The sequence below is a fragment of the Geodermatophilus sp. SYSU D01105 genome (assembly GCF_054050095.1).
The window spans coordinates 223,614-279,276 of record NZ_JBJGYR010000003.1 but is presented as its reverse complement, the minus strand read 5'-3'; the positions used below and the strand labels follow the sequence as shown (position 1 = coordinate 279,276).

Here is a 55,663-nt window from a genome sequence, read left to right as displayed (position 1 = left end):
GCCCGGCACGACCTGGTGCCCACCCCGTACGAGGACCTCGTCCGGTGGGAGTTCGGCGAGTTCATCTTCCGGTCCGGCTTCGACAACGTCAGCTCGACGATCAAGCTGCGGCGGGCCGGGTTCGCCGACTGCCTGGACACCGAGGACCGCTTCCTCGAGTTGTTCGACCGGCTCGCCGTGGACCGGGTCATCCCGCCGCTGCGGTAGGACTCAGCGTTCCCGACCGCGCGCCTTGAGCGGCACCGGCGGCAGCGGTGGGGCCGCCAGCCGGTCGCCGTCGTACCCGACGACCGCGCCGAACCGCTCGTCCTCGTCGTTCCACCGCTGCGCGTACTCGGCGATCTCCTCGCCAGACCGGCCGACGAAGTTCCACCACATGACGATGCGCTCCTCGAACGGCTCACCGCCGAGCAGCAGCAGCCGGGCCGCCTCGGTCGTCCGCAGCCGGACCGTCCGCCGCCCGGTGCCGAGATAGAGCATCGCCCCGTGCCCCAGGGGCGCGCCCTCCACGTCGACGGACCCGGAGTTGGCCAGCACCGCGTACTCGAAGTCCGGCTCCAGCGGCAGCTCGACGTCCGCCCCGGCGGTGAGGTCCAGGTCGGCGCCGACCAGCGGGGTGTAGGCCGTGCCGGGCGACGTGGCCCCGCCGAGGGACCCCATGAGCACGGTCGCGGTCAGCCCGTCGGAGGTGAAGCCCGGCAGCGTCACCTGGTGGTCGAAGGCCGGCGCGACCTCGCGGTGCGCGTCGGGCAGCGCCACCCACAACTGCGCGCCGTGCAGGAACCTCGGGTGCACCGCGGGGGACTGCTCGGAGTGGGCGATCCCGTGGCCGGCGGTCATCAGGGCCAGCTCGCGCGGCCGGATGAGGGCATCGCTGCCGAGCGAGTCGCGGTGGTGGACCTCGCCCTCGAGCAGCCACGAGACGGTCTGCAGCCCGGTGTGCGGGTGCGGCGCCACCTGCATGCCGGGCGAGGAGGTGATGTCGTCGGGCCCGTAGTGGTCGACGAACGCCCACGCGCCGACCAGCCGCCGGCCGATCGTGGGCAGCAGCCGGCGGACGCGGCTGCTCTCCCCGAGCTGCACCTCCTTGCCGGGCAGCAGGTCCAGCACCGGGCCGGCGGGGGTGCCCTCGAGCCCGCCCAGCTCGCGGGCGGGCGGGCGACGGTCGAGGTTGCTCATGGCACGGGCCTCCGGACTGCGGGTCGGGTCGGTTGCGAGGTCGGCGGGGTCACGAGGGTCCCGGCGCGGTCGGGCAGCGCAGGGCGTCGAGGTCCCAGCCGGCCCGGCGGGCACCGGCGAGGTAGGCGCTCTCCAGGAACTCCAGGACGACGGCCCGCGGGTCGGTCGCGGTCCGCACGTCCTCGTAGGGCAGCAGCGCCAGGTGCGCGCCGCGGCTGTCGATCCACCGCGCCGCGGCCGGCCGCAGCGGCTCCTCGACCAGCCCCGCCGGCTCCGGCGCGGTGTAGGAGTAGAAGGCCGGGTCGGTCACCTGGTCGTCGCCGAACCAGAAGCCGGCGCTGATCACCTCGTGCGAGTAGGCCTCGCGGGTGACCGGGTCGACGCCTGCCGGCTGCTCCACCCGCCGGTCGGAGAACCGGGTGACGGCGATGTCGAAGGTGTGCCAGAAGTGGTGCACCGGACTGGTCTTGGCGTAGCTGCGGCCGGCGAACTCCTCGAGCACCTGCGCGACCTGGCCCAGCACCACCCAGTAGCGGGTCACCCGGTCGCGGTCGTAGGCGGCGTGGTGCTCGTCCTCGGCGAACGGGGTGCGGTCGGCGAGGTCGAAGGGCACCGGGAGCTCGACGGTGGCGGGCAGGCCGAGCCCCGACAGGGTGCCGAGCAGCTGCCGGTAGAACGCCGCCACGCTGAGCCCGGGCAGCGGGAACGACGCCCGGCGTCCGTCGGCGACGGCCACCTCCAGCCGGTGGTCGACCAGGTCCAGGTCGATGGCGAAGACCGGGTCGAAGCCCATCGGCCGCGTGGTGAGGCCCCGGCCGGTGAGGTGGAACGGGATGTGCCACCAGTGGTTGCGCCGCGGGGCGTTGGCCAGCCGCAGCTTGCCGACGATCTGCAGGAACCGGTGCACGGTCTCCTTGGTGTCGGCCCACTCGGCCAGCGGCAGGGGCGGGAAGACGGACACGACGGGGCTCCTCCCTCGCGGTACCCGGTGCGGTCAGCATGCAGCCCGCGGCGGCGGCACGGTAGCCGCCGCCGCGGACGGCGTCCGGGCGGTCGTCACGGGGCGGTCTCGCCCCGCACCCCGGCGTGGGGCACTCGCTGCGCGGGGATCGTGCCGAGCCGCCCGGCCTGGAAGTCGGCGAACGCGTCGACGACCTCCTGGCGGGTGTTCATGACGAAGGGCCCGTACATGGCGATCGGCTCGCGGAGGGGCAGCCCCCCGAGGACGACGACGTCGAGTGCCGGCGTCCGCGACTCCTGGTGCACGGCGCCGTTGAGGGTCACCGTGTCGCCGGGGCCGAGGACGGCGAGCTGGCCGGTGCGCACCGGCGCGCCGTCGATGCCGACCGACCCCGCGCCGGACAGCACGTAGACCAGGGCGTTGAAGTCCGGGCGCCACGGCAGGTCGAGGGTCGCGCCCGGCGCGATCGTCGCGTGCACCATCGCCATGGGCGTGTACGTGGAGCCGGGGCCCCGGTGCCCACCGACGTCCCCGGCGATGACCCGCAGGAGGGCGCCGGCGTCCGGGCTGGCCAGCAGCACCGACTCGTGGGCCCGCAGGTCCTGGTACCGCGGCTCCACCCACTTCTGCGCGCGGGGCAGGTTAACCCACAGCTGCAGGCCGTGGAACAGCCCGCCGCTGACCACCAGGTGCTCCGGCGGGCGCTCGATGTGCAGGACGCCGCCGCCGGCGGTCATCCACTGGGTGTCGCCGTTGCTGATCGTGCCCCCGCCGCCGTGGGAGTCGGCGTGCTCGAAGGTGCCGTCGATGATGTAGGTGACGGTCTCGAACCCGCGGTGCGGGTGCCAGGAGGTGCCCTTCGGCTCACCGGGCGCGTACTCCACCTCGCCCATCTGGTCCATGTGGAGGAACGGGTCCAGGTCGCGCAGGTCGACCCCGGCGAACGCCCGGCGCACCGGGAAGCCCTCGCCCTCGAAGCCCGACGGCGCGGTCGTCACCGAGCGGACCCGGCGGCGCACCGTCCCCGGTGCGGGCAGGGGGACGCGGGGGAGGGTGGTGGTGTCCTCGACGGTCACGGCGGGCATGCCGGCCTCCTTGGTTGAGGGCTCAACTAGTGGCGACTGTAGCGCCGGGCACGGCGGTTGTCTTCCCGCGCCCCGCGGCGTTTGGACGGCGACGGCCGCGGTCAGCCTGCGGGCGTGGACGACGACGCCCGCCGGCCCGGGTGCCCGAAGCGGATGGTCTTCGGCCCGTGCGGCGGCGTCCGGGACGACGAGCGCTGCGAGGTCGCCGAGCACCGCTGCGTGTTCCTCGACGAGCCGGCGCCCCCGTGGGACGCCCCGCGCCCGGATCCGGCGCCGCCCCCGCTCGGCAGTCTGCTCGACTCCGCGCGCAGCCGGCCGGTGGTGCTCACCGACCTCACCGTCCCGCCCTACGACCCGCTGGCGCTGCGCCGCGTGGTCGGCGTGCTCGCGCCGGTCTCCGACGGCCTGCTGGCCGGGGAGCACGCCAACCGCCCCGACCTGCCACCCACGCTGTTCGCGGCGGAGGTGCGCGACGCCGGCGGCCGGCCGTGGACGACACTGGCGTGCCGGGACCGCAACCGCGTGGTGCTCGAGCAGGAACTGGCCGGGCTCGCCGCGGTCGGCGTCGACGCGGTCCTCTGCGTGACCGGCGACGCCCGCGGCCCCGGCGTCCGGCCGGGCGTCACCCAGGTCTTCGACCTCGACGGCCCGCGGCTGGCGGCGCTGGCGGCCGCGGCCGGGCTGCCGGTCGCCGTGCCCGAGTCCCCGGCCGCGCCGCCGGTCTCCGGCCGGCCCGCGCGGGTGGCGGCCAAGGAGCGGGCCGGCGCCCAGGTGTGCGTGCTCAACCACGTCCGCGCCCCGGCCGAGGTGTCGGCGTTCGTCGCCGCCGCCCGGGCCGCCGGCGCGACCCTGCCGTTCGTCGCCGCGGTCGCCGTCTACACCGACGAGCGCTCGGCGCGCGTGCTGCAGCGCTTCCCCGGCCTGCACGTGGACGACGACGCCGTCGAGGCCGTGCTCGCCGCCCCGGACCCGCGCGCGGCCGGCATCGCCGCCGCGGTCGAGGAGGCTCGGGCGCTGCTGGCCGTCCCCGGGGTCGTCGGCGTCAACCTCTCCGGCCTGGCGTCGGCGGCCGGCGAGGACGACGGTGCGCGGGTCAAGGCCGAGGTGGCCGAGCGGATCAGGGAGGCAGTGTGCGAGCTCGCCAGCGCACCGGAGGCGGAGCAGCGTCCGCTCACCGGCCCGGCGAGCGCCAGCGAGGAGGTCCGGTGAGCGAGCTCGAGAGCGCGGCGATGGAGTCGGAGTTCGGCACCGTCGCCGGCTGGACCGAGGAGGCGGTGCGCACCCTCGGAGATGAGTACGCGGTCCCCGCCGGGTGCCGCGGCAGTGGCAGCGAGGGGGCGCTGCGCTGGCTGGCCGACCGGCTCGCGCTGGCCGACGGCAGCCGCGTGCTCGACGACGGCGCCGGGGTGGGCGGGCCCGCGGGCTGGCTGGCCGCCGAGCGGGGGGTGCGGCCGGTCTGCGCCGAGCCGATGGCGGCCGCCGCCGGGGCCGCCGCCCGGCTGTTCGGGCTGCCGTCGGTGGCCGCGGTGGCCCAGGCCCTGCCGTTCCGCGACACCGCCTTCGACGCCGCCTGGTGCCTGGGCGTGCTCTGCACGACGTCGGACAAGGCCGGTGCGCTGGCGGAGCTGCGCCGGGTGCTGCGCCCGGGCGGCCGGTTGGGGCTGCTGGTCTTCGTCGCCGACCGCCCGCTGCCGCCACCGCTGCCGGAGGGCAACGAGTTCCCGGCGGCCGACGAACTGCCCGGACTGCTCGACGCTGCCGGGCTGCGGCTGCTGGAGACCGCGGACGCCGACCTCGGCGACAGCCCGCCGGAGTGGTCCGAGCGCGCCGACGCCGTGGACGCCGAGGTCGCCCGCAGGCACGGGGAGGACCCGCGGTGGCGGGAGGCGCAGGAGCAGTCCCGCCGGGTCGGCCGGCTGCTGTCGGAGGGGGCGCTGCGACCCTGGCTGGGGGTCGCGGAGGCGACCTGACCCGTGCGAGATCTGCACACTGGTCACGATCAGGCCGCGGACGAACGCCACTGTGCAGATCTCGCCGGGTAGCGGCGTGACACGGTCCGCGGGCCACGTCGTCGAAACGCGCAGGGGGACTCCCGCGTCCTCGAGGACGACCTGCGCTCGCCGTCCGGGGTCAGCTACGTCATCACCAACCGGGCGGCGATGAGCCAGGTGCTGCCCGAGCTGTTCGCCGACCACCGGGTCCAGATGGTCGCCGACTACCCGATCCGCCTGCTGGCGGCCCTCGAGGCCGCCGCGCCGCCCACGTGTCCGACCCGACGGTCGTCGTCCTCACCCCGGGCGTCTACAACTCCGCGTACTCCGAGCACGCGCTGCTGGCCCGCCAGATGGGCGTGGAGCTGGTGGAGGGCCGCGACCTGGTCTGCGCGGCAACCAGGTCAGCACGTTCTCCGGGCCGGCCAGCGAGGAGCACACCGTCACCGTCGAGGTCACCCGCCTGGCCTGGAGCAGGCCCCGTCCTCCCACGCGGCGGGCAGGCGCTCGGTGCGCCGGGTCAGCCGCGGTGCCCAGTGCGCGGGAGCGGCGTCCAGCCAGGCGGCGCCGGCGTCGGTGAGCCGGCCGTCGGAGCGCAGCGGCGCCCAGCCGCGCAGCACGCGCAGCGCCTCGGACACGGTGACCAGCACCCGCCCGACGCCGCGCCGGCGCACCTCGGGGGCGACGACGACGGTGTCGACGACGCCGGAGCGGGTCCACCAGCGGACCTCGCCGACCCGATCGCCCGTGCGCACGCCCCGGGCGGCGGCCCGGTGCGGGTCGACCAGCGAGCCCGGGCGGAACTCGGGGCCGGAGAAGGCGAGCAGGGAGACCGAGGGGACCCCGCTGGCGGTGTGGTGGACCTCGGTGAACCACAGCGGCGGGCACCGGTCGGTGAGGGTCTGGGCCGGCTCGACCCGCACGACGGCGCCGTCGTCGACCCGGTAGCGCAGGTCGACCAGCCAGCCGGCCGGCCGCCGTCCCCGGGACTGGAGCGTGGTGAGGTCCACCGGCGTCCCGTCGGGGAAGCGCTCGGAGGCCACCGCGACCAGCGAGTGCTCGACCGACGCCGGCCCCCGCTCGGCCAGCCGCGCCCACCAGACCGACGCCGAGGCGGTCGCCGTGTCGCGGGACGCCCGGCGGACGGCGACGAGTGTCGCCCGGGCCGCCTGCTGCGCACCGCGGACCGGGTGCGCGGTCCCTCCGGCGAGAACAACCGCCGCGGTCATCGTCTACCTCCTGGGAGTGCTGCGGGATCGATCGGCCCGACCCTCGGACGGGCGGCTTGGGCGGCCCTTGCGGGCCACTTGTGGCGCGCTGGCCGGGCACGAGCGAGCCTGTTCCGGGCGGCGTCCCGCGAGCCAGGGGCCGCTGTCCCGGGGCGGTCGGGAACCGCGCCCGGGACGGGCGGATACTGGGGATCCCATGAGCGCACCCGTCAACCTGGTCAACCTCGAGCGGGTGCAGAAGGCGCACGGCACGACCGTGCTGCTCGACGACGTCTCGCTCGGCATCGCCGCCGGCGAGCGGATCGGCGTGGTCGGCCGCAACGGCAGCGGCAAGTCCACGCTGCTCGGCGTCCTGACCGGCCGGGAGGACCCCGACACCGGCCGGGTCACCCGCCGAGCCGACCTCGCCCTCGGCGTCCTCGACCAGTCCGGGACCCTGCCGCCGGGCGCCACGGTGCGCGACGTCGTCCTGCCGGCGGACCTGTTCGCCGCCGAGCACGAGTGGGCCGCCGACCCGGCAGTGCGCAGCGTGCTGACCGGGCTGGAGCTCGACCGGCTGGGCCTGGACTCGCCGGTGGCGCCGATGTCCGGCGGCGAGCGCCGGCGGGTGGCGCTGGCCGCCCAGCTGATCCGGCCCCTGGACCTGCTGGTCCTCGACGAGCCGACCAACCACCTCGACGTCGAGGGTGTGGCGTGGCTGGCCGAATACGTGAAGAACCGGGTCGGCGCGCTGGTCGTCGTCACCCACGACCGGTGGTTCCTCGACGAGGTCTGCACCCGGACCTGGGAGGTCGCCGACGGCAAGGTGCACGCCTACGACGGCGGGTACGCGGCGTACACGCTGGCGCGGGCCGAGCGGGCGCGGATCGCGGCGGTCACCGAGGAGCGGCGGCTCAACCTGGTGCGCAAGGAGCTCGCCTGGCTGCGCCGCGGCCCGCCCGCGCGGACGAGCAAGCCACGCTTCCGGATCGAGGCGGCCCAGGCGCTCATCGAGGACGTGCCGCCGCCGCGCGACTCGATGGCGCTGAAGGGCTTCGCCGCCCGCCGGCTCGGCAAGACCGTCTACGACGTCGAGGACGTCGACTACGCCGTCCCCTCCGACGACGGTCCCCGGCCGCTCTTCACCGACCTGACCTGGCACGTCGGTCCGGGCGACCGGATCGGCGTCGTCGGCGTCAACGGCGCGGGCAAGACCTCGCTGCTGCGGCTGCTGGTCGGGGAGACCGAGCCCGACCGTGGCCGGGTGGTGCGCGGCAAGACGGTCGCGCCGGCCTACCTCTCCCAGCACGTCACCGAGCTCGACGGCCGGCTGCGCGTGCTCGAGGCGGTGCAGGAGGTCGCCCGGATCGCGCGGATCGGCGACCAGGAGATCTCCGCGTCCTCGCTGGCCGAGCGGTTCGGGTTCGCGGCGTCCCGGCAGTGGACGCCGGTGGGCGACCTCTCCGGCGGGGAGCGGCGGCGGCTGCAGCTGCTGCGGCTGCTCATGGGGGAGCCGAACGTGCTGCTGCTCGACGAGCCCACCAACGACCTCGACATCGACACGCTCACCGCGCTCGAGGACCTGCTCGATGGTTTCGCCGGCACCGTGCTCGTGGTCAGCCACGACCGGTACTTCGTCGACCGGGTGTGCGACTCGGTCGTCGCGCTCATGGGCGACGGCTCGCTGGCCGCCCTGCCCGGCGGGGTGGAGGAGTACCTGGCCCGCCGGGCGGCCGGGGAGGCGCAGCTGCCCTCTGCCGGTGGCCGGACGGTGGAGCCCGCACCCGACGTCGACACCGCGCCGGCCCGCTCGGCCGGTGAGGTGCGGGCGGCCCGGAAGGAGGCCGCCCGCCTCGAGCGGCGGCTGGAGAAGCTCACCGCCGAGGAGGAGCGGCTGCACGGCGAGCTCGCCGCCGCCGCCACCGACCACGCGCGGGTGCTGGAGCTCGACGAGCGGCTGCGGGCGGTGCTCGCCGAGAAGGAGCAGGTCGAGACCGACTGGCTGGAGGCCGCGGAGGTCGCCGAGGGCTGACCCCGGGCGGCAGGAGCCCGCCGCGAGGCTGACGCCGGGCGTCGGGAGCCACCGACCCACGGCCGGGTCCTCGTCCGCGCACGCTCGTGCTCTGCGTACCGCTGGCAGGCAGAGCATGAGCGTGCCGGGGACCCACCACGCCGGCGAGGACCCCGTGCTCTGCGTACCGCTGGCAGGCAGAGCACGAGCGTGCCGGGGACCCACGACGCCCGCGAGGACCCCGTGCTCTGCGTACCGCTGGCAGGCAGAGCACGAGGTCCTCCGGGGAGTGGTGGTGCGGGGTCAGGCGGCGGCGTGCTCGGCGCGGCGGCGGGCGATCATCCGCAGGCCGACGACGACCGCCGGGACCGCCCCCACCAGCGCGAAGCCGGCGTACAGCAGCGGGGTGAACGTCAGCGCCGCCGACAGGACCAGGCAGACCACGGCCGGGACCAGCAGCCACCAGCTGATGACACCGGCCCGCGCCAGACCCGCGTAACCGACGAGCGGGCCGAGCAGGCCCAGCAGCGTCACGGTGCCGACGACGCCCACCGCCGCCGAGCCCTGCACCGACTCGAACAGCGCCAGCGCGGTGTCGGCGGGCAGCTCGCGGCCGATGCCCCCGGTCCAGAAGTCGTACAGGACCATGCCGGTCACCGTGACCAGGCCGATCGCCGACAGGAGGGCGCCGACGATCGTCGGCACGCGCCCACGGCGGCCGCGGACCAGCGCGGGGGCCGCCAGCCAGGCCAGGCCCGACGCCATGTTCCCGTAGTGCAGCAGCAGGGCCGACAGTGCCGTCTGCCCCTCGTCGCGGGCCAGCGCGGTGATGTAGTCGGCGTCGGCCATCGAGGCCTGCGGCGGGGAGGTGGCCATGCCGGCCACGTAGAGCAGCGAGCCCGCGACCAGGGCGCCGCCCGCGATGGTGAGCATGAGCGAGCCGGCGCTGCGGTCGGAGGTCTCGGGGGTCGTGGGGGAGGGGGCCGTGCGGACGTCGGTGGTCATCGTTCCTCGTCGGGTCGGGTGCACCGCCTCGGTGCGGTGTCGACGAGAAAGCTAGGAACCCGGCCCTGACCTGCGCGTCCGTCGCGGCGCACCGACCCGCCTCCGCCCTACGGCGGACCCCGACACGACGGCGTTCGGCCGTGCGGGGGATCCCCGGGGCGCCGACGGGCCCCTAGCGTGCTCGGCATGCCCCGCTGGCCGGTCGACCCGCGCACGCGCCGTCTCTTCTGGCCGGCCGTGGGCGCCCTGCTCGGCGCGCTGTCGGTCTTCGAGTGGTTCGTCGAGGGCTTCGACCGCAGCCAGTCCGCGCTGGCCGCGCCGGGCATCCTCGTCGGCGCGCTGCTCGCCGTCTGCCCGCGGTGGCCGGTGGCCACCCCGGTCCTGGGGGCCCTCAGCGTCCTGCTGAACCTCCTGGGCGGCGCGCCCGGCCCGGGCGGCTCCCAGCTGGTCGGCATGGGCCTGCTGGTCGGCCACGCGGTCGCCGTCCTCCCGTCCCGCGTGGCCGCCCGGGTGGCCGGAGCCGCGATCGTCCTGGCGACCGCGTTCGGGTCGGTCTTCGCGCCCAACCCCTGGGAGTCGGTCTTCTACGTGCTGGTGCTCGGTGCCGCCGCGGTCGTGGGCGCGCTGGTCGCGCAGTCCCGGCGGCGCGCCGAGGAGCTGCAGGTCCTCGCTGCCCGGCTGGCCGAGCAGCAGGAGACGGTCGCCGCGGCGGCCACGACCGCCGAGCGCGCCCGCATCGCCCGCGAGGTGCACGACTCGGTCGCCCATGCGGTGAGCGTGATGGTGCTGCAGATGGGCGGGCTGCGGCGGCTGCTGCCCGACCACCCCGAGGCCCAGGAGGTCCTGCGCGGCCTGGAGAAGCTCGGCCGCGACTCGGTCGACGAGATGCGCCGCGTCGTGGGCATCCTGCGCGAGGGGGCGGGTGGGGAGGGTGCTGCCGAACCGGCCCCGCTGCCCTCGCTGTCCCGGCTCGACGCGGTCCTCGACGAGCTGCGCACCGGTGGCATGCCGATCGAGCTCGTGGTCACCGGCGACCCGGTGGAGCTGCCCCAGCTGGTCGACGTCTCGGCCGTCCGGGTGGTGCAGGAGGCGCTGTCCAACGTCGTCCGGCACGCCGGGGCCGCCGCCACCCGGGTGACCGTCGACCACGTGGCCGACCGGGTCACGGTGACCGTGACCGACGACGGCCGGGCGCGGGTGACGACGCCACCGCCGGTCCCGGGCACCGGCGGCCACGGGCAGCTGCACATGCGCGAGCGGGTCTCCGTGGTCGGCGGCCGGCTCGAGGTCGGCCCGGTCCGCGGCGGCGGCTACCGGGTGCGCGCGTCCTTCCCGCTCCCCGCTGCCGAGCGGCCAGCGCCCGCGGAGGTGGGTGCGTGACGATCCGGGTGGTGCTGGTCGACGACCAGGCGATGGTGCGCACCGGGCTGCGCATGGTGCTCGCCGCCGAGCCCGACATCGAGGTGGTCGGCGAGGCGGCCGACGGCGCGGCCGGGGTGCGCGTGGTCACCGACACCCGTCCGGACGTCGTCCTGCTGGACGTGCGCATGCCGGGGATGGACGGGCTGGAGGCCGCCCGCCGGATCGTCGCCGCGGAGCTGCCCACGCGGATCGTCGTGCTCACCACCTTCGACGAGGACGAGTACGTGGCCGCCGCGCTGCGGGCCGGCGTCAGCGGTTTCCTGCTCAAGGTGGCCCCGCCCGAGGACCTCGTCGCCGCCGTCCGGACCGTCGCCGCGGGGCACGGGTTGCTCGACCCGGCCGTGACACTGCGGGTCATCGAGTCCTTCGCGACGGCGCCGGCACCGGACCCGGTGCGGGCCGGGGAGCTGGCCCAGCTGACCGACCGGGAGACCGACGTCCTCGCCCTGGTGGCCGAAGGGCTGTCCAACGCCGAGATCGCCGCGCGGCTGTACCTCGGCGAGGCCACGGTCAAGACCCACGTGAGCCGGGTGCTGCTCAAGCTGGGTCTCCGGGACAGGGTGCAGGCGGTCGCGTTCGCCTACGAGAGCGGCCTGGTCACGCCCGGCCGGTAAGCTGGTCTCACCGCCGGCCGTCGACGACCGACGTCAGTGGTCCCCGAGCCGCCCTCCGACTCCCGGGAGACCCGTGATCGCACTGCTCCTCCTCCATCTGCTGGCTGCGCTGCTGGCGCCCGTCCTCGTGCGGTGGTGGGGGAGGCAGGCCTTCGGCGTCCTCGCCCTCGTGCCGGCAGCCGGCTTCATCTGGACCCTGGTGCAGCTGCGGGCGGTCGTGGCCGGTGACGAGGTCCGCGAGACCGTGCCGTGGATCCCGGCCCTGGACCTCGAGATCGCCCTGCGGCTCGACGCCCTCGCGCTGGCCTTCGCCGCGCTGGTGACCGGGGTGGGAGCGCTGGTCCTGCTCTACTGCGCCCGGTACTTCGGCCCCGACGACGAGGGCACCGGCCGGTTCGCCGGGTGCCTCACCGCCTTCGCGGGCTCCATGCTGGGCCTGGTCCTCGCCGACGACCTGCTGCTGCTCTACGTCTTCTGGGAGCTCACCACCGTCTTCTCGTTCCTGCTGATCGGCGGCTCGGGACGGCGGCTGGCCGCGCGGCGGGCGGCCTCGCAGGCGCTGATCCTGACCACCGCCGGCGGGCTGGCCATGCTGGTGGGGCTGATCCTCGTCGGGCAGGCCAGCGGCTCGTTCCTGCTCTCGGAGGTCGTCGCGGCCCCGGGCAGCGGCCCGGCGATGGTCGCGGGGACGGCGCTGGTGCTCGCCGGTGCCGTCACCAAGTCCGCGATGGTCCCGTTCCACTTCTGGCTGCCCGCGGCCATGGAGGCGCCCACGCCGGTCAGCGCCTACCTGCACGCCGCGGCGATGGTGAAGGCCGGGATCTACCTGGTCGCCCGGCTGGCGCCCGGCTTCGCCGACGTCCCGGGGTGGCGGCCGGTCGTGCTCGGCCTGGGCGTGGCCACGATGCTGGTCGGCGGCTACCGGGCGCTGCGGCAGTCCGACCTCAAGCTGCTGCTGGCCTTCGGCACGGTCAGCCAGCTCGGCTTCCTCATGACGTTGGTGGGCGGGGGCAGCCGCGAGCTGGCCGCCGCCGGCCTGGTCATGACCATGGCGCACGCGCTGTTCAAGTCCACCCTGTTCCTCACCGTCGGCGTGGTCGACCACGCCACCGGGACCCGCGACCTGCGCGAGCTGTCGGGGCTGGGTCGGCGGCTGCCGGTGCTGGCCGGCATCGGCGGGCTGGCCGGGGCGTCGATGGCCGGGCTCCCGCCGCTGCTCGGGTTCGTCGGCAAGGAGGCGGCGTTCACCGCCCTGTGGGACGTCGGCCTGCCCGACCGGATCGCCGCGGTCGTCGTCCTCACCGGCCTGGTCCTCGGCTCGGTCCTCACCGTCGCGTACACGGCCCGCTTCCTGTGGGGCGCCTTCGCCCGGAAGCCGGGTGTCGCGGACACCGAGCCCGCACACCCGCCCGGCCCGCTGTTCCTCGCCGCGCCGGTGGTCCTGGCCCTGACCGGGCTGGTCGCGGGGCCGGCCAGCCCGCTGCTCGAGCCGCTGGTGGCGGGGTACGCCGACACCCTCCCGCTGCTGGGACCGGAGGTCGAGCACCTGGCGCTCTGGCACGGCTGGCAGCCGGCCCTGGCGCTGTCGGCGCTCACGCTGGTCGGTGGCCTCGCGCTGTTCGCCGTGCGCACGAGGGTGCACCGGGTGCAGCGGACCCTGGCCGTGGGGGCGTCGGCCGACGAGGGCTACTGGAACGTCATCCAGGGGCTGGACCGGCTGTCGGTGCTGGTCACCGGCACCACCCAGCGCGGCTCGCTGCCGGCCTACCTGGGCACCATCCTCGTCGCGGTGCTGGCCCTCCCGGGCACGATCCTGCTCACCCGCGCGCCGTGGCCGGGGGAGTGGCGGGCCTGGGACACGCCGGTGCAGGCGATGGTCGGCGTCGTCGTGGTCACCGCCGCGGTGCTCGCGCTGCGCATCCGGCAGCGGCTGTCGGCGGTGCTGGTCGTCGGGGTGACCGGCTACGGGGTCGGCGTCCTCTTCGCCCTGCAGGGCGCCCCGGACCTGGCGCTCACCCAGTTCCTCGTCGAGACGCTCACCCTCGTCGTCTTCGTCCTCGTGCTGCGCACGCTGCCCAAGGACATCACCGAGCGGCACCGCCCGCGGGAGCGCGCCGTCCGCGGGGTGATCGCGGTCGCGGTCGGGGCGTTCATGGCGGTGGTGGGTGCGGTCGCCCTGGCCGCGCGCACCGCGACGCCGGTGTCGGTGGACTACCCGGCACAGGCCTACGACTTCGGCGGCGGCAAGAACGTCGTCAACGTGACCCTCGTCGACATCCGCGCCTGGGACACCCTCGGCGAGATCTCCCTGCTGGTCGTCGCCGCCACCGGCGTGGCCAGCCTGGTCTTCCTGCGCGGCCGCACCGGTGGGGTCGAGCGGCTGGACAGCGGGGAGCTGGCGCGGCGCCGTCCCGCCGGTGGGCGGGCTCCGCGCAACCGCTGGCTGGCGGCGACCGCGGCCCTCGACCCGGCCCGCCGCTCGGTGGTGCTCGAGGTGATCACCCGGATCCTGTTCCACACGATCACGGTGTTCTCGGTCTACCTGCTCTTCTCCGGCCACAACGAGCCCGGCGGGGGCTTCGCCGGCGGGCTGGTCGCGGGCCTGGCCCTCGTGCTGCGCTACCTGGCAGGAGGGCGCTACGAGCTGGGCGAGGCCGCGCCGGTGGCCCCGGGTCTGCTGCTGGGGACCGGCCTGCTCTTCGCCGGGACCACCGGGGTCGCCGGGCTGCTGCTGGGTGCCGAGGTCCTGCAGACGGCGATCCTCGAGACCGACCTGCCGGTGCTCGGTCACGTGAAGCTCGTGACCTCGCTGTTCTTCGACACCGGCGTCTACCTGATCGTCGTCGGGCTGGTCCTCGACGTGCTGCGCAGCCTGGGCGCGGAGCTGGACCGCCAGGAGGACGAGGACGACCCGATCGAGCTCAACCCCGGAGAGGTGGTGGTCCGATGACCCCGACGATCGTGCTGCCGGTGGTGATCGGCGGCCTCTACGCCGCCGGGGTGTACCTGCTGCTCGACCGCAGCCTCACCCGCGTGCTGCTGGGCTTCCTGCTGCTCGGCAACGCCACGAACCTGCTGCTGCTGTCCGCGGGCGGCCCGGCGGGGCTGGCGCCGATCCTGGGCTACTCCGAGGCCGAGGACATGAACGACCCGCTCCCGCAGGCGCTGATCCTCACCGCGATCGTCATCACCTTCGGCGTCGCGGCGTTCGTGCTGGCGATGATCCACCGGTCCTGGCGGCTGGTGCACCAGGAGGTCGTGGGCACCGACGAGGAGGACCGCCGGGTCGCAGCGCGCTCGGGCACCGACGCCGACGAGCTCGACCCCGACGACCTGGCCCCCGAGGACCGCATCGCCGGGCACGCGGACAGCCTGCACGAGGACGCCGACGCGCTGCCCGCCGACGACGTCGACCTGCCGGCGGGGGCGCGGTGATCCGCGTCCTGGCCCCGCTGCCGGTCCTGCTGCCGCTGCTGGGGGCGGCCGTCGCCCTGCTGGTGTCCGGTCACCCGCGGTTCCAGCGGCTGGTCAGCCTCGCCGTCCTCACCACGGTGCTCGCCGTCTCGGTGACCCTGCTGGTCGTCGCGGACGCCGAGGGCGCCACCTCGGTCGCCGTCGGGGGCTGGCCGGTCCCGCTGGGCATCGTGCTCGTCGTCGACCGGCTCTCGGCCCTGATGCTCGTCGTCGCCTCCGCCGTCGCCCTCGGCGTGCTCGTCTTCGCCGTCGGCCAGGGCACCGCCGACGGCGCGGAGGAGACGCCGCTGTCGATCTTCCACCCGACGTTCCTCGTGCTGGTCGCGGGCGTGAGCAACGCCTTCCTCGCCGGCGACCTGTTCAACCTCTACGTCGGGTTCGAGATCCTGCTCATGGCGTCGTACGTGCTGCTGACCCTCGGCGGCACCGCGCCCCGGATCCGCGGCGGCATCACCTACGTCATCGTCAGCCTGACCAGCTCGCTGGTGTTCCTGGCCGCGATCGGGCTGGTCTACGCGGCCACCGGCACCGTCAACATGGCCGATCTCGCGGTACGGCTGGGCGACCTGCCGGAGGGCACCCAGGTGCTGCTGCAGTCGATGCTGCTCATCGCCTTCGGCATCAAGGCCGCGGTGTTCCCGCTGTCGGCCTGGCTCCCCGACAGCTACCCGACCGCCCCCGCACCGGTCACCGCGGTCTTCGCCGGGCTGCTCACCAAGGTCGGCGTCTACGCGATCATCCGCACGCAGACCCTGCTGTTCCCCCAGGGGGCCCTCGACGACCTGCTCATGTGGGCGGCCCTGGCCACCATGCTCATCGGCATCCTCGGCGCGGTCGCCCAGACCGACCTGCGGCGGCTGCTGTCGTTCACCCTGGTCAGCCACATCGGGTACATGGTGTTCGGCATCGCCCTGGGGACGGCGGCCGGCCTGGCCGGCGCGGTGTTCTACGTGGCCCACCACATCGCCATCCAGACGACGCTGTTCCTCGTCGCCGGGCTGGTCGAGCGCCAGGGCGGGACGACGTCGGTGAACCAGCTCGGCGGCCTGGCCCGGCGCTCGCCGCTGCTGGCGGTGCTGTTCTTCGTGCCCGCCATGAACCTCGCCGGGATCCCGCCGCTGTCGGGCTTCGTCGGCAAGCTCGGGCTGCTCGAGGCCGGTGTGGCCGACGGCAGCGCGCTCGCGCTGACCCTCGTCGCCGGCGGGGTGGTCACCAGCCTGCTGACCCTGCTCGCCATCGCCCGGGTGTGGACCCGCGCGTTCTGGCGGCCGCCCACGCAGGCGCCCGCCGACGACACCGCGGCCGCGGCCGCCGCCGACGCCGGTGCCGACCTCGTCCCGACGACCCCCGACGGCGCGCCGGGACCAGCGGCGTCCGACGGCGGCCGGGCGGCGTCCGCCAGCGGGGACGGCCGTCCCCGCACGGCGCTCGAGGACGCGTGGCGGCGGCACACCCGGGTGGCGACGGCGGCCGAGCCCGACATGCCGCCGCCGGCGGCCGCCACCCGGGCCCTGCGGCCGTTGCCGGCCACGATGGTGGCGGCGACCGCGGCCCTGGTCGCGGTCACCGTGTCGCTGACCGGCCTGGCCGGGCCGCTGTACGGGATCGCGCAGCGCGCCGCCGACGACCTGCTCGAGCGCACGCCCTACACCTCGTCGGTCTTCGACCCGGCGACCTCCGGACAGGGGGAGCAGCCGTGACGGTCGAGCCCGCGGTCACCCGGCTGCGGCACCAGATCCCGCTGCTGGTCTGGCTGGTGCTGGTCTGGATCCTGCTGTGGGGCACCTGGTCCTGGGGGAACGTCGTCTCCGGGGTGGTCGTCGCGCTCGTCGTGACGGTGCTGCTGCCGCTGCCGCACGTGGTCGGCGGCACGCGGGTGCGCCCGCTGGCGGCGCTGCGGTTCCTCGCCCGCTTCGTCGTCGACCTGGTGGTGTCCGCCGCGCAGGTCGCCTGGCTGACCGTGCGCCCCGGCGGCGCCGGCATGTCGGCGATCGTGCAGGTGCAGCTGCGCACCGACTCCGACCTGCTCCTGACGATGGTCGCCGAGACGGTGTCCCTCGTGCCGGGGTCGCTGGTCCTCGACCTGGACCGGGAGGAGAGGCTGATCACCGTGCACATCCTCGGCGTGCCCGACCTCGAGGCGGTGGCGCGCGAGAAGGCCAGCGTGCTGGCCACCGAGGACCGGCTGGTCCGGGCGTTCGGCTCGGCGGCCGAGGTCGCCGTCCTCGACGCCGCACCCGACCAGCCCGAACGCCGTCCGGCCGGGAGGAGGACGCCGTGATCGTCGGCTACCTGCTCTACGGCCTGATCGGCGCCGGCGCGGTGCTGACGCTGGTCCGGCTGGCCCGCGGGCCGTCGCTGCTCGACCGCGTGGTGGCCACCGACACCCTGCTGGTGATCATCTCGGCGGGCCTGGCGGTCCACGCCGCGCTGGAGCGGAACGCGAGCGTCGTCCCGGTGCTCGTGGTGGTGTCGCTGCTCGCGTTCGTCGGCACCGTGTCGGTCGCCCGCTACGTGGGCGGGATGCTCGTGCGCGCCAGGACCGACGACGGCCGCGACCTCGGCCTGCCGGTCGCGGCGGAGGAGCGGGAGGCCTCGTCGTGAGCTCGCTCGTCGACGTCGTGGCGATGGCCTGCCTGGTCTCCGGGGCGTTCCTCTGCCTGACGGCGGGGCTGGGCCTGCTGCGCTTCCCCGACGTGCTCTCCCGGATGCACGCCGGCACGAAACCCCAGGTCCTGGGCGTGCTCCTGGTGATGGTCGGCGCGGCGATCCGGCTCTCGGGCTGGTCGGCGACGTGGATGCTGCTCCTGGTCGCGGCCTTCCAGCTGCTCACCGCGCCGGTGAGCGCGCACATGATCAGCCGGGTGGCCTACCGGCGGCGGCACGTGCGCCGCGACCTCCTGCTGGTCGACGAGCTCGGCGCCGCCGGCCACCAGGACCCGGTGTACCGCGGCGACGAGCCCGGCGACGCCCCGCCCGAGTCCGTCCCCGGCCGGTAGGCCGCTCAGCCCAGCTGGCCGAGCCAGAAGGGCAGTCCCTGGTCGTCGCGGCAGTAGGCCGACAGGCCGAAGGACTGCCGCTCGACCTCCCCGGCCTGCCCGCCCGCGGTCCGCACCGCGGCGACGGCGACCTCGATGTCGTCGACCGCGTACATCGGCACCGCCCCGAGGTCGTGGGTCGCGCCGCCGGCGATGCCGACCATCGGGGTCACCGACTGGTCCTCCCAGCCGTCCTCCACCCGCCCCGGGCTCATCGACCAGTCGAGCACCGCCCCGTAGAAGTCGCGGGCGCGGGCGCCGTCGGGGACCCGCAGGGTCAGGTAGACCGTGTCCCCGCAGTGCACCGGGGGGCGGGAGGCGGCCGGGGCGCCGGCGGGGGTCTGCAGCATCCACCTGTGGCCGAACGGGTCCACGACGACACCGGTGCGGCCGTACGGGGCGTCGGCCGGCTCGCGCTCGACCGTGGCCCCGGCCGCGGCGGCCCGCGAGACGGCCGCGTCGGCGTCCGCGACCGCCAGGTGCAGGCTCACGCTGACCCGGCCCTCAGCCGGCCCGGTGAGCCCCAGCTCCGGGTGCTCGTCGGCGAGGTAGAGGGTCGACCCGCCGATGTCGAGCTCGGCGTGGCCGATGCGGTCGTCGTCCATGACGGACGGGTCCCCGACGAGGCGGGCGCCGAGCGCCTCGGCGTACCAGTTCATCGCCGCGCGCGCGTCGCGGACGACGAGGTAGGGGGTGAGCTGCGACATCGGGCTGGCCTCCCGTGGGCTCGGGTGCGGGTGCCACGACGGCACCCGCACCCGACTTCCTACCGCTGTGCCCGGTTCACCGCCGAGACGACCGCGCGCAGCGACGCGGTGACGATGTTCGGGTCGATGCCCACGCCCCACAGCACCCGGTCGCCCACGGCGCACTCGACGTAGGCGGCGGCCTTGGCGTCACCGCCGGCGCTCATGGCGTGCTCGGCGTAGTCCAGCACCCGGACGTCGACGTCCAGGCCCTTCAGCGCGTCGACGAAGGCCGCGATCGGCCCGTTGCCCCGGCCCTCGACGGTGACCGGGACGCCGTTGTCGACCAGCTCCACCGACATCTCGTCCACCTGGGCGCCGTGCGCCTGGTGCCGGTGGCCGGCCAGCGAGAAGCGGCCCCACGGGGCGTCGGGGTCGGGCAGGTACTCGCTGGAGAACGCCGTCCACATCTGCTGGGCGGTGACCTCGCCGCCCTCGTCGTCGGTGTGCCGCTGGACGACCGCGCTGAACTCGATCTGCAGCCGCCGGGGCAGGTCCAGGTGGTTCTCGGTCTTCATGATGTAGGCGACGCCGCCCTTGCCGGACTGGCTGTTCACCCGGATCACGGCCTCGTAGCTGCGACCGACGTCCTTGGGGTCGATCGGCAGGTACGGCACGGCCCAGGGCATGTCCTCGACGGGCTTCTCGGCCGCTCGTGCGTCGGCCTCCAGCGCCTTGAACCCCTTGTTGATGGCGTCCTGGTGGGAGCCGGAGAAGGCGGTGTAGACCAGGTCGCCGCCGTAGGGGTGCCGCTCGTGCACGCCGATCTGGTTGCAGTACTCGACCGTGCGGCGGATCTCGTCGATGTCGGAGAAGTCGATCTGCGGGTCGATGCCCTGGCTGAACAGGTTCAGGCCCAGGGTGACCAGGTCGACGTTGCCGGTCCGCTCGCCGTTGCCGAACAGGCAGCCCTCGATGCGGTCGGCGCCGGCGCGGTAGCCCAGCTCGGCGGCGGCTACGGCGGTGCCGCGGTCGTTGTGTGGGTGCAGGCTCAGGACGACGGCGTCGCGCCGGCCCAGGTTGCGGTGCATCCACTCGATCTGGTCGGCGTAGACGGTGGGCTCGGCCATCTCGACCGTCGCCGGCAGGTTGATGATCGTGGGCCGGTCGGGGGTCGGCTCCCAGACGTCGGTGACCGCGTTGCAGACCTCGACGGCGAAGTCCAGCTCGGTGCCGGTGAAGGACTCCGGCGAGTACTCGAAGGAGATGTCGGTCCCGGTCATCTGCTCGGCCAGCTTGCGGACCACCTGCGCTCCGTGGACGGCGATGTCGACGATGCCCGCGCGGTCGGAGCCGAACACCACCCGCCGCTGCAGCGTGGACGTCGAGTTGTACAGGTGGACGATCGCCTGCTTGGCGCCGCGCAGGGACTCGTAGGTCCGCTCGATCAGCTCGTCGCGGGCCTGGGTCAGCACCTGGATCGTGACGTCGTCGGGTACCAGGTCGTCCTCGATGAGCTGGCGGACGAAGTCGAAGTCGGTCTGGCTGGCCGCCGGGAAGCCGACCTCGATCTCCTTGTAGCCCATCCGCACCAGCAGCTCGAACATCCGCCGCTTGCGGTCCGGCGTCATCGGGTCGATCAGCGCCTGGTTGCCGTCCCGGAGGTCGACCGCGCACCAGCGAGGGGCCACGGTGGTGACGGTGTCCGGCCAGGTGCGGTCGGGCAGCACGACCGGGGTGAAGGGCGCGTAGCGGTGGATCGGCATGCCCGAGGGCTGCTGCGGGTGCCGGACGTGCGGGTGGTTCTCGCTCATGTTCCTGCTCACGGGGGTTCGCTCCTCTGGCGCGGGCTGGACTCAGCTCCGGTGGGGCGGTCAGCAGGCGCCGGGGACGCTCTCGGTCACGGCAGGTCTCCGCGGCGAGGGGGCCGACCTAGGAGAGGGCCTCGCCGCGGCGGGTAAGCAGGAGGCTGCCGCGCACGCCCCCACGGTAGCAGCGCGTCAAGCCAGGTCGCAGCCACACGCGCAGTCGGGTGCGTGGACAGGCGTACCGGTGCCGTCGTCGAGCTCGTCGCAGCGGGGCGGACAGGTGCACTCGAAGCAGCCGTCGACGCCGTTCAGCCGGCCGGCGAGGAACCTCCGCTGCCGCTCGGCCTCCCGCTCCCGCCACCGCGCCAGACGTCGGGCCTCGGCGCGCTCCCACGGCGCGTCGCCGGCCCGGGGGAGCTGGTGGTCGTCCGGCGTGCCGGTGCGGTCGCGGCGGGCGTCGCGCCGGCGTCGGTCGCGGTCGAACGTGTACCAGACCCGCCCTCGGCTGTACCGGTGCTCGTCGTGCCACCAGCCCTCGTCGGAGTACCGGGTGTCGAGGTGGGCCGGGTACAGCCGGCCCGCCGTGTCGCGCACGGCGTCGGCGTCCATGCCCGCCACCTCTCGGCCCTCCCCGTCCACCAGCACCAGCCGCAGCCCGGCGACCTCGGCGGCGCGCGCCAACAAGCCGGCCGTCACGCCGCGACGGCCGGCCTCGGCGTGGGAGACCACGGCGGCGGACACCCCGCACGCCTGGGCCAGCTCGCGCTGCGAGAGGTCCGCCCGCCGACGGATGCGCCGCAGCATCCCCGGGAGGTCGAGCTCGGCCACGTCGCGAGCGTGGTGGCGGCGGCGCTCGCCCTGCGAGGTCCGGGGGCATCTGTGGACGTCCGGTGGTCCTGTGGACCGGCCGAGGCGGGCCACGTGCGGCCGGGGCGGGCCACGTGCGGCCGGGGCGGGCCACGTGCGGCCGAGGCGGGCATGTGCACCCCGGGGAGCTCGTGCTCTGCCTGCGATCGGTACGCAGAGCACGAGCTCCCGCGCAGGTCCTCGTGGAGGCTCCGGCTTCGTGCTCTGCCCGCGGTGGGTGTGCAGAGCACGAGCTCCCGCGCAGAGGTGGTCGGGGCGGCTGGGAGGGGGCGGTCGGGGTACCTCTGCCCACCCCGGGTGACCGGCGCCGCGACGGGCGTCGCCGCGGGATCGGCGGCGGGTCAGAAGCGCTTGGCCGCGCGCATCCGCCAGGGGCGGCCGTCGGGGTCGTCGAGCAGCCGGTAGACCGGAGTGGCCCACAGGCGGGTGGGCAGCGAGAGCCGTTCGGTCCGGTGCGGGCGCAGCCGCCCGGGGGGCCGGGGGCCGCGTCGTCCACCGGCGTGCCAGTCCTCCAGCGCGGCCGCCGACGACTCCAGCGCCCTCACGAACGCGTCGGGGTCGAGCAGGTCGGCGTCCTCGCTGCCGTCGGACGCGCGGTCGAGGTGCTCGCGGGCCAGCACCAGGCGCAGGTCGCGGGCGAAGGTGCGGGCGCCGTCGCCGGTGCCGGCCGGGTCGCGCGGCTCCCGGGGGTCGCGCGTGGTGTCGAGGACGGCGGAGGAGAGCTCGCTGTCGTGGGTCCACGACCGGCGGTTGAAGTTGTCACTGCCCACGCTGGCCCACGTGTCGTCGACGACGCAGACCTTGGCGTGCACGTAGACCGGCGTCCCCTCGTGGTTCTCCACGTCGAAGACGTGCACCCGGTTGCGCCCCGCCCGCCGGCACATCTCCAGCGCCTGCCACCGGCCGACGTACTGCGACCGCTGGGCGACCGCGCCGTCCTGGTCGGGCACCCGCGGGACCACCACGACCAGGTGCAGCTGCGGGTTGTCGGCCAGCGCCTCGGCGAACAGGCGGGCGACCTCCCCCGACCACATGTACTGGTCCTCGAGGTAGACCAGCCGGCGGGCCCGCTTGATCGCCTTGGAGTAGCCCCGGGCGATCGAGCGCTCACCCCGAGGGGCGAAGCGGTAGGGCGGGCGGATCGCCGGGTAGGTCCGCAGGTTCTGCACCAGGTGGGGGCCCATCGCAGGCGGCGGCGGCAGCTGCGGCGGCAGCGGGTCGCCCTCCAGGCGGGCGTGGTGGAGCTTGTCGCGCACCCAGGCGATCGGGTGGTCGGTGTCGGCGTTGTTCGGGTCCTCCCACCGCTCGCGGAAGACGGTGTCGAGCACGCCGACCGCCGGCCCGCGCACCATCAGCTGCACGTCGTGCCACGGCGGCCGCGGCCCGTAGGCGGCGGCCATCGGGAGCGGCTGCGGGTCCCCGCGGTGGTCGGCGTCGTCCCGGCGGCCGTGGCACAGGTCGATGCCGCCGATGAAGGCGACGTCGCGGGTCGGGTCCTGGTCGTGCCGGAGGACGACGAACTTCTGGTGGTGGCTGCCGCCTCGGCGCACCCGCTGGTCGAGGATGACCTCGCCGCCGCCGTGCTCGATCTCCGCGTCGAGCGCCCGGTTCTCCTCCTTGCTGAACGACGCGCGGTCCATGTGGGAGCGCCACACCAGCCCGCGCACGGTGACACCGCGGCGGACCGCCTCGGTGAACAGCTGGGCGACGGTCGGGCCGCCGGGACGCAGCTGCTCGTCGGGGTCACCACGCCAGTCGGTGAAGAACAGGTGGTCGCCCTCGTCGAGGGCCTCGACGCACTCGACGAGCCGGTCGAAGTAGGTGGCGCCGTGCACCAGCGGGACGGCCAGGTTGCCCTCGGTGTAGGCCGGGAGGCTCGTGGCCGGGTTCCCGCGCTCCTCGGCCGTCAGCAGCCAGCGCTCCGGATCGTCCACCTGGTGATCACATCGTCCCGTCCTGGGGGACGCAAGCACGGGCCGCGCGGGGCACGTCGGTAGCCTGTGGACCCGTGGCCCTCGTCGTCCAGAAGTACGGCGGCTCCTCCGTCGCCTCCGCCGCGCACATCAAGCGCGTCGCCGAGCGCATCGTGGCGGCCAAGAAGGACGGCAACGACGTCGTCGTCGTGGTCTCCGCCATGGGTGACACGACCGACGAGCTGCTCGACCAGGCAGCCCAGATCACCGACGACCCGCCCGGTCGCGAGCTGGACATGCTGCTCACCGCCGGTGAACGCATCTCCATGGCCCTGCTGGCCATCGCGATCAGCACCCACGGGTACGAGGCGCGGTCGTTCACCGGCTCCCAGGCCGGGGTGATCACCACCTCCAGCCACGGCAAGGCGCGGATCATCGACGTCACGCCCGGCCGGCTGCGCGACGCCCTCGACGAGGGGTCGGTCGTGATCGTCGCCGGGTTCCAGGGCGTCAGCCAGGACACCAAGGACGTCACCACCCTGGGTCGCGGCGGGTCGGACACCACGGCCGTGGCCGTCGCCGCCGCGCTGCAGGCCGACGTCTGCGAGATCTACACCGACGTCGACGGCGTCTTCACCGCCGACCCGCGGATCGTCCCGAACGCCCGGCGGCTGGACACCGTGACGTACGAGGAGATGCTCGAGCTCGCCGCCTCCGGGGCGAAGGTGCTCATGCTCCGCTGCGTCGAGTACGCCCGCCGCTACGGCATCCCGGTGCACGTCCGCAGCTCCTACTCCCAGCTCCCCGGCACGATCGTGACCGGCTCGATGGAGGACCTCACGGTGGAACAGGCCATCATCACCGGCGTCGCGCACGACCGCTCCGAGGGGAAGATCACCGTCTACGGGGTGCCCGACCGCCCGGGTGAGGCGGCGCAGATCTTCCGGGTGCTGGCCGACGCGGAGATCAACATCGACATGATCGTGCAGAACGTGTCGGCCGAGGCCAGCAAGCTCGCCGACATCTCCTTCACCCTCCCCAAGAGCGACGGGCCGGCCGCGCTGGCGGCGCTGGAGAGGGTCAAGCACACCGTCGGCTACACCGACACCCGCTTCGACCAGCACATCGGCAAGGTCTCCCTGGTCGGCGCCGGGATGCGCTCGCACCCCGGCGTCTCGGCGCGGTTCTTCGGTGCGCTCGCCGACGCGGGGGTCAACCTCGAGCTGATCAGCACCTCGGAGATCCGCATCTCCGTGGTGTGCCGCGACACCGACGTCGACCTCGCCGTCCGCGCGGTGCACGACGCCTTCGACCTCGGCACCGAGGAGGCCGAGGCGGTCGTCTACGGAGGGACCGGACGATGAGCCTCTTCAGCAACGACGGACTCCGGGTCGGGATCGTCGGCGCCACCGGCCAGGTCGGTGGCGTGATGCGCCAGATCCTCGCCGAACGGGACTTCCCGATCAGCGAGCTGCGCTTCTTCGCCTCCGCCCGCTCCGCCGGCAGCACCCTGCCGTGGGGGAGCGGCGAGATCACCGTCGAGGACGCCGCGACCGCGGACCCGACCGGGCTGGACGTCGCGCTGTTCTCCGCCGGTGCCTCCACCTCGCGGGTGCAGGCGCCGCGGTTCGCCGAGGCCGGCGTCACCGTGATCGACAACAGCTCCGCGTGGCGGCGCGACCCCGACGTCCCGCTGATCGTCGCCGAGGTCAACCCGCACGCGCTGGGCGAGATGCGCAAGGGCATCATCGCCAACCCGAACTGCACCACCATGGCCGCGATGCCGGTGCTCAAGCCGCTGCACGACGAGGCGCAGCTGGTGCGCATCGTCGCCAGCACCTACCAGGCGGTCTCGGGCAGCGGCCTGGCCGGCGTCGAGGAGCTCGACACCCAGGTCAAGGCGGTCGTCGACAAGGCCGCCGAGCTCACCCACGACGGCGCGGCGGTGACCTTCCCCGAGCCGGTCAAGTACGTGAGGCCGATCGCCTTCAACGTGCTGCCGATGGCCGGGTCCCTGGTGGACGACGGCACGTTCGAGACCGACGAGGAGCAGAAGCTCCGCAACGAGAGCCGCAAGATCCTCGAGATCCCCGAGCTGCGGGTGTCGGGAACCTGCGTCCGCGTGCCGGTCTTCACCGGGCACTCGCTGTCACTGAACGTCGAGTTCGCCCGGCCACTGTCGGTGGAGCGGGCCACCGAGCTCCTGACCGGGGCGCCGGGCGTGGAGCTGACCGCCGTCCCGAACCCGCAGCAGGCCGCCGGGCAGGACCCGAGCTACGTCGGGCGCATCCGGCAGGACCCGGGCGTGGACGACGGTCGGGGGCTGGCGCTGTTCGTGAGCAACGACAACCTGCGCAAGGGTGCGGCGCTCAACACCGTCCAGATCGCCGAGCTGGTCCTGGACTCCCGCTGAACGGAGTGTGGGAGTGCAGGTCTCCTGCACTCCCACACTCCGCTCACGGCTGCACGGTGCGGAGGGCGAAGGACAGCGCCACCTCGACCTGGCGGATGGTCTCCTCGATGACCAGCGAGCCGTGGCCGGCGTCGAACCGGTACACCTCGTGCCGCTTGCCCAGCCGCTCCAGCTCACCCAGGTAGTTCTCGATCTGCCGGATCGGGCAGCGCGGGTCGTTGGCGCCGGCCACCACGAGCACCGGTGCGCGGACCGCGTCCACGTAGGTGATCGGCGAGGAGCGCACGTACACGTCGCGCACCTCGTCCGGTGAGCCGCCGAACAGCGCCCGGTCGTAGGCCCGCAGGCCCTCCATCTCGTCCTCGTAGGCGGCCAGGTAGTCGGCCACCGGCACCTCCGCGATGCCGGCCGCCCAGCGCTCCGGTTGCGTGCCGAGCCCGAGCAGGGTGAGGAACCCGCCCCACGACCCACCCGACAGCAGAGCCCGGGCCGGGTCGACGACGCCCTCCTCGACCAGCGCGTCGTACACGGCGGCGACGTCCTCGAGCTCGGTCAGCCCGGGGCGGCCGGTGAGCGCGTCCCGCCAGGCGCTGCCGTAGCCGGTCGAGCCGCGGTAGTTGACGTGGACGACGGCGTACCCGGCGTCGACGTAGGCCGCGCGGCGCGCCCGGTAGGAGTCGTCGTCGGCCGCCTCCGGGCCGCCGTGCACGAGGAAGGCCGTGGCGTACGGCGCCGGTCCGGGCGGCCGCACCACCAGCGCGTGGATGTCGCCCCCCGGCCCGGGCACCCAGCGGTCCTCCACCGGGTAGGCCGCCGGCGGCTCCTCACCGGGCGCGGCCAGCACGACCGGCCCGTCGGCGCGGCGGATCACCGGCGGCAGCTCGGCGTTGGACCAGGCCAGCTCCACGGTGCCGTCCGGGCGAGCGGTGGCCCCGCGGACGACACCGGTCGGGGTGTCCAGCCGCTCCAGGGTGCCGGTGGCCAGGTCGTAGCGGTACAGCTCGCTGCGGGCGGCGTGGTCGTGCACGACCAGCAGGGCCGAGCCGTCCGGGTACCAGCCGGCGGTCACGTCCCCCGGCAGGTCCAGCACGATCTCGGTCTCGGTGTCGCGGCCGACGTCCCAGACGAGCAGCTCCTCGCGGCCCCGGCGCTCGTGGCCGACCAGCAGCCGCCGGTCGCCGGGCAGCGGGGCGAACTCCAGGGCGTGCAGGCCGCGGCCCTCGCCGTCCCACTTCTCCGCGACGACCGCGGGCGCGTCCTCGGTGGTGGTGTCGGTCCGCAGCACGCGCAGCGCCGGGTAGCGGGGGTCGCCGTGCTCGGAGTGCGAGATGACCAGCAGGTCCTCGTCGTGGGCCAGGGCGTCGACCGAGGCCGGGTCCTCGTGCCGGTAGACCACCCGCGGCGCGCCGCCGACAGGCGCGACCCACAACTCGGAGCCGTCGTCGGTGGACCGGCCCACCGCGACGACGGAGCGGCCGACCTCCAGCCCCGCCGGGTAGGCCGGGCCCACCTCGGGGAGGGCCACGCGGTCGTCGCCGCCGGCGAAGGGCTGCACCATCCAGACGCCGAACTCGTCCCCGTCGGTGTCGGCGAACCACCAGATGGTCTCGCCGTCGGGGCTGATCGTGCCGATGAGGGTGCCGTTGGCCCGGTCGGTGGCCTGCCGGTGGGCGTCGGTCGTCCGGTCCCAGGCGTACTGCTCGACCACGCCGCTCACGTCAGAGGAGTACAGGCAGCGGTGCGGGGCGTCGCGGGCCCAGTCGGGCAGGCTCACCCGCGGCGCGCGGAACCGGGCCTGCCAGCGGGCGGTCACCTCCGGAGGGAGGGCCGCGGCGAAGGGCGTCGGGGTCTCGGGGGTCAGGACGCCGGGCCGGGGGTCGTCGGCCCCGGGGGTGGTGGGAGGGTCGGACGGCGCAGCGGGCTCGGCACTCACCGGTCCATCTTCCCCGGGCGGGACGGCGGTGGGGACGCCGCCTCCGGGAGCCCGGTCCCGGCCGCCGGTTGACGCGGTGGCCATGTGACGCACACCATGGACGCGCACCATCGGACGGCTGTCCGCACAGCGGACACGCCTCGTGTGTCGACAGGAGCGCACATGTCCCAGTCCACCCGGAGGAGCACGTCGGCGGCGGGCGACGCGGCGTCGCACGAGGACGGCCGACTGTCCGCAGCAGCGATCGCCGTCGGGTTCGCCGTCCTCTGCCTCTCGTACATGCTCAACGCGATGGACCGGCAGGTCTTCTACCCCCTGCTGCCGCAGATCCGCGAGGACTTCGGGTTCTCGCTGGACCAGTCCGGGCTCCTCGCGACCGGGTTCACCCTGGGCATCGCGCTGACCGGGGTCCCCGCCGGGTACCTGCTCGACCGGCTCTCGCGGAAGATGATCGTGGTCGTCAGCGTCGTCGTGTACTCGCTGGGGACCCTGGCGATCCCGCTGTCGGTCGGCTTCGGTGACATGGCCGTCTACCGGCTGGTCTCCGGCGTCGGCGAGGGGGTCCAGGCCACGGCCATCTACGCGGTCATCGGTGCGTTCTTCTTCCACCGCCGCGCCGTCGCCGCCGGGTTCATCGGCGTGGCGTTCGGACTCGGCGTCTTCCTGGGGCCGGTGGTCGGCCAGGCCTTCGCCACCGCCTCCGACAGCTGGCGCGCGCCCTTCTACGTGTTCGGCGCCGCCGGCCTGGTCATGGCCGCGGTGCTCGCCGTGGCCGTGCCGCGCGCCATGAGCGAGGCCGTCGCCGGCCGCGCCGGCACCGCCGACCGGACCTCCTACGACCACGTGCCGGCCAGCCCGTACAACCGCGGCACGCTGGGCCTGGGCATCGCCTCGGCCGTCTCCGGTCTGGTCTTCTACGGCTTCCTGGGGCTGTACCCGACCTTCCTGCAGGAGGAGCTCGGGTTCGCGCCGCCCCAGGCCGCCCTCGCCGCGTCCCTGGTCGGGTTCGGGGCCATGACCGCGCTGCCGGTGGGGTGGCTCGCCGACCGGTACGACCAGCGCCTCCTGCTGGCCGTCGGTTTCGTCGGCTCGGCGGTCACCGCCCTGCTGGCCTACCGGTTCGCCGACGGCCCGGCCGCGCAGTACGTGCTGGCCTTCCTCATGGGGACCTTCGCCAGCGGCGTGCTGTTCACCAACTGCACGACGGCCATGCAGCGCGCCGTCCGGCCCGAGCACGTGGGCCGTGGGGCGGGACTGTTCATGCTCACCTACTACGTCGCGGCGGCGTTCTCCGGGCTCCTCTTCGCCCGCCTGGTCGCGGGCCTGGGGTGGGACGGCGCCGGCCTGGTCCAGCTCACCCTGCTGCCCGTCCTCGGCCTCGCGGCGCTGCCGCTGGTCGACCGCCGGCGCATGGTGCTCCCTCCCCGGCTCGCCCGCCGCTGACCGGACGGTGACGACGGCGCCGGGCCCCGCGGGGGTCCGGCGCCGTCGTCACCGTCCGCCCGCCCCGGCGCCCGCACCCGCTCCGGCGCCGACCCCGGGGTGGTCCACGGCGGCGTCCCGGACGTCGCCGATGAGCTGCTCCAGGACGTCCTCGAGGGCGACCACGCCGACCGTCGCACCGTCCCGGTCCACCCGGCCCAGGTGCGCACCCTGGACGCGCATCTCGGAGAGCACGTCGGGCAGCGCCGACCCGGGTGCCAGGGGCACCAGCGGGGTGACGTGCGCGTCGTCGACCGGCCGGTCGCGCGCGGCGGGGTCCAGGCCGAGGACGTCCTTGACGTGCACGTAGCCGAGCAGCGCGCCGTCGTCCCCGCGGACGGGGTAGCGGCTGAACCCGTGCTCGGCGACCACCGCCTCCAGCTGCCGCGGGGTCGCCGACCGCGGCACGGTGACCACCTGCTCCAGCGGCAGCAGCACCGACTCGACGGCGTGCTGCTCGAAGGTGAGCGCCCCGGCGGCCAGTTCGCTGACCTCGCTGCCCAGCAGCCCCTCACGGCGGGACTGGGTCACCATCGACCGGATCTCGGCCTCGTCGAAGCTGGCGGCCACCTCGTCGGTGGGCTGCACGCCGAAGAGCCGGACGAAGGCGTTGGCCACGGTGTTGAAGAACCAGATGACCGGGCGCAGCACCCGGACGAAGGCGGCCAGCGGCGGTCCGAGGGCCAGGGCGGCGCGGTCGGGGCCGGCGATCGTGACGTTCTTGGGCACCATCTCGCCGAGCACCATGTGCAGCACGGTCACGATCGAGAGCGCGATGACCAGGGCGATCGGGTGCAGCAGCCCCTCCGGGACGCCGAGTGCCGCCATCGGCGCCTCGATCAGGTGCGCCACCGCCGGCTCGCCGACCGCACCGAGGCCCAGCGAGCACAGCGTGATGCCCAGCTGCGCGCCGGCCATCATCTGCGACACGTTGCGCATGGCGGCCAGGGTGCGGCGCGCCCGCGGTGAGCCCGCGTCGGCCCGCGGCTCGATCTGGTCGACCCGCGCCGAGACCAGCGCGAACTCCGCGGCCACGAAGAAGGCGTTGCCCAGCAGCAGCGCGATGAGGACCAGCAGGCTGAGGACGTCGCTCACGCCGCGGCCACCTCCTCGGCGGCCGGGACCTCGACCCGCTCGGCGCGCACCCGCGCCACCCGCCGTCCGTCGAGCGACTCCACGGTCAGCCGGGCGCCCTCCAGCTCGACGGTGTCGCCGACCGCGGGCAGCCGTTGCAGGCGCTCGGCGAGGAAGCCGGCCAGCGTCTCGTAGCGGCCCTCGGGCACGGGCACCTCGGTGCGCTCGCGGACCTCGTCCGGGCGCAGCAGCCCGGAGAGCAGCCACGTGTCGTCGTCGGCGCGGCGGAGGGTGCGCAGCGGCCGGTCGGTCTCGTCGGCGATCTCCCCGACCAGCTCCTCCACGATGTCCTCCAGCGTCACCACGCCGTGGGTGGCGCCCCACTCGTCGACGACGAGGGCCATCTGCAGCCCCTGCTCGCGCAGCAGGTCCAGCAGGCGCTCCAGCTGCAGCGACGACGGGACGGCGAGCACCGGGGCGGCCAGCTCGCCGGCGGTCCGGGTGCTCCGCTCGGCCTCCGGGACGGCGACCGCGTGCTTGACGTGGACGACGCCGGTCACCTGGTCGAGGTCCGCGCCGTACACCGGGAAGCGGGAGTTGCCCGACGCGACGGCGGCCGCGATGACGTCGTCCGCTGTGGCGTCGGCCGGGAGGCTCCACAGCCGGGTGCGCGGCGTCATGACGTCGGTGGCGTACTTCTGCCGCAGAGCCAGGGACCGCTGGAGCAGCCGGGCCGCGACGGGGGAGAGGTCGCCCTCCTCGGCCGAGCGGCGCGCGACGGCGGCGAGCTCCTCGGCGTCGCGGGCGGACTCCAGCTCCTCCCGCGGCTCGATCCCCAGCCGCCGCACGATCGCGTTGGCGACCCGCTGCAGCCCGTTCACCACCGGCCCGGAGACCCGGGTGAACGCCCGCATGCCGGGGGCCACGGCACCGGCCACGGCCATCGGGTCGGCGATGGCCAGGTTCTTCGGGCCCAGCTCGCCGAGCAGCATCTGCAGCGTGGTGGCCAGCGCCAGGGCCAGGCCGTAGGAGAGCCCGGTGACGAGCCCGCCGGGCAGGCCCAGCGACTCCAGGGGGCCGCGCAGCAGCTGGCCGAGGGCCGGCTCGGCGAGGTAGCCGACGACGAGCGTGGTGATCGTGATGCCCAGCTGGGCGGCCGAGAGCTGGGTGGACAGCGACCGCAGGGCCGCCACCACCCCACGGGCGCGGCGGTCCCCGGCGCGCGCCGCCTCCTCGGCCCGGCCGCGGTCGACCGTGGTCAGGGAGAACTCGGCGGCCACGAAGAAACCGGTGAGCGCGGTCAGCGCCACGGCGGCGAGGAGGAGCAGCCACTCGGTCATCGCGACCCCGGTGCCCGCTCGGCGATCGGGTCAACCCCGGAACGACTCAGGGGCCGCCTCGCGGCGGCCCCTGAGCACTGGTCGGGGTGACAGGATTTGAACCTGCGACCTCGTCGTCCCGAACGACGCGCGCTACCAAGCTGCGCCACACCCCGAGGTACGCGTCGAGTCTAACCGACGCCCTCCTCAGCCCTGACGGGCGGTCAGGGTGAGCAGCGTCGCCTCCGGCGGGCAGGCGAACCGGACCGGCGCGTAGGGGCTGGTGCCCAGGCCCGCGGACACGTGCAGCCACGTCCCGTTCGGGTGCGCGGCCGACGGCTCCGCCCAGCGGTGCAGCCACCGGACCCGGTCGCGGTCGATGCCGCAGTTGGTCACCAACGCGCCGTAGAAGGGCACCCGCAGCTGGCCGCCGTGGGTGTGGCCGCACAGCAGCAGGTCGTAGCCGTCGGCGGCGAACCGGTCGAGCACGCGGGGCTCGGGGGAGTGGGCCAGCCCGATCCGCAGGTCGGCGGTCGGGTCCGCGGGCCCGGCGACGCGGTCGTAGCGGTCCCGCCGGATGTGCGAGTCGTCGACGCCGGCGAGGACGATCCGCCGTCCGCCGACGGTCAGCTCGCCCCGGGCGTTGGTGAGGTCCACCCACCCGCGGCCGGCCATGCCGTCCCGCAGGTCCGGCCAGGGCAGCGGGTCGCCGTGCACCCGCTTGTGGTCGCGCTTGAAGTACTTCAGCGGGTTCTTCGGCCGCGGCGCGTAGTAGTCGTTGCTGCCGGGCACGAAGGCGCCCGGCCGGTCCAGCAGCGGCTCGAGGGCCCGCAGCGTCCCCGGGACGGCGTCGGCGCCGGCCAGGTTGTCCCCGGTGTCCACCACCAGGTCCGGCTCCAGCTCGGCCAGCGAGGCCACCCACTCCTGCTTCGACCGCTGGGCCGCGGTCATGTGCAGGTCCGACAGGTGCAGGACCCGCAGCGGCGCCGCGCCCGGCGGCAGCACCGGGACGTCGAAGCGGCGCAGGGTCCACCTGGTGCGCTCGTACAGGGAGGCGTAGGCGAGCCCTGCGGCGCCCGAGGCGGCGAGCGAGGCCAGGACGGTGGGAGCGCGCACGGCAGCCCAGGGTACGCAGCGCCGGGCCGGGACCCGCCGTGCCAGGCTGGACGGGTGTCCGACCTCAAGGAACAGCTGCGCGCCGACCTGACCACCGCGATGAAGAACCGCGACGAGCTCCGCACCGCGACCCTGCGGATGGTGCTGGCCGCCGTGAGCGCGGAGGAGGTGGCCGGCAAGGAGGCCCGCGAGCTCGGCGACGACGAGGTGCAGGCCGTGCTCCGCCGGGAGGCCAAGAAGCGCCGCGAGGCCGCCGAGGCGTTCGCCGCCGCGGGCCGCGGAGAGCAGGCCGACCGGGAGCGCGCCGAGGGGGACGTCGTCGCCGGCTACCTGCCCGCCCAGCTCGAGGACGCCGACCTGGCCGCGCTGGTGGCCGACGTGGTCACCCGCACCGGGGCCAGCAGCATGAAGGACATGGGCCGGGTCATGGGTGCGGTGCAGGCCGAGGTCGCCGGCCGCGCCGAGGGCGGCCGGGTGGCCGCCGAGGTCCGCCGCCAGCTGGGCTGACCGCGATGGCGGCCGGGCGGGTGCGGGTGGCCACCTGGAACGTCTGGTGGCGCTTCGGGGACCGCTGGCCCGAGCGTCAGGACGCGCTGCTGCACACCCTCCGCGCGGTCGACGCCGACGTGGTCGCCCTGCAGGAGGTGTGGGGGACGGCGGAGGCCAGCCAGGCGCACGAGCTGGCGCGGGCCCTCGGGCTCTCCGCCGCGTTCGCCGAGCCCTCCTACCCGCTCCCCGAGGACGCGCCCCGGCCCCGGAGCTCGCGGACGTGGCGCTGGGCGTCGGGCTGCTCAGCCGGTGGCCGGTGACCGCCACCCGCCGCGTGCCGACGCCGGCCCGGGGGAGGGCACGGGCCCCGGTGGCGCTGCAGGCGACGGGGGCCCACCCCGCCGGGCCGCTGCACGTGCTCGTGGCCTGCCTGGAGTACGACCCGGCTCGCGACGAGGACCGCACCGCCCAGGCCCGGGCCCTCGCCGAGCTGGCCACCGACCCGGCGCTGGACGGCCCGCTGCCGGTGGTCGTGGCCGGCGACCTCGACGCGGCCGTGGCGGACCCGGTGCTGCGCCCGCTGGCCGCCGTCCTCACCGACGCGTGGACCGCCGGCAGCGGGGACCCGGGAGCGGTCACCGCACCGGAGGAGTCCGGGCCGGCGCAGGCCGGCAAGCGGATCGACCACGTCCTCGTGCGGCCGGGACGGGCCGGCGGGCGGGTGGTCGTCGACGCGGCGGTGCTGGCCGGGGACCCCGTGGACGGGGTGGCTCCCTCGGACCACCGGGCGGTCGTCTGCGACCTGCGCTGGGCCGACGGGCCCTGACGCCGCCCCGGACAGCACACGGCCCCGGGAACCGGGGGTCCGGTCACCGGGGCCAGCGCTGGGACGGGGCCCGTGCTCAGTTCTCCCCGTCGCCTCCGTCGCCTCCGTCGCCTCGGCCGTCGCCGCGGTTGCCGCGGTCGGCCTCGTCGCCGTCGCCGTCGCCGTCCCCGTTGCGGTCGCCTCCGCCGTCCCCGTCGTCGGCGCTCTCGTCGCCGCCGTCGGCCGGGGCCTCCGACTCCTCCTCGGCGACCTCGGAGCCGTTGCTCACCAGGATGGCCACGGTCTCGCCGTTGGTGACCCGGCTGCCGGCGCCGGGGCTGGTGCCGACGACGGCACCCTCGGGCTCGCTGCTGTCCACCTCGCTGACGGTGGCGCGCAGCCCGGCCCCCTGCAGCGCCGAGCGGCAGGTGCTCACCGACGTGCAGGAGGGCACCTGGCGGGTGTTGCCGTTGGCCACGACCGGGTCCTCCGGCGGGAACTCCGCCGCCGGCTGGTTGCTCAGGATCGGGGCCATCGCGTCGTGCCAGATGGTGGCCCCCTTGCCGCCACCGAAGCCACCGACGCTGCGGTCGGCCGCCGAGTTGAACACCATCACGCTGGCGGTGTACTCGGGCGTGTAGCCGACGAAGGCCACCGACGCGTTGTTGTTGATCGTCCCGGTCTTGCCGGCGATCTGGTGGCCCGGGACGTAGGCGCGGCTGGCGGTCTGGCCCGGGTGCCCCGGCTCGACGTCACCGCGCAGCATCTGGTTGAGGGTGTTCGCCACGCCCGGCGGGATCGCCTCCGGCGTGCAGTTGTCGTCCTTGACGACGGGCTCGCCGTCGTCGCCGGTGAGCGGCTCGCCGTTGACGTCGAGGATCTGGGTCACCGGCTTCGGGTCGCACTGCGTGCCGCTCGCGGCCAGCGTGGAGTAGGCGCTGGCCAGGTCGAGCGGGCTGACCGCGTCGGTGCCGAAGGTGAACGAGCCCCGGTTCTCCGCGATGATCGTGTCGGCCGGCCACTGGTTCGCGCCGTCGAAGTGCATGCCCATCCGCTCGGCCATCCGCACCGGGCCCTCGACGGACCCGAGCCGGTCCTCCAGCGCCAGGAAGTAGGTGTTGGAGGACATGTAGAGGGCCTTGGTCATGTCCAGGGTGCCCGGGTACCCGCTGCCGGCGTTGCCGATGTCGTAGTAGCCCGCGCCGTCCCGGTACACCCGGGAGACGTACCGGCTGCCCGTCGAGATCGTGTAGTACTTCGAGTAGCCCTGCTCGAGTGCGGCCGCGGCGGTGAACACCTTGAAGGTGGAGCCCGAGCCCTTGCTGGGCACCACGTTGAAGTTCACCGACTCGCAGTCGGGGTCGTTGCAGCCGTAGCGGCGGTTGTTCGCCATCGCCAGCACGTGGCCGGTGCCCGGTTCCACGGCCGTGTAGGTGCCGACCAGCTCGTCGCCCATCGCCAGGGTGTTGAGCACCGCCTGGTCGCCGGCGACCTGCATGTCCGGCCGCAGCGTCGTCTGGATCGTCCAGCCGCCGTTCTTGATCTCGTCCTCGCTGAGCCCCAGCGTCCCCCGCAGGTAGCCGTAGAGGTAGTCGCAGAAGAACGCGCCGACGGCGGCGTCGATGCACCCGTTGGGCGGGGAGGTGCCCGGGTGGACCTCGACCGGCGTGGGGGAGATCTGGTCGAACTGTGCCTGGTCGATGTGGCCGAGGTCGAGCATCCGCTGCAGCACCTGGTTGCGGCGGACCTGGGCGTTCTCCGGGTTGGTGATCGGGTCGTCGTTGGTCGGGCTCTGCACGAGGCCGGCCAGCATCGCCGCCTGCGGCAGGGTGAGGTCGGCGGCGTTGACGCTGAAGTACTTCTGGGCGGCGGCCTGGATGCCGTAGGCGCCCTGCCCGAAGTACACGATGTTGAGGTAGCGGGTGAGGATCTCGTCCTTGTCGTACTCCTCCTCGAGGGCGAGCGCCAGCCGCGCCTCCTTGAGCTTGCGGCCCACGCTCTCCTCGGTCGCCGCCGTCCGCTCCTCGGGCGTGGTGGCCGTCTGCACCAGGGTCTGCTTGACCAGCTGCTGGGTCAGCGTCGACCCGCCCTCGCGCACCGCGCCCGCCGCCAGGTTGGTCGCCAGCGCCCGCAGCGTGCCCTGCACGTCGAGGCCGTTGTGCTGGTAGAAGCGTGAGTCCTCGATGTCGACCAGCGCCTGCTTCATCACGTCGGCGATCTGGTCGGACTCCACCGGGGTGCGGTTGTCCCGGTAGAAGTAGGTGATCAGCGAGCCGTCGGCGGCCAGCACGCGGGTGTTGCCCGCGGGGGCCTGGTCGGTGAGCTCGACGGGCAGGGCGTCCAGCAGCGAGGCGGAGTTGCGGGCGACCAGGCCCGAGCCGCCCACGAAGGGCAGCATCATGCCGGCGACCAGGGCACCGGCGAGCACGATCGTCGCGGCGAGCTTCGCGAGGACCCGGGCGCGGGGGGAGGCGGCGGGAGACATCGCGAGCCAATGTACGGTGCCGCGCGCTCCAGACGTCGCCGTCAGCGACGGCGCGCGGGGAGGACGCGTGTCCGGGGCACGCCCGTCGGCGTGTCGTCGTCCGGGCCGGTCAGTGCGTCGGCCATCCCGCGCAGCCCGTCGAGGTCGTGCACGTCGCCGGCGGCCGCCGGCACCGTGCGGACGGCGACCTCCGGGTGGGCGCTGGTGAACCGGTCGGCCAGCCGCTGCTCCCGGGCGGCGACGGTCATCCGGTCGGCGTGCACGCGCAGCGCGCCGGCGGCCAGCTCGGCGGCCTCCCCGCCGGCCTCGAGCACCTCCTCGGCGGCACCGTCGGCGCGGGTCGCGGTCAGCACCGTCGTCGCCGGCGGGTGGGTGCGGTTGAGCACCAGCCCGGCGAGGGGCATCTGCTCGGCCGAGAGCCGGTCGACGAAGTAGGAGGCCTCGCGCAGCGCGTCGGGCTCGGGCGTCGCGACGACCACGAACCAGGTGCCCGGCCGGCGCAGCAGCTCGTAGGTGGCCGTGGCCCGCTCGCGGAAGCCGCCGAACATGGTGTCCAGCGCCGAGACGAACGCGGAGATGTCGCGCAGCAGCTGCCCGCCGAGCACCTTGCTGATGATCCGGCTGAACACCAGGAACCCGGCGCCCACCAGGCGCATCCCGGCCCGCCCGCCGGCGCGGGCCGGCGCGGTCAGCAGCCGGATCATGGTGCCGTCGAGGAAGCGGCTCATCCGGTTGGGCGCGTCGAGGAAGTCCAGCGCCGACCGCGACGGCGGGGTGTCGACGACGATGAGGTCCCACTGCTCGCTGGCGCGCAGCTGGCCGAGCTTCTCCATCGCCATGTACTCCTGCGTGCCGGCGAAGGAGGACGACAGGGCCTGGTAGAAGGGGTTGGAGAGGATCTGCTCGGCCCGCTCGGGCGTCGAGTGCGCGCACACGATGTCGTCGAACGTGCGCTTCATGTCCAGCATCATCGCGTGCAGCTCGCCCTTGGCCGCCGGGACGTCGACCTGCCGCGGCTCGTTGTCCAGCTCGACCAGGCCGAGGGACTGGGCCAGCCGCCGCGCCGGGTCGATGGTGAGGACGACGACGGTGCGCCCGGCCTCGGCCGCGGCCAGGGCCAGCGCCGCCGACGTCGTCGTCTTGCCCACGCCGCCCGCCCCGCAGCAGACGACGATCCGGGTCGCCGGGTCCTCGATGAGCTCCTCCAGCTCCAGCGGGAGGGCCTGCGGCGGAGGTGGCGCCGCCGGACGCGGGTGCCGGTGCCGCTCACCTGTCGGGGGCGCCGTCTGGGTCACGCCGCCACCGCCGTCCGGAGGTGCTCCTCGAGCCGCCCGGCGAGCTCGAAGAGGGCCCCGAGGTCGATCGGGCCGGGCAGCAGCGGCAGCTCCACCGTGGGCCGGTCCAGTGCCTCCACCTCGTCGCGCAACTCGTCCTGGGCGGCCCAGCGCCGGGCGTGGTCGATGGCCTCGGCGGCCAGCGCGTCGGCGACCTCGGGACCGTCGTGCACGTGGGCGGCGGCGAGGGCCGGGGCGAGCTCGGTGCCGGTGAGCCGGCCCTCGGCGGCGCGCAGCAGGTCCTCCTCGGGCAGCAGCGGCTCGGTCGCCATGTTGACGATCACCGACCCGACCGGCAGCCCGGTCGCGGTGAGCTCGGCGATCGCGTCGGCGGTCTCCTGGACCGGCATGTCCTCGAGCAGGGTCACCAGGTGCACCGCCGTCTGCGGCGACTTGAGCACCGCCATCACCCCGTCGCTCTGTGTCTTGATCGGGCCGGAGCGGGCCAGGCCGGCCATCTCCCCGGTCACGTTGAGGAACCGGGTGATCCGGCCCGTCGGCGGGGCGTCGACGACGACGGCGTCGTACACCCGCTTCCCGTCGCGGCGCCGGGTGACCGCCTCCTTGATCTTCCCGGTGAGCAGCACGTCGCGCAGGCCCGGCGCGATGGTGGTGGCGAAGTCGATGGCGCCCATCTTGCGCAGCGCCCGGCCGGCCCGCTTGAGGTTGTAGAACATCTCCAGGTACTCGAGGAGCGCCTCCTCGACGTCGATCGCCAGGGCCTTCACCTCGCCACCGCCGCGGGCGACGGCCACCCTCCGCTCCTCGTAGGGCAGCGGCGGGGTGTCGAACAGCTGGGCGATGCCCTGCCGGCCCTCGGTCTCGACCAGCAGCACCTGGCGGCCGTCGGCGGCCAGCGCCAGCGCGAGGGCGGCCGCGACGGTGGTCTTGCCCGTCCCGCCCTTCCCGGTCACGACGTGACAGCGCACGGGGAAGGGTTCGGGGCTCACGGGAACCAGCCTAGGAGGCCACCGTCCTCCGGGCTCCCGCACCCGCGAGCAGCGCGGCCCCCCTGGCCCCCGCCGCGAGCTCGTTCGCGGCGGGGGGCAGGGGGGTCCTCTCACTGCGCTAGCGTCGCGCCCATGAGCGAACCGGCCCGCGTGCGGTGGGAGTACGCCACCATCCCGCTGCTGATCCACAACACCAAGGCGATCCTCGACTCCTGGGGCGTCGACGGGTGGGAGCTGGTCACCGTGCTCCCCGGCCCCGCCGGCGCCGAGCAGCCGGTGGCCTACCTCAAGCGCCCCCTGGGCTGAGCTCGCCGTGACTCCGCCGCAGACCCAGAGCTGGCACGCCCGGTTGGCCGAGCTGGGCATCCGGCTGCCGCCGGTCGCCGCCCCGGTGGCGGCCTACGTCCCCGCCGTCCGCAGCGGCTCGCTGGTGTACACGTCCGGTCAGCTGCCGTTCGTCGACGGCGGGCTGCGCCGCACCGGCAAGGTCGGCGGGTCGGTCGACCCCGAGGACGCCGCCCACGACGCGAAGGTGGCCTGCCTCAACGCGCTGGCCGCGATCGACGAGCTCGTGGGGCTGGACTCGGTGGCCCGGGTGGTGCGGGTCGTCGGCTACGTCGCGAGCGCCGAGGGCTTCACCGGGCAGCCGCGGGTGGTCAACGGCGCCAGCGAGCTCCTCGGACGGGTGTTCGGCGAGGCCGGCCGGCACGCACGCAGCGCCGTCGGTGTGGCCGAGCTCCCGCTGGGCGCGCCCGTCGAGGTCGAGCTCACCGTCGAGCTGAGGTGACCGGACCCCGGCAGGCGGCCACCGTCCTGTTGCTGCGGGACGGCACCTCGGGACTCGAGGTCTACCTGCTGCGCCGCACCCGCGGGATGCCCTTCGCCGGGGGGATGACCGCCTATCCCGGCGGCGGCGTCGACCCGCGGGACGCCGACGTCCGGACCGCCTGGGTGGGCCCGTCCCCGGCGCAGTGGGCGACGGCGTTCGGCTGCGACGAGCGCACCGCCCGCGAGCTGGTGTGCGCCGCCGTCCGGGAGACCTTCGAGGAGGCCGGGGTCCTGCTGGCCGGGTCCCCCGACGGCGCCGACGGGGTCGGGGTGGTCCCGGACGTCTCCGGGGACGACTGGGAGGCCCAGCGGCAGGCCCTGCTGACCCGTGAGCTGTCCCTGGCCGAACTGCTCGCCGACCGCGGCCTGGCGCTGCGCTCGGACCTGCTGCGCCCGTTCGCGCACTGGATCACCCCGCCGGACGAGCCGCGCCGCTACGACACCAAGTTCTTCGCCGCCGCGCTGCCGGTCGGCCAGGAGGCGCGGCACGTCACCGGCGAGGCCGACGAGGCGAGCTGGCTCACCCCGGCCGCCGCGCTGGCCGAGCTGTCGGCCGGCACCCGGCCCATGCTCCCGCCCACGATCCACACCCTCGGCCAGCTCCGACCCTTCGCCGACGTGGCGGCGGTGCTGGCCGGCTCACCGCCGGAGCCGCTGCACCCGATCAGCCCGACGTTCGAGGACGAGCCGGACGGCCGCTGGGCGGTGCTGCCCGACGGCACGCGGATCCGGCTGGTCGTGCCGCTTCCCTCGTGACCCGGCCCCTGCATCGAGGCCGATCACTGCGCTGAGCCGAGCCGTCCCGCCGGCGGTCCATCCAGGCCGTCTGGTCGCCGACCGCGCGGTACACCGCGCGGTCGGCGACCACGGGGCGAGGTCGGTGGACGCCGGGTGCGCGGGAGGCCCCGGGACCCATCCGGTCCCGGGGCCTCTCGCGCAGCAGGTCTCAGCGGGCGCGACGGCGCAGGCGCTCCTCGTCGAGGACGACGACCGACTTGCCCTGCAGCTGGATCCAGCCGCGGTGCACGAAGTCGGCCAGCGCCTTGTTCACCGTCTCGCGGGAGGCCCCGACCAGCTGGGCCAGCTCCTCCTGGGTGAGGTCGTGCTTGACCCGCAGGCCCTCGCCCTCACGGCTGCCGAACCGGTCGGCCATCTGCAGCAGCGCCTTGGCCACGCGGCCGGGGACGTCGGTGAAGATCAGGTCGGCCACCGAGTCGTTGGTGCGCCGCAGGCGGCGGGCCAGCACCCGCAGCAGCTGCTCGCCGATCTCCGGGTGGGCCTCGATCCACGGACGGATCACCGACTGCGGCATCCGGGCCAGCTTGACGTCGGTGACGGCGGTGGCCGTCGCCGTGCGCGGCCCGGGGTCGAAGACCGACAGCTCGCCGAACTGGTCCGACGGGCCCATGACCGCCAGGACGTTCTCGCGCCCGTCCGGCGAGCGCCGGGACAGCTTGATCTTGCCCGACAGGATGATGTAGAGGCTGTCGCCGGGCTCGCCCTCGTTGAACACGACCCGCCCCCGGGGCAGGGTGAGGGTCTCGAGGCGGCTGATGACCGTTTCCACCGCCTCTTCCGACTGCCCCTGGAAGAGCCCGGACTGGGCCAGCACCTCGTCCACTACGCGTCCTCTCGCACGACCACCTGGGAGTGCCGCCAGCCGGCGGCTCCCGTCAGCGCGCGCGTCCGCGCCGCGCTGTCCGGTGTGAGTCTAGGGGGCTGTGCGCGTGGTCACCCGATCAGTGGGCAGGTGGGCACCCCCGAAGGGTGACGGCGGCCTCCGCGGCGGCCCTCCGAGGACGGGGTCCTCTCTCAGACGACGGGCGGCTCGGCCTCGCGGCGCACCCGGGACCTGCGTCGCCGGCGCCAGCGGGCCATCGCGCGCCGGATCCCCGAGTTGGCCAGCGTGTCCACCTCGCCGGGGCTGGCGGTGTTGAGGAACTCGGCGACCTCGCGCGGCCCGGTCGGGCGCCGCAGTGGCTCCTCCACCCGTTCCATGACCAGCAGGAAGGCGATGAGCAGCGGGGGGAAGAGGATGACGATGAGGGCGACCACCCGGTACCTCCTCTGTCCTCGTCGGGGGCGGGTCCGGCCCAACCGGCACCCGCGCGCACTCCTGTGTACCCCGTCACCTGCGGCCCGATGCCCGGTCCGCGGCGGCTGCGATGATGGCACGGGCCCGGAGTCGTCAGCGGATCCGCCTACCCTCGACCGCGTGTCCTCGCCCGCCTACGCACGTCCCGTCCCCCCGCACGCGCGGCGCGCGGCCGCGCGCGGTGGCGCGCCGTTCGACCCGGAGGAGACGCCGCTGGCGCGCACCCGCCGCGCCCGGCGGATGGCGCGGGAGCTGGCGCTGATCCACCCCGACGCCCACTGCGAGCTCGACTTCACCAACGCCTTCGAGCTGCTCGTGGCCACCGTGCTGTCGGCCCAGACCACCGACAAGATGGTCAACCGCGTCACGCCGACCCTGTTCGCCAAGTACCCGGACGCGGTGGCCCTGGCCGGTGCCGACCGCGCCGAGCTGGAGGAGATCCTCAAGCCGACCGGGTTCTTCCGCGCCAAGGCCAACTCGGTGCTCGGGCTCGCCCGGGCCCTGGTGGAGCGCTTCGACGGCGAGGTTCCCGGCCGGCTGGCGGACCTGGTCACCCTGCCCGGGGTCGGCCGGAAGACGGCCAACGTCGTCCTGGGCAACGCCTTCGACGTCCCCGGGCTGACCGTGGACACCCACTTCGGCCGGCTGGTCCGGCGGTTCGGCTGGACGGCGCAGGAGGACCCGGTGAAGGTCGAGGCCGAGGTCGCGGAGCTGATCCCCAAGCGGGAGTGGACCATGTTCTCCCACCGGGTGATCTTCCACGGCCGGCGGGTCTGCCACGCCAAGAAGGCCGCCTGTGGCGCGTGCGGCCTGGCCCGCTGGTGCCCGTCCTACGGCATCGGCCCGACCGACCCGGAGGTCGCCCTGGGACTGGTGAAGACCCCGGCCGCCTCCGACACCGAATGAGCGGCCGCGGCAGGGGAGCCGCCGCCGCGCTGGTGCTGCTGGCGGCGGCGCTGGCCGGGTGCGGGACCGACGAGCCGGACGCCGCCGCCGCGCCGACCGCGCCTCCGGTGCAGAACACCACCGCGCCCTGTCCCCAGCAGCCCGACCGGCCGGCGTCCGGCGGCGAGGTGCTCGCCGACGTGACCGTGGACTGCCTGGGCGGTGGCGAGCTGGCCCTCGGCCGGGCGCAGGGGCTGCCGACGGTGGTCAACCTCTGGGCCAGCTGGTGCGGGCCCTGCCGGGAGGAGCTGCCGCTGGTGCAGCAGCTCGCCGACGAGGCCGGCGACCGGCTGCGCGTGGTCGGGCTGGTCAGCCAGGACCCGGCGAGCAACGGGCTGGCCTTCGCCGCCGACGCGGGCATCACCATGCCCACCGGCGTCGACGCGGAGGGGGAGCTGGCCATCGAGCAGGGACTGCGGGGCCTGCCCTACACCTACCTCCTGCGGGCCGACGGCTCGGTCGCCCACCTGCAGCTGCGCCCGGTCACCTCGCTCGAGGAGCTCGAGGGCCTGGTGGCCGAGCACCTGGGGGTGACCCTGTGACGCCGCGGGACGACGACCTGCCCGAGTACCTCCACCGGCTGCTCGACGCATCGGTCGACCTGCCGCTGCGCCACCGCATGGGCCGGCCCTCGGCCACCGCCCGCCGCTCGGCGGTGCTCATCCTGTTCGGCGAGGGCCCGCGCGGCGCCGACGTCCTGCTCATCGAGAAGGCCGCGCACCTGCGCACGCACGCCGGCCAGCCGGCGTTCCCCGGCGGCGGGGCCGACCCGGACGACGACTACCCGGTCGGCACCGCGCTGCGCGAGGCGGAGGAGGAGGCCGGGATCGACCCCGACGGCGTCCGCGTGCTGGCCACCCTGCCGGAGCTCTTCCTCGGCCCGTCGGACAACCTCGTCGTCCCGGTCGTGGCCTGGTGGGACGACCCCCGGGACGTCGCCGTCGGGGACCCGCGGGAGGTCGCGCGGGTCGCCCGCGTGCCGCTCGCCGACCTGGCCGACCCCGCCAACCGGTTCCGCACCCGGCACCCGTCGGGCTACGTCGGCCCGGCCTTCGGCGTCGCCGGCATGGTCGTGTGGGGGTTCACCGGCGCGCTCCTCGACGCGATCCTCGAGGCGGCGGGCCTGGCCCGGCCGTGGGACCAGGACGACGTCCGCCCGCTGCCGGTCCTCGGGGTCCGTCGGCCGCGGCTGCCGGGGACGTTCGACCCCGCCGAGGAGGAGGAGGCCGCCGCGCCGACGGTCGCCGATCCCGCGCCGGACGGGCCTCCGACGCGTACGGTTCCCCCGCGATGAGCGGCCGAAGGACCTCCGTGCCCCCCGTGCAGGACCTCCCTGCTCCCCCCCAGCACCCGCAGGCTCGCGGCGGGACCCTGCAGGAGGGCCGGGCGAGGCTCGCGGCGGGCCCCTGGAGGAAGGCCGCTGTGGTCGCTGCCGCAGTGGTCCTGCTCGCCGGGTGTGGCGGTGGGGAGGACGGCGGCGCGGCGGCGCCCTCGTCCTCCGCGGGCCCCGCGGTCGGCACGGTGACCACGGCGCCCGACGGCGTCCAGGAGGTCACCCTGCAGACGCAGGACGACTACGTGTTCACCCCCGACCGGTTCACCGTCGCCCCGGGGCCGGTGCGGCTGACCGTGGTCAACGTGGCCGAGCAGCTCACCCACAACTTCCGCTTCACGCCGGGCGCGGGCCCCGCGGCGATCGAGCCGGAGATCCCGCTGCTGGCCCCGGGGGAGAGCCGCACCATCGAGTTCACCGTGTCCGCGCCCGGCGACTACGGCTTCGAGTGCAGCTTCCACACCCAGCTCGGCCAGGTCGGCACCATGACGGTGAGCGGTTAGGCGATGTCGATCGTGGACCTCGTGATCATCGCGCTCGCGCTGGCGTTCGCGTTCTCCGGTTTCCGGCAGGGGCTCATCATCTCGGCCACGTCCTTCCTCGGCTTCTTCGGCGGCGCGGTGCTCGGCGCGCAGCTGTCGGGCGCGGTCGCCGACCGGGTGGACGGCTCGCCGGTCACCCGGGTCTTCGCGGCGCTGGTCGTCGTCCTCGCCGGCGCGCTGCTGGGACAGCTGGTGGCCGGGGCCATCGGCCGCGCGGTGCGCACGCGGGTGACCTGGGAGCCGGCCAAGGTGGTCGACTCGGTCGCCGGCGCGGTGGTCTCGGCCGCGGCGGTGCTGCTCGTCGCGTGGATGGTGGCCTCCCCGCTGGCCAGCGCCCCGTTCCCCGAGGTGGCCGGCCAGGTGCGGCAGTCGTCGCTGGTGCAGGCGGTCGACCGCAGCGTCCCCGACGGCGTTCGGGCGGTCTACGACTCGCTGCGGGAGGCGATCGACCGGCCCGGCCTGCCCGACGTCCTCGACCCCCTCACCCCGACCCAGGCCCGGGACGTACCGGCGCCGGACCAGACCCTGCTGGCCAGCCCGGTGGTGGCCTCGGTGCAGGGCTCGGTGGTGCAGATCAGCGGCGTCGCGCCGTCGTGCGCGCGGCAGATCGACGGCTCCGGGTTCGTGTACGCACCCCAGCGGGTGCTGACCAACGCGCACGTGCTCGCCGGGGTCCCCGACCCGGTGGTCACCGCGGAGGGGGAGGAGTACGACGCCACTCCTGTCTACGTCGACGAGGAGACCGACATCGCGGTGCTCGCCGTCCCCGGGCTGCCGCAGGTGCCGCTGACCTTCGCGCCCGGTCCGGTGGACACCGGCGCCGACGCGATCATCATGGGGTACCCCGGCGGCGGCGACCTGTTCGTCGGCCCGGCCCGGGTGCGCGACCGCCGGGACATCAGCGGGCCCGACTTCCGGGACACCCAGACCGTGGTGCGTGACGTCTACGCGCTGTACGGCGAGGTCCGGGCCGGGAACTCCGGTGGGCCGCTGTTCGACCGGGAGGGCCACGTCCTCGGGGTCGTGTTCGCCTCGGCCATCGACGACCCGATGACCGGCTACGCCCTGACCAACGCCCAGGTCGCCGACGCGGTGCAGTCGGGGACGACCGCGACGGCAGAGGTCCCGACCGGCGCCTGCGAGTAGGAGGACCCCTACCCCCTGCGGCTCGCCGGCTCGCCGCGGGCCCAGGTGGCCAGTGCGGCGCTGACCTCGTCGGCGGACTCCTCGTGCGGGAAGTGCCCGATGCCGGCCAGCTCCCGCCACTCGTAGGCGCCGGCGACGTAGCGGCCCGAGCCGCGCGCCGACGAGGGCAGCACGCAGGCGTCCAGGCCGCCGTGCAGCTGCAGCGTCGGGGCGGTCACCGGTGCGGCCATCCGGCGGGCGTAGCGCAGGCCGTCCGGGCGCAGCTGGGAGCGGCCGGCCCAGCGGAAGTACTCCATCGAGCCGTAGGCGGCCTGCGGGATGCGCGCCGCGGACCGGTAGCGGGCGACCGCCTCGGCGAAGTCGGCGGTCGAGGTCCACGCCGGGCCGGCCCACCGGCGCATCAGCTCGGCCACCGGGTCGTCGTCGGCGCGGGTCAGGCGCCGCTCGGGCAGCCGCGGCAGCTGGAAGCCCAGGACGTGCCGCAGCGCCCGTCGCTGGGCGCGGTCCCGCAACGCCGCACGCAGCATCCGCGGGTGCGCCATGGACAGCACGGCCAGCCGGCGGACGCTGCGCGGGTGCAGGGCCGCCACCGTCCAGGCCACCAGCCCGCCCCAGTCGTGCCCCACGACGACGGCGTCCCGCTCCCCGAGTGCCCGCACCAGCGCGGCGACGTCCGCGGCCGCGGTGGGCAGGTCGTAGCCGCGGGGCGGCTTGTCGCTGCCGCCGTAGCCGCGCAGGTCCGGGGCGACGGCGCGGAAGCCGGCCGCGGCCAGCGCGGGCAGCTGGGCGCGCCAGGCCCACCAGAACTCCGGGAAGCCGTGCAGCAGCAGCACCAGCGGACCCTCGCCGGCCTCGGCCACGTGCAGCCGGACACCGTTGGCCGACAGGTCGCGGTGCGTCCAGGGACCGGGCAGCAGGACGCTGGTGGCGTCGGGCGGCTCCTCCTCGGGGGCGCTCACCGATCCGCGCGCGGCGCCCCGGTCAGACGGTGTAGTTGTCGTTGCCGCGCAGCTGCACCCGCCCGTTGCTGACCGTCGGGACCTCGCGGCGACGCTCGCCGGGGGCCTCCCGGTGCACGACCCCGGGCAGCTCGCGCAGCGTCTCGATGGTGCGCTCGGGCTTCTCGATCTTCTTGATCTGGCTGCGTCCCACCAGGGCGGCGATCGCGGCCAGCAGCACGATGAAGACCCAGACGATCAGGTAGGAGATCCAGCGCTGCAGGCCGAGCCAGGTGATGAACTCGGCGATGGTGACGAACAGGAAGATCCCGGAGAAGGCGAGCAGGACGCCCGCGGCGCCGAACGCGCCGGCGCCGATGCCGGCCTTCTTCGCCGACGTCCCGACCTCGGCCTTGGCCAGCTCGATCTCGCTGCGGATCAGCGTCGACACGTCGGCCATGGCGCTCTGCACGAGCACGCCGATGGAGGGCTCCTCCGCGCCGGCGAGCCGGCCCTGGGACGGGGTCGACGATGCGCTGTGGGCCACGGGGGCACCTCCTGGGGTCGGTGGCGACTCTGGGGCCGCCCGGCGGGCGGTCCACCTGGAGGAATGGTGCCCCATGATCACCGGGCGCGCGTCCCGGTGTCCCCCGAGCGGAGTGCGGGAGCGCAGGGATCCTGCGCTCCCGCGCTCCGCTCAGTCGTCGGAGGACGACGCCGGCAGCTTGTCCTTGATCAGGTTCATCACCGACGAGTCGGTCAGCGTGGTGACGTCGCCCAGCTCGCGGTTCTCGGCGACGTCGCGCAGCAGGCGGCGCATGATCTTGCCCGACCGGGTCTTGGGCAGCTCCTGCACGACCATGATCTGGCGCGGCTTGGCGATCGGGCCGATGTCCTTGGCCACGTGCTGGCGCAGCGTCTGGACCAGGTCGTCGCCGGAGTCCTCGGCGCTGCCGCGGAGGATGACGAAGGCGACGATGCCCTGCCCGGTGGTCGGGTCGCTGGCCCCCACGACCGCGGCCTCGGCCACCGCGGGGTGGGCCACCAGCGAGGACTCCACCTCGGTGGTGGAGATCCGGTGGCCGGACACGTTCATGACGTCGTCCACCCGGCCCAGCAGCCAGATGTCACCGTCGGCGTCCTTCTTGGCGCCATCCCCGGCGAAGTAGACGTCCTTGCCGAACCGCGACCAGTAGGTGTCGACGTAGCGGTCGTCGTCGCCCCAGATGGTGCGCAGCATCGACGGCCAGGGCTCGGTGAGCACCAGCAGGCCGGTGGTGTCGTCGCCGAGCTCGTTGCCCTCGTCGTCGACGACCTTGGCCGAGATGCCGGGGAACGGCGTCTGCGCCGAGCCGGGCTTGAGGTTGGTGACGCCGGGCAGCGGGGTGATCATGTGCGCCCCGGTCTCGGTCTGCCACCAGGTGTCCATGATCGGGCAGCGGCCGCCGCCGATGTTCGCGTGGTACCAGAGCCAGGCCTCGGGGTTGATCGGCTCACCGACCGAGCCGAGGATGCGCAGGCTGGTCAGGTCGAAGCCGGCGGGGATGTCCTCGCCCCACTTCATGAACGTCCGGATCACCGTCGGGGCGGTGTAGAGGATGGTGACCCGGTACTTCTCGATGAGCTCGAACCAGCGGCCGCGGTGCGGGGTCTCCGGCGTCCCCTCGTACATGACGCTCGTCGCCCGGTTGGCCAGCGGTCCGTACACGATGTAGCTGTGGCCGGTGACCCAGCCGACGTCGGCGGCGGTCCAGTAGACGTCGGTGTCGGGCTTGAGGTCGAAGGTGGCCCAGTGGGTGTAGGCGACCTGGGTGAGGTAGCCGCCGCTGGTGTGCAGGATGCCCTTCGGCTTCGCCGTCGTCCCCGACGTGTACATGATGTAGAGCGGGTGCTCGGCGTCGAACGCCTCGGGTGTGTGCTCGGTCGACTGCCGGTCGACGACGTCGTGCCACCACAGGTCGCGGCCCTCGGTCCACTCGACGTCCTGCTCGGTGCGCTTGACCACGACGACGTTGCGCACGTCGCCGCCGCGACCGACGGCGTCGTCCACCGCCGGCTTGAGCGCGCTGGGTGCACCGCGGCGGTAGCCGCCGTCGGCGGTGATCACCAGGACGGCGCCGGAGTCGTCGAGCCGGCTGGCCAGGGCGTCGGCGGAGAAGCCGCCGAAGACCACCATGTGCACCGCGCCGATGCGGGCGCAGGCGAGCATGGCGATGACCGTCTCCGGGATCATCGGCATGTAGATGGCGACCCGGTCGCCGGCCTGGACGCCCAACTCGAGCAGCGCGTTGGCGGCCTTGCAGACCTCGTCCTTCAGCTGGGCGTAGGTGATGGTCCGCGTGTCGCCGGGCTCGCCCTCCCAGTGGTAGGCGACCTGGTCGCCGTGGCCGTCCTCGACGTGCCGGTCGACGCAGTTGTAGGCGACGTTGAGCCGGCCGCCGACGAACCACTTGGCGAAGGGCGGGTTGCTCCAGTCGAGGACCTCGTCCCACTGCTGGGCCCAGGTCAGCCGCCGGGCCTGCTCCGCCCAGAACGCCAGCCGGTCGCGCGACGCCTCCTCGTAGACGTCGGGACCCACGTTGGCCTGCGCGGCCAGCTCGTCGGCCACCGGGAACCGGCGGCCCTCCACCTCGGTGGTCTCGCTCACGACTACCTCCTGCGTGTCCGACGCCGCGACGGCGCGACGTGCTCCCCGCCACACCGTATGGTCCGGGGCCGCCTCGCGTCTGCCCCGTGCACCGTCGCCGTGGCAGGCCCGCGCGGAGTCGGGCGCGGCGCGCCGGACAGACTGGCCGCGTGACGGCGTCGCTGCAGGCCGAGGTGGCCGCGCGGGTGCCCGGGGCGGCCGCGCTGGGCCTGGTGGCACCCCCGTCGGCGCGGGCGCTCCCCGCGGTCCTGCTCGCCGACGCGGACTGGACGGCCGGGCGGATCGCGACCCTGGCGGAGCGGTACCGCAGCGACGACCGGCGGGTGCTGGCCACCGTCTGGTGGTACTCGGCCTCGACGGTGCTGCTCACCCCCACCCTGGCCGGGCTGGTGACCGGGCGGCCGCTGTCGGCCCGGCTGGCCGACAGCACGCTGCACGCCCTGGCCGGCGGGACGCTGGTCGCCGCGACGTCGGCGGCCCCCGGCGGCGACCTGACCGGCGAGCTGCGGGAGTCGCTGTCGGCCGTCGTGACGGCGGTGGCCGCGGCCGGCGGGGTGCGCCCGCGGCCGCTGTGGGCGATCGCGGCGGACTCGCTGGCCGGCCGCCTGCTGGCGCTGGGGCGGGCGCTCGGCGACGTCCCCCGCGCGACCGCCCTGGCCGCGCCGCTGGCCGCGGGGATCGGCCCGCCGCTGCCGGTGCCGGGCTACGTCGACGTCACCGGCGTCCGGTTCGTGCGGCGGGTGTCCTGCTGCCTGCTGTACCGCCTGCCCGGTGAGCCGCTGTGCACGTCCTGCCCGCGCCGGCCCGCCGAGCAGCGGCGGGTGCTGTTGGAGGACGCCGCGGAACGGGTGCGCCAGCGCTAGCCCAGGCGCCGCTCGATCGCCTGCCGCAGGTCGTCGACCCCCTCCCCGGTCACCGCCGAGACCGCGACGGCGTCGGGATAGGCCGCCCGCAGCGCGGCGACCCATCCCGGTGGGGCGATGTCGACCTTGTTGAGCGCGAGCAGCTCGGCCTTGTCGCGGGCGCCGATCTCGTAGAGCACGCCGCGGACCGTCGTCACCTGGGCCATCGCGTCGGGGGCGGCGGCGTCCACGACGTGCAGCACCAGATCGGCCTCCGTGACCTCCTCCAGGGTGGAGCGGAACGCGTCGACCAGCTGGTGCGGCAGGTGGCGGACGAAGCCGACGGTGTCGCTGAGGGTGTACTCCCGGCCCGACGGCGTGCGGGCCTGGCGAACGGTCGGGTCCAGCGTGGCGAACAGCGCGTCCTGCACCAGGACGTCGGCGCCGGCCAGCCGGTTCATCAGCGCGGACTTCCCGGCGTTGGTGTACCCGGTCAGGGCCACCGAGGGCACCCGGTTGTGCCGGCGCCGCTGGCGGGTCCGTTCCCGTCGCCGGGCGGTCTCCTGCACCTGGCGGCGCAGCTGGGTGATCCGCCGCCGCAGGTGGCGGCGCTGCCGCTCCAGCCGCATCTCACCCGGTCCGCGGACGCCGGTGCCCGCGCCGCCGGCCGTCCGCCCGCCACCGATGCGGGACAGCTCCGTGCCGTGCCCGGTCAGCCGCGGGAGCTGGTAGGCCAGCTGGGCGAGCTCGACCTGCGCCTTGCCCTCACTGCTGCGGGCGTGCTGGGCGAAGATGTCGAGGATCAGCGCGGTCCGGTCGACCACCCGCGCGCCCAGGCGGTCCTCCAGGTTGCGCACCTGCGCGGGGGAGAGGTCGCCGTCGGCGATCACCAGGGCGGCGTCGCGCTGCCGCACCAGGTCGGCCAGCTCGCTGACCTTGCCCGAGCCCAGGTAGGTCGCCGGGTCGGGCCGGTCGCGGGCCTGCACCAGCCGGCCGACGACGTCCACGCCGTCGGTCTCGGCCAGCCGCTCCAGCTCGTCGAGGGGGTCGGCGGCGCCGTCGTCCCCCGCCCGCACGCCGAGCAGCACCGCGCGGGCGCCGTCCCCGACTCCGCCGTCGGCCCGCTCGGCCTCCGGGCCGAGCAGCCACGTCCCTGGCATGTGTCCGCCTCCCCGAACCCGGGCCGCACCGCCCGGTCCGCGGCCGGAGGGACGGGCCGTCCTGGCCCTCTCCGGCACCGTCAGCGTTCCCCCGGCCCGGCGGTCCTGCCACCGGAGTACGACGGCGCGGCACCCCTGCGCCGTCGTACCCCGCTCAGGGCAGGAACAGCATCGTGTCGCCGTACTCGTGCCAGAGGTAGCTGCCCGCGGCGGCGTGGGCGTAGGCCCGCTCGACGAGGGCCCGCCCGGCGACCGCCTCGAGCAGCAGCAGGTGGCTGGCGTCCGGTGCGTGCAGCCCGGTGACGAGGCCGGTGACCGCGCGGGCCGGGCGGTCGGGGCCGAGGACGAGGTCGGTCCAGCCGGCGGCCGGGCGCGTGACGCCGTCCTCCCCGGTCGCGGTCTCCAGGGCGCGGGTGACGGTCGTGCCGACGGCGACCACCCGCCGGCCGGCCTGCCGCGTGGCGTTGACCAGCCGCGCGGTGACCTCCGGGACGCCGAAGCGCTCCGGCGACGGCGGCTCGTGCAGCTCGGGGCTGGAGACCCCGGCGTGCAGCACGACCGGGACGACGGGCACCCCGCGGGCCATGAGCCGGACGAGCACCCGCTCGGTGAACGGCCGGCCGGCGCTGGCGTTCTCCGCGCTGCCCGGCTCGGTCGCGTAGACGTTCTGCGCGTCGGCGAGGGTCAGCGCCCCGCGGACGTAGCCGTAGCGGATCGGCTGCCCGTGCAGTCCGAGGTAGGCCACCCGGTCGACGTGCGGCTCGGGCCGGGCTCGCCACAGCCGCGAGGGCCGGCCCGGGTCGGGGAACGCCGCGAGCAGCCGCAGCTGCACCCCGCCGGGGAGGTCCAGCTCGCTGCCCGGCTCGACGCCGCGGTCGGGCCCGTCGCCGTCCGGACGGCGCACCTCGACCACCCAGTCGCCGTCGTCGAGCTCCGTCGACACGTGCAGCGGGACGGTCGTGCCGTCGGCGCGGCGGACGTCGAGCCGCGCGGGCAGCGTCGCCGAGGTGTTGACCACGACCAGGTCACCGGGCTCGAGGTGCTCGGGGAGGTCGCGGAAGACGGCGTCACCCAGCGCGCCGGGCCGGGCAACCAGCAGCCGGACGCCGTCGCGGGCCAGGCCGCGGTGCTCGGGCGGCGCCGTGGCCTCGGCGCCCATGACCACGGTGCTCACCGGCCGGCCCCCGCCGTCGTGGCGAGCTCAGCGACGCGGTACCGGCCGCTGGGCAGGTCCTCGTCCACCAGCCGCAGCAGCGCGGGGACGACCGTCTCCGGAGCCGGCAGCCCGGTCGCGTCGGGGTCGGCGGCGCGGTGCATGTCCGTGGCCATGTCGCCGGGGTCGACGGCGTGGACGCGCAGTGCGGGGTGTTCGACGGCGAGGACGGCGGTGAGCTGGTCCAGCGCCGCCTTGCTCGCGCCGTACCCGCCCCAGCCCTCGTAGGCCTCGACCGCGGCGTCGCTGCTCACGTGCAGCACCGTGCCGCCGGCCCGTTCGAGCGCCGGCAGCACCGCCTGCAGCAGCGCCAGGGGGGCGACGGTGTTGACCGCCAGCACCCGCTCGAGGGCGGCCGCGGGCAGGTCGGCGAGGCGGGGGAGCGGGGTCGGGCCCAGCTCGCTGGCGTTGCTGACCAGCAGGTCCAGGCGGTCGCCGACGGCTGCGGCGAGGGCCGCGCGGTGGGAGGGGTCGGAGACGTCGCCGGGAACCGCCGTGACCAGGTCGGGACGGGGCAGCGCGGCGACCGCCGCCGCGAGGCGGTCGGGGTCGCGGCCGTCGACGACGAGCCGCCAGCCGCGCCGTGCGAGGGCCTGGGTGAGGGCGGCGCCGAGGCCGCGGGACGCTCCGGTGACGAGTGCTGTGCGAGTCATGGCGCCACGGTGGGTCTTCAACCGCACTTGAGGTCAATACTTGGAGTCGACTTGAGGAAGGGAGGTCGTCGTGGCCGAGGAACTGACGATCGGGCAGGTGGCGGAGCGGGCCGGGATCGCCGCGTCGGCGCTGCGGTACTACGAGGCGCAGGGGCTGGTCTCGGCGTCCCGGACGGCCGGTGGTGCACGCCGCTTCCCGCGCAGCGTGCTGCGCCGGCTGGCGTTCATCCGGGCCGCGCAGAACGTGGGGCTGACCCTGCCGGAGATCCGGGCGGCGCTGTCGGCGCTCCCGGAGGGGCGGACGCCGTCCGCGCGGGACTGGGCCCGGCTGTCGCAGGGCTGGCGGGACCGGCTCGACGAGCAGATCGCGGCGCTGGTGCAGTTGCGCGACGGGCTGTCCTCGTGCATCGGCTGCGGCTGCCTGTCCCTGACGCGGTGCGCGCTGTCCAACCCCGGGGACGTCGCGGCGGGCGAGGGGCCCGGGGCGCGCTGGCTCTCGCCGGCGCTGCGGCGGGTCCCGCCGACGTCCAACGCGGGGTGACCAGCGGGTCCGACGCGGGGTGGGGGCGGCCGATCTCGCCTCGGGGCCGGGTGCGGGAGATGATCGACCGACCGCCGTCGAGAGGGGGAGGTCGCATGTCCGTCATGCCCGCCGCGTTCTTCGGCCACGGCAACCCGATGAACGCCCTGGAGACCAACCGCTACACCGAGGCCTGGCGGGCGTTCGGGAAGTCGGTGCCCCGGCCGCGGGCGATCCTCGTCGTCTCGGCGCACTGGTACGTGCACGCCACGGCCGTGACGGCGATGCCGCGGCCGCGCACCATCCACGACTTCTTCGGCTTCCCGCGCGAGCTGTTCGAGGTCAGCTACGACGCGCCGGGCCTGCCGGAGCTCCACCAGGAGGTCTCCGACGTCGTGCACCCGACGTGGGTGGGCGCGGACCTGGACAGCTGGGGCATCGACCACGGCACCTGGTCGGTGCTGCGGCACGCCTTCCCCGACGCCGACATCCCGGTCGTGCAGCTGTCGATCAACGCGCTCAAGCCGTTCGACTACCACCTGCAGCTCGGCGCCTCGCTGGCACCGCTGCGGGAGGACGGCGTCCTGGTCATCGGCAGCGGGAACGTCGTCCACAACCTCGGCGGGGTCAGCCGCGCGATGCCCGACGGCGGCTTCGACTGGGCGCGCCGGTTCGACGAGCAGGCGCAGGAGTTCATGCAGCTGGAGCCGACCGAGGTCCTCCGCCTCGACGGGCACCGCGACTACGACCTCGCCGTCCCGACGCCGGACCACTTCCTGCCGCTGCTCTACATCGCGGGGATGGCGGGGGCGACCGGGACCACCGCCGACGTCCTGGTCGACGGCTACGCCTACGGCTCGCTGTCGATGACGGCCTACACCGTGGGCATGACCCCGCCCTCGGCCAACGGGGGTGGGTTCGCCGCGCCGCTGCCCGACGACCCGCCGCCGGACGGCGCGAACATCTAGAGGCCGACCGCGACGGTCGCGGCCAGCTCCCGGCAGGCCTCGAGGTCGGCCGGGCCGGGCGTGCCGCTGAGGCTCAGCCGGCGGCGGCCGGGCGGTCCCCGTCGGCGGGCCCGGCGAGGTCGCTGATCCGCGGGAACGGCCTCGTGGAGAAGACGACCTCGACCGGGACGCCGAAGAACTCCGCGATGCGCAGCGCCAGGTGCAGGCTCGGGTTGTACTCGCCGCGCTCCAGGTAGCCGATGGTCTGGTAGTGGACGCCCAGGGCGTCGGCCAGCTCCCGCCGGGTGACGCCCTGCTCGGCCCGGAGCAGGGCGATGCGGTTGTAGACGGCGTCCCCCGTGCGCTCGGCACTCACCGGACCCACTGCAGCGCCGCGTCGCGGGCCGCCGCCACCTGCGAGCCGGACTGCCGACGGGCCATGCGCCGCAGCACCACCGGGGTCACCAGCAGCCCGGCGACCGCCCAGGCGGCGAGCACGAGGACGGCGTGCCCCGTCCGCCACGAGCCGCCCAGCTCGACCGCGGCCGCCGAGTCGGGCAGGAACGCCGAGCGCATGCCCAGGCCGATCCAGTACGTGGGGAACACCTGCGCGACGGTCTGCACCCCGCCCCACAGCGCCTGCACCGGGAAGAAGATCCCGGAGATCACGGTCACGACGGTGACCGGCAGCATCCCCCACGTGCCGACCTTCTGCGTGCCGGGCACCACCGCGCCCAGGACCATCCCCAGCGGCAGGGTGGCCAGCAGGCCCAGGGCCAGCACCCAGGCGACGGTGAGCCAGCCGCCTGCGCCCCGCGGCATGACGCCGTCGAAGAGCAGGGCGCCGGACACGAGGATCACCAGCAGCATCGGGAACAGGCTCAGCGAGTGGTAGACCACCTGGCCGGTGACATAGCCCTCCATGCCGTGCGGCAGCGCCTTGTGCCGCAGCAGGGTGCCGTCCTCGCGCTCCATCGCCAGAGCGAACGCCGGGCCGATGACCACGCCGAAGGCCGCCAGCGCGGCGAGGATGCTCGGCAGCGCGACCGACGGGTAGAGCAGGCCGGTGCCCTCGACCTCGGTGTCGCGGTTGAACCACAGGAAGACCAGCGTGCCCACGCCCATGAACAGGTAGAAGCCCTGGTCCTGGGCGCTGCGCACGCTGAGCAGGAACTCCGTCCAGCCGCGCCGC

At 74.9% G+C, this 55,663-nt stretch carries 55 protein-coding genes, 1 tRNA gene and 1 pseudogene (2 of these 57 only partly in view); 30 read left to right on the top strand and 27 right to left on the bottom strand.

Annotated elements, in window-relative coordinates:
* Positions 1 to 207 carry the final stretch of a hypothetical protein gene (locus ACI79I_RS04375; protein WP_456991059.1) on the top strand. It extends 447 nt beyond the left edge of the window, so the window shows 207 of its 654 coding nt (coding positions 448–654); the start codon falls outside the window, past its left edge; the stop codon is at positions 205 to 207.
* A 3-nt stretch (positions 208 to 210) separates the two neighbouring features.
* On the opposite strand, the gene ACI79I_RS04370 is transcribed toward ACI79I_RS04375, so the two are convergent.
* The 3 genes from ACI79I_RS04370 to ACI79I_RS04360 form a co-directional block, all read right to left on the bottom strand.
* The gene (locus ACI79I_RS04370) at positions 211 to 1,179 is read right to left on the bottom strand and encodes a pirin family protein (RefSeq protein WP_456991048.1); all 969 of its coding nucleotides are present in this window, start codon (positions 1,177 to 1,179) and stop codon (positions 211 to 213) included.
* A 49-nt stretch (positions 1,180 to 1,228) separates the two neighbouring features.
* A complete protein-coding gene (locus ACI79I_RS04365; protein WP_456991047.1) occupies positions 1,229 to 2,140 on the bottom strand; it encodes a DUF5996 family protein in 912 nt (303 codons plus the stop codon).
* Positions 2,141 to 2,235: 95 nt separating this feature from the next.
* Positions 2,236 to 3,225: a pirin family protein gene (locus tag ACI79I_RS04360; RefSeq protein WP_456991046.1), complete on the bottom strand. Its 990-nt coding sequence runs from the start codon at positions 3,223 to 3,225 to the stop codon at positions 2,236 to 2,238.
* Positions 3,226 to 3,339: 114 nt separating this feature from the next.
* Here ACI79I_RS04360 and ACI79I_RS04355 point away from each other — a divergent pair, with 114 nt between their 5' ends.
* The 3 genes and pseudogenes from ACI79I_RS04355 to ACI79I_RS04345 all read left to right on the top strand — a co-directional run.
* A complete protein-coding gene (locus tag ACI79I_RS04355; protein WP_456991045.1) occupies positions 3,340 to 4,434 on the top strand; it encodes a methylenetetrahydrofolate reductase C-terminal domain-containing protein in 1,095 nt (364 codons plus the stop codon).
* On the top strand, positions 4,431 to 5,195 hold the full coding sequence (locus ACI79I_RS04350; RefSeq protein ID WP_456991044.1) for a class I SAM-dependent methyltransferase: 765 nt from the start codon (positions 4,431 to 4,433) through the stop codon (positions 5,193 to 5,195). The genes ACI79I_RS04355 and ACI79I_RS04350 overlap by 4 nt, the downstream gene beginning before the upstream one ends.
* A gap of 114 nt (positions 5,196 to 5,309) precedes the next feature.
* A pseudogene (locus ACI79I_RS04345) lies at positions 5,310 to 5,602 on the top strand (circularly permuted type 2 ATP-grasp protein); the annotation flags it as partial.
* 69 nt (positions 5,603 to 5,671) lie between these two features.
* Here the strand turns inward: ACI79I_RS04345 and ACI79I_RS04340 are convergent.
* Positions 5,672 to 6,445 (bottom strand): hypothetical protein, encoded by a 774-nt coding sequence (locus ACI79I_RS04340; RefSeq protein ID WP_456991043.1) that lies wholly within the window; start codon positions 6,443 to 6,445, stop codon positions 5,672 to 5,674.
* 196 nt (positions 6,446 to 6,641) lie between these two features.
* Here ACI79I_RS04340 and ACI79I_RS04335 point away from each other — a divergent pair, with 196 nt between their 5' ends.
* Positions 6,642 to 8,456: an ABC-F family ATP-binding cassette domain-containing protein gene (locus ACI79I_RS04335; protein ID WP_456991042.1), complete on the top strand. Its 1,815-nt coding sequence runs from the start codon at positions 6,642 to 6,644 to the stop codon at positions 8,454 to 8,456.
* 282 nt (positions 8,457 to 8,738) lie between these two features.
* On the opposite strand, the gene ACI79I_RS04330 is transcribed toward ACI79I_RS04335, so the two are convergent.
* A complete protein-coding gene (locus tag ACI79I_RS04330) occupies positions 8,739 to 9,440 on the bottom strand; it encodes a hypothetical protein (RefSeq protein ID WP_456991041.1) in 702 nt (233 codons plus the stop codon).
* Positions 9,441 to 9,626: 186 nt separating this feature from the next.
* On the opposite strand from ACI79I_RS04330, the gene ACI79I_RS04325 reads away from it, so the two are divergent.
* From ACI79I_RS04325 to mnhG, 8 genes are all read left to right on the top strand, one after another.
* Positions 9,627 to 10,820: a sensor histidine kinase gene (locus ACI79I_RS04325; protein ID WP_456991040.1), complete on the top strand. Its 1,194-nt coding sequence runs from the start codon at positions 9,627 to 9,629 to the stop codon at positions 10,818 to 10,820.
* Positions 10,817 to 11,476 carry a response regulator gene (locus tag ACI79I_RS04320; RefSeq protein WP_456991039.1) on the top strand — a complete coding sequence of 220 codons (660 nt, stop codon included), beginning with the start codon at positions 10,817 to 10,819 and terminating at the stop codon, positions 11,474 to 11,476. The genes ACI79I_RS04325 and ACI79I_RS04320 overlap by 4 nt, the downstream gene beginning before the upstream one ends.
* Positions 11,477 to 11,549: 73 nt before the next feature.
* Positions 11,550 to 14,426 carry a Na+/H+ antiporter subunit A gene (locus ACI79I_RS04315; RefSeq protein ID WP_456991038.1) on the top strand — a complete coding sequence of 959 codons (2,877 nt, stop codon included), beginning with the start codon at positions 11,550 to 11,552 and terminating at the stop codon, positions 14,424 to 14,426.
* Complete coding sequence (locus ACI79I_RS04310) at positions 14,423 to 14,911, top strand: Na(+)/H(+) antiporter subunit C (RefSeq protein WP_456991037.1); 489 nt, start codon at positions 14,423 to 14,425, stop codon at positions 14,909 to 14,911. The genes ACI79I_RS04315 and ACI79I_RS04310 overlap by 4 nt, the downstream gene beginning before the upstream one ends.
* Positions 14,908 to 16,650 carry a Na+/H+ antiporter subunit D gene (locus tag ACI79I_RS04305; protein ID WP_456991036.1) on the top strand — a complete coding sequence of 581 codons (1,743 nt, stop codon included), beginning with the start codon at positions 14,908 to 14,910 and terminating at the stop codon, positions 16,648 to 16,650. The genes ACI79I_RS04310 and ACI79I_RS04305 overlap by 4 nt, the downstream gene beginning before the upstream one ends.
* The gene (locus tag ACI79I_RS04300) at positions 16,647 to 17,231 is read left to right on the top strand and encodes a Na+/H+ antiporter subunit E (RefSeq protein WP_456991035.1); all 585 of its coding nucleotides are present in this window, start codon (positions 16,647 to 16,649) and stop codon (positions 17,229 to 17,231) included. The genes ACI79I_RS04305 and ACI79I_RS04300 overlap by 4 nt, the downstream gene beginning before the upstream one ends.
* Positions 17,228 to 17,554, top strand: a complete 327-nt coding sequence (locus tag ACI79I_RS04295; RefSeq protein ID WP_456991034.1) for a monovalent cation/H+ antiporter complex subunit F — start codon at positions 17,228 to 17,230, stop codon at positions 17,552 to 17,554. The genes ACI79I_RS04300 and ACI79I_RS04295 overlap by 4 nt, the downstream gene beginning before the upstream one ends.
* Positions 17,551 to 17,949 (top strand): monovalent cation/H(+) antiporter subunit G, encoded by a 399-nt coding sequence (gene mnhG, locus ACI79I_RS04290; RefSeq protein ID WP_456991033.1) that lies wholly within the window; start codon positions 17,551 to 17,553, stop codon positions 17,947 to 17,949. Before ACI79I_RS04295 ends, mnhG begins: the two co-directional genes overlap by 4 nt.
* A 5-nt stretch (positions 17,950 to 17,954) precedes the next feature.
* Here mnhG and ACI79I_RS04285 read toward each other — a convergent pair whose 3' ends face one another.
* The 4 genes from ACI79I_RS04285 to ACI79I_RS04270 all read right to left on the bottom strand — a co-directional run bounded on the left by ACI79I_RS04285 (position 17,955) and on the right by ACI79I_RS04270 (position 23,283).
* Positions 17,955 to 18,695 carry a VOC family protein gene (locus tag ACI79I_RS04285; RefSeq protein WP_456991032.1) on the bottom strand — a complete coding sequence of 247 codons (741 nt, stop codon included), beginning with the start codon at positions 18,693 to 18,695 and terminating at the stop codon, positions 17,955 to 17,957.
* 59 nt (positions 18,696 to 18,754) lie between these two features.
* Entirely contained in the window at positions 18,755 to 20,500 is a 1,746-nt protein-coding gene (gene leuA, locus ACI79I_RS04280) for a 2-isopropylmalate synthase (RefSeq protein WP_456991031.1), read from the bottom strand.
* 174 nt (positions 20,501 to 20,674) lie between these two features.
* Positions 20,675 to 21,310: a helix-turn-helix domain-containing protein gene (locus ACI79I_RS04275; RefSeq protein WP_456991030.1), complete on the bottom strand. Its 636-nt coding sequence runs from the start codon at positions 21,308 to 21,310 to the stop codon at positions 20,675 to 20,677.
* Between the two features lie 380 nt (positions 21,311 to 21,690).
* Positions 21,691 to 23,283: a phospholipase D family protein gene (locus ACI79I_RS04270; protein ID WP_456991029.1), complete on the bottom strand. Its 1,593-nt coding sequence runs from the start codon at positions 23,281 to 23,283 to the stop codon at positions 21,691 to 21,693.
* A 74-nt stretch (positions 23,284 to 23,357) separates the two neighbouring features.
* On the opposite strand from ACI79I_RS04270, the gene ACI79I_RS04265 reads away from it, so the two are divergent.
* A complete protein-coding gene (locus tag ACI79I_RS04265; protein WP_456991028.1) occupies positions 23,358 to 24,626 on the top strand; it encodes an aspartate kinase in 1,269 nt (422 codons plus the stop codon).
* Positions 24,623 to 25,675: an aspartate-semialdehyde dehydrogenase gene (locus tag ACI79I_RS04260; protein WP_456991026.1), complete on the top strand. Its 1,053-nt coding sequence runs from the start codon at positions 24,623 to 24,625 to the stop codon at positions 25,673 to 25,675. Before ACI79I_RS04265 ends, ACI79I_RS04260 begins: the two co-directional genes overlap by 4 nt.
* Before the next feature lie 43 nt (positions 25,676 to 25,718).
* Here ACI79I_RS04260 and ACI79I_RS04255 read toward each other — a convergent pair whose 3' ends face one another.
* Positions 25,719 to 27,608 (bottom strand): prolyl oligopeptidase family serine peptidase, encoded by a 1,890-nt coding sequence (locus tag ACI79I_RS04255; RefSeq protein WP_456991024.1) that lies wholly within the window; start codon positions 27,606 to 27,608, stop codon positions 25,719 to 25,721.
* A 162-nt stretch (positions 27,609 to 27,770) separates the two neighbouring features.
* Here ACI79I_RS04255 and ACI79I_RS04250 point away from each other — a divergent pair, with 162 nt between their 5' ends.
* Positions 27,771 to 29,051, top strand: coding sequence for an MFS transporter (locus tag ACI79I_RS04250; RefSeq protein ID WP_456991023.1), 1,281 nt, complete (start codon positions 27,771 to 27,773; stop codon positions 29,049 to 29,051).
* A gap of 48 nt (positions 29,052 to 29,099) precedes the next feature.
* Here ACI79I_RS04250 and ACI79I_RS04245 read toward each other — a convergent pair whose 3' ends face one another.
* From ACI79I_RS04245 to ACI79I_RS04230, 4 genes are all read right to left on the bottom strand, one after another.
* Entirely contained in the window at positions 29,100 to 30,185 is a 1,086-nt protein-coding gene (locus ACI79I_RS04245) for a hemolysin family protein (protein WP_456991022.1), read from the bottom strand.
* On the bottom strand, positions 30,182 to 31,504 hold the full coding sequence (locus ACI79I_RS04240) for a hemolysin family protein (RefSeq protein ID WP_456991021.1): 1,323 nt from the start codon (positions 31,502 to 31,504) through the stop codon (positions 30,182 to 30,184). The genes ACI79I_RS04245 and ACI79I_RS04240 overlap by 4 nt, the downstream gene beginning before the upstream one ends.
* A 78-nt stretch (positions 31,505 to 31,582) precedes the next feature.
* Positions 31,583 to 31,659, bottom strand: a tRNA-Pro gene (locus ACI79I_RS04235).
* Positions 31,660 to 31,690: 31 nt separating this feature from the next.
* A complete protein-coding gene (locus ACI79I_RS04230; RefSeq protein ID WP_456991020.1) occupies positions 31,691 to 32,599 on the bottom strand; it encodes a metallophosphoesterase in 909 nt (302 codons plus the stop codon).
* Between the two features lie 54 nt (positions 32,600 to 32,653).
* Between ACI79I_RS04230 and ACI79I_RS04225 the strand changes: the two genes are divergently transcribed.
* Genes ACI79I_RS04225 through ACI79I_RS04215 form a run of 3 tightly spaced genes read left to right on the top strand, consistent with a single transcriptional unit; the run spans position 32,654 to position 33,914 of the window.
* Complete coding sequence (locus ACI79I_RS04225; protein ID WP_456991019.1) at positions 32,654 to 33,106, top strand: GatB/YqeY domain-containing protein; 453 nt, start codon at positions 32,654 to 32,656, stop codon at positions 33,104 to 33,106.
* A gap of 5 nt (positions 33,107 to 33,111) precedes the next feature.
* Entirely contained in the window at positions 33,112 to 33,408 is a 297-nt protein-coding gene (locus ACI79I_RS04220) for an endonuclease/exonuclease/phosphatase family protein (RefSeq protein WP_456991018.1), read from the top strand.
* Positions 33,369 to 33,914, top strand: a complete 546-nt coding sequence (locus tag ACI79I_RS04215; protein WP_456991017.1) for an endonuclease/exonuclease/phosphatase family protein — start codon at positions 33,369 to 33,371, stop codon at positions 33,912 to 33,914. Before ACI79I_RS04220 ends, ACI79I_RS04215 begins: the two co-directional genes overlap by 40 nt.
* A 76-nt stretch (positions 33,915 to 33,990) precedes the next feature.
* On the opposite strand, the gene ACI79I_RS04210 is transcribed toward ACI79I_RS04215, so the two are convergent.
* The 3 genes from ACI79I_RS04210 to ACI79I_RS04200 are packed head-to-tail and all read right to left on the bottom strand — an operon-like array spanning position 33,991 to position 38,662.
* Positions 33,991 to 36,378, bottom strand: a complete 2,388-nt coding sequence (locus ACI79I_RS04210) for a penicillin-binding protein (RefSeq protein WP_456991016.1) — start codon at positions 36,376 to 36,378, stop codon at positions 33,991 to 33,993.
* Positions 36,379 to 36,419: 41 nt separating this feature from the next.
* The gene (locus ACI79I_RS04205; RefSeq protein WP_456991015.1) at positions 36,420 to 37,673 is read right to left on the bottom strand and encodes an ArsA family ATPase; all 1,254 of its coding nucleotides are present in this window, start codon (positions 37,671 to 37,673) and stop codon (positions 36,420 to 36,422) included.
* Positions 37,670 to 38,662: an ArsA-related P-loop ATPase gene (locus ACI79I_RS04200; protein WP_456991014.1), complete on the bottom strand. Its 993-nt coding sequence runs from the start codon at positions 38,660 to 38,662 to the stop codon at positions 37,670 to 37,672. Before ACI79I_RS04200 ends, ACI79I_RS04205 begins: the two co-directional genes overlap by 4 nt.
* Positions 38,663 to 38,794: 132 nt before the next feature.
* Between ACI79I_RS04200 and ACI79I_RS04195 the strand changes: the two genes are divergently transcribed.
* From ACI79I_RS04195 to ACI79I_RS04185, 3 genes are read left to right on the top strand one after another with little or no spacing between them, the layout of a single operon-like run.
* Positions 38,795 to 38,968, top strand: coding sequence for a hypothetical protein (locus ACI79I_RS04195; RefSeq protein WP_456921386.1), 174 nt, complete (start codon positions 38,795 to 38,797; stop codon positions 38,966 to 38,968).
* Positions 38,969 to 38,975: 7 nt separating this feature from the next.
* A complete protein-coding gene (locus ACI79I_RS04190; protein WP_456991013.1) occupies positions 38,976 to 39,449 on the top strand; it encodes a RidA family protein in 474 nt (157 codons plus the stop codon).
* Positions 39,446 to 40,246: an NUDIX hydrolase gene (locus tag ACI79I_RS04185; RefSeq protein ID WP_456991011.1), complete on the top strand. Its 801-nt coding sequence runs from the start codon at positions 39,446 to 39,448 to the stop codon at positions 40,244 to 40,246. Before ACI79I_RS04190 ends, ACI79I_RS04185 begins: the two co-directional genes overlap by 4 nt.
* Positions 40,247 to 40,436: 190 nt before the next feature.
* Here ACI79I_RS04185 and ACI79I_RS04180 read toward each other — a convergent pair whose 3' ends face one another.
* Both ACI79I_RS04180 and ACI79I_RS04175 read right to left on the bottom strand, forming a co-directional pair.
* On the bottom strand, positions 40,437 to 41,111 hold the full coding sequence (locus ACI79I_RS04180; RefSeq protein ID WP_456946539.1) for a Crp/Fnr family transcriptional regulator: 675 nt from the start codon (positions 41,109 to 41,111) through the stop codon (positions 40,437 to 40,439).
* A 191-nt stretch (positions 41,112 to 41,302) separates the two neighbouring features.
* Positions 41,303 to 41,545 carry a hypothetical protein gene (locus ACI79I_RS04175; protein ID WP_456991010.1) on the bottom strand — a complete coding sequence of 81 codons (243 nt, stop codon included), beginning with the start codon at positions 41,543 to 41,545 and terminating at the stop codon, positions 41,303 to 41,305.
* 160 nt (positions 41,546 to 41,705) lie between these two features.
* Between ACI79I_RS04175 and nth the strand changes: the two genes are divergently transcribed.
* The 5 genes from nth (at position 41,706) to ACI79I_RS04150 (ending at position 45,551) form a co-directional block, all read left to right on the top strand.
* Positions 41,706 to 42,491, top strand: a complete 786-nt coding sequence (nth, locus tag ACI79I_RS04170) for an endonuclease III (protein WP_456991009.1) — start codon at positions 41,706 to 41,708, stop codon at positions 42,489 to 42,491.
* Positions 42,488 to 43,072 (top strand): TlpA family protein disulfide reductase, encoded by a 585-nt coding sequence (locus tag ACI79I_RS04165; protein ID WP_456991008.1) that lies wholly within the window; start codon positions 42,488 to 42,490, stop codon positions 43,070 to 43,072. Before nth ends, ACI79I_RS04165 begins: the two co-directional genes overlap by 4 nt.
* Positions 43,069 to 43,824 (top strand): NUDIX hydrolase, encoded by a 756-nt coding sequence (locus ACI79I_RS04160; protein ID WP_456991006.1) that lies wholly within the window; start codon positions 43,069 to 43,071, stop codon positions 43,822 to 43,824. Before ACI79I_RS04165 ends, ACI79I_RS04160 begins: the two co-directional genes overlap by 4 nt.
* A gap of 128 nt (positions 43,825 to 43,952) precedes the next feature.
* Complete coding sequence (locus ACI79I_RS04155) at positions 43,953 to 44,366, top strand: plastocyanin/azurin family copper-binding protein (RefSeq protein ID WP_456991005.1); 414 nt, start codon at positions 43,953 to 43,955, stop codon at positions 44,364 to 44,366.
* A 3-nt stretch (positions 44,367 to 44,369) separates the two neighbouring features.
* Positions 44,370 to 45,551 (top strand): MarP family serine protease, encoded by a 1,182-nt coding sequence (locus ACI79I_RS04150; protein ID WP_456991004.1) that lies wholly within the window; start codon positions 44,370 to 44,372, stop codon positions 45,549 to 45,551.
* Positions 45,552 to 45,559: 8 nt separating this feature from the next.
* Here ACI79I_RS04150 and ACI79I_RS04145 read toward each other — a convergent pair whose 3' ends face one another.
* The 3 genes from ACI79I_RS04145 to acs form a co-directional block, all read right to left on the bottom strand.
* Complete coding sequence (locus ACI79I_RS04145) at positions 45,560 to 46,510, bottom strand: alpha/beta fold hydrolase (RefSeq protein ID WP_456991002.1); 951 nt, start codon at positions 46,508 to 46,510, stop codon at positions 45,560 to 45,562.
* 22 nt (positions 46,511 to 46,532) lie between these two features.
* A complete protein-coding gene (locus ACI79I_RS04140; RefSeq protein WP_456991001.1) occupies positions 46,533 to 47,036 on the bottom strand; it encodes a phage holin family protein in 504 nt (167 codons plus the stop codon).
* A gap of 150 nt (positions 47,037 to 47,186) precedes the next feature.
* Positions 47,187 to 49,136 (bottom strand): acetate--CoA ligase, encoded by a 1,950-nt coding sequence (acs, locus tag ACI79I_RS04135; protein ID WP_456991000.1) that lies wholly within the window; start codon positions 49,134 to 49,136, stop codon positions 47,187 to 47,189.
* 149 nt (positions 49,137 to 49,285) lie between these two features.
* Between acs and ACI79I_RS04130 the strand changes: the two genes are divergently transcribed.
* A complete protein-coding gene (locus ACI79I_RS04130; protein ID WP_456990999.1) occupies positions 49,286 to 49,999 on the top strand; it encodes a (2Fe-2S)-binding protein in 714 nt (237 codons plus the stop codon).
* On the opposite strand, the gene hflX is transcribed toward ACI79I_RS04130, so the two are convergent.
* The 3 genes from hflX to ACI79I_RS04115 all read right to left on the bottom strand — a co-directional run bounded on the left by hflX (position 49,996) and on the right by ACI79I_RS04115 (position 53,004).
* Positions 49,996 to 51,138: a GTPase HflX gene (gene hflX / locus ACI79I_RS04125; RefSeq protein WP_456990997.1), complete on the bottom strand. Its 1,143-nt coding sequence runs from the start codon at positions 51,136 to 51,138 to the stop codon at positions 49,996 to 49,998. The two genes, ACI79I_RS04130 and hflX, sit on opposite strands and share 4 nt — an antisense overlap.
* A 154-nt stretch (positions 51,139 to 51,292) precedes the next feature.
* Positions 51,293 to 52,312, bottom strand: coding sequence for an S-adenosylmethionine:tRNA ribosyltransferase-isomerase (locus ACI79I_RS04120; RefSeq protein WP_456990996.1), 1,020 nt, complete (start codon positions 52,310 to 52,312; stop codon positions 51,293 to 51,295).
* A complete protein-coding gene (locus ACI79I_RS04115) occupies positions 52,309 to 53,004 on the bottom strand; it encodes an SDR family NAD(P)-dependent oxidoreductase (protein ID WP_456990995.1) in 696 nt (231 codons plus the stop codon). The genes ACI79I_RS04120 and ACI79I_RS04115 overlap by 4 nt, the downstream gene beginning before the upstream one ends.
* 70 nt (positions 53,005 to 53,074) lie before the next feature.
* Between ACI79I_RS04115 and soxR the strand changes: the two genes are divergently transcribed.
* The gene (soxR, locus tag ACI79I_RS04110) at positions 53,075 to 53,545 is read left to right on the top strand and encodes a redox-sensitive transcriptional activator SoxR (RefSeq protein WP_456990994.1); all 471 of its coding nucleotides are present in this window, start codon (positions 53,075 to 53,077) and stop codon (positions 53,543 to 53,545) included.
* Between the two features lie 95 nt (positions 53,546 to 53,640).
* On the top strand, positions 53,641 to 54,492 hold the full coding sequence (gene ygiD, locus ACI79I_RS04105) for a 4,5-DOPA-extradiol-dioxygenase (protein ID WP_456990993.1): 852 nt from the start codon (positions 53,641 to 53,643) through the stop codon (positions 54,490 to 54,492).
* A gap of 73 nt (positions 54,493 to 54,565) precedes the next feature.
* Here ygiD and ACI79I_RS04100 read toward each other — a convergent pair whose 3' ends face one another.
* On the bottom strand, positions 54,566 to 54,847 hold the full coding sequence (locus tag ACI79I_RS04100; RefSeq protein ID WP_456990992.1) for a helix-turn-helix transcriptional regulator: 282 nt from the start codon (positions 54,845 to 54,847) through the stop codon (positions 54,566 to 54,568).
* On the bottom strand, positions 54,844 to 55,663 hold the 3' portion of the coding sequence (locus ACI79I_RS04095) for an ABC transporter permease (RefSeq protein WP_456990991.1). Its footprint extends 62 nt past the window's final position; only the last 820 of its 882 coding nucleotides appear in the window; the start codon falls outside the window, past its right edge; its stop codon occupies positions 54,844 to 54,846. The genes ACI79I_RS04100 and ACI79I_RS04095 overlap by 4 nt, the downstream gene beginning before the upstream one ends.

Bases quoted from the DNA above. Each gene is read 5' to 3' on its own strand.
- ACI79I_RS04240 (WP_456991021.1), bottom strand. From the start codon at position 31,504: ATGACCGAGTGGCTGCTCCTCCTCGCCGCCGTGGCGCTGACCGCGCTC.
- ACI79I_RS04195 (WP_456921386.1), top strand. From the start codon at position 38,795: ATGAGCGAACCGGCCCGCGTGCGGTGGGAGTACGCCACCATCCCGCTG.
- ACI79I_RS04150 (WP_456991004.1), top strand. From the start codon at position 44,370: ATGTCGATCGTGGACCTCGTGATCATCGCGCTCGCGCTGGCGTTCGCG.
- ACI79I_RS04165 (WP_456991008.1), top strand. From the start codon at position 42,488: ATGAGCGGCCGCGGCAGGGGAGCCGCCGCCGCGCTGGTGCTGCTGGCG.
- ACI79I_RS04325 (WP_456991040.1), top strand. From the start codon at position 9,627: ATGCCCCGCTGGCCGGTCGACCCGCGCACGCGCCGTCTCTTCTGGCCG.
- ACI79I_RS04250 (WP_456991023.1), top strand. From the start codon at position 27,771: ATGTCCCAGTCCACCCGGAGGAGCACGTCGGCGGCGGGCGACGCGGCG.
- ACI79I_RS04370 (WP_456991048.1), bottom strand. From the start codon at position 1,179: ATGAGCAACCTCGACCGTCGCCCGCCCGCCCGCGAGCTGGGCGGGCTC.
- ACI79I_RS04115 (WP_456990995.1), bottom strand. From the start codon at position 53,004: ATGACTCGCACAGCACTCGTCACCGGAGCGTCCCGCGGCCTCGGCGCC.
- ACI79I_RS04360 (WP_456991046.1), bottom strand. From the start codon at position 3,225: ATGCCCGCCGTGACCGTCGAGGACACCACCACCCTCCCCCGCGTCCCC.
- ACI79I_RS04260 (WP_456991026.1), top strand. From the start codon at position 24,623: ATGAGCCTCTTCAGCAACGACGGACTCCGGGTCGGGATCGTCGGCGCC.
- ygiD (WP_456990993.1), top strand. From the start codon at position 53,641: ATGTCCGTCATGCCCGCCGCGTTCTTCGGCCACGGCAACCCGATGAAC.
- hflX (WP_456990997.1), bottom strand. From the start codon at position 51,138: ATGCCAGGGACGTGGCTGCTCGGCCCGGAGGCCGAGCGGGCCGACGGC.
- ACI79I_RS04335 (WP_456991042.1), top strand. From the start codon at position 6,642: ATGAGCGCACCCGTCAACCTGGTCAACCTCGAGCGGGTGCAGAAGGCG.
- ACI79I_RS04340 (WP_456991043.1), bottom strand. From the start codon at position 6,445: ATGACCGCGGCGGTTGTTCTCGCCGGAGGGACCGCGCACCCGGTCCGC.
- ACI79I_RS04210 (WP_456991016.1), bottom strand. From the start codon at position 36,378: ATGTCTCCCGCCGCCTCCCCCCGCGCCCGGGTCCTCGCGAAGCTCGCC.
- ACI79I_RS04330 (WP_456991041.1), bottom strand. From the start codon at position 9,440: ATGACCACCGACGTCCGCACGGCCCCCTCCCCCACGACCCCCGAGACC.
- ACI79I_RS04220 (WP_456991018.1), top strand. From the start codon at position 33,112: ATGGCGGCCGGGCGGGTGCGGGTGGCCACCTGGAACGTCTGGTGGCGC.
- ACI79I_RS04285 (WP_456991032.1), bottom strand. From the start codon at position 18,695: ATGTCGCAGCTCACCCCCTACCTCGTCGTCCGCGACGCGCGCGCGGCG.
- ACI79I_RS04310 (WP_456991037.1), top strand. From the start codon at position 14,423: ATGACCCCGACGATCGTGCTGCCGGTGGTGATCGGCGGCCTCTACGCC.